Origin of the sequence: Microbacterium sp. ZW T5_45, assembly GCF_044987415.1 — a bacterium.
Taxonomy (GTDB): domain Bacteria; phylum Actinomycetota; class Actinomycetes; order Actinomycetales; family Microbacteriaceae; genus Microbacterium.
The window spans coordinates 1-56,176 of record NZ_JBJDRJ010000008.1 but is presented as its reverse complement, the minus strand read 5'-3'; the positions used below and the strand labels follow the sequence as shown (position 1 = coordinate 56,176).

Here is a 56,176-nt window from a genome sequence, read left to right as displayed (position 1 = left end):
GTCGAGCAGGCGGACGAAGTCGCGGGTGGTCTCGGTGTCGGGCACGACCGCGTTCTTGAAGCGACCGATCTGCGCCTCGAGCGAGTTGCGTCCGTCGAAGAACACGACGTCGTCGCCGCGTTCGTCGATCAACTCGTGCAGTTCTTCGGGGCTCAGCCGGGTGCCCCCTCCGACCACGCCGTTCTCATCGACCTTCAGCTCGTCGGGAGCGCCGAACGACACGATCTCGTCGCGCACCTTCACGCTGAGCTTGGGGAAGTCGAGACTGCGGCCGTCGGCATCCACCCCCGTGCCCTCGCTCCATTTGATGTCGGTGTTCTTGAACGGCGCATACTCGCGGAAACGGCGCACCCACTTCTTCAGCGCGATGACATCGCCACCGAGGGTGCCGTTGATGCCGGCCGACGAGATCAGCAGACGTCCGCGTAGGCCGAGCGACTCGCCGAGCTCGCGCTGCCACAGCCGGATCGCCTCGGGGTCAGCGAGCGGAGTGAAGGCGTAGAAGAGGATGATCTTGGGTGTTGCCACCCCAGGATTTTACGCGGTGTGCAGGGAGGCGATGAGCGGGCTGACGTCGTCGGGGTCGGCGATCACCCCGGTGATCTCGTCGAGTCGCAGCACCGGGAAGCGCGATACCGCGCCGATCTTCTCGGCGCTCGCGAGCACGAAGGTCTCGACCGAGCGCGCCGCGAGTGCCCGCTTGGTGACCGCGTCGTCGAGTTCGCCCGTCGTGAGGCCGTGCTCGGGATCGATGCCGGTGACCCCGAGGAAGAACCTGTCGGCCGCGAGGCGCGAGATCGCCTCCAGTGCGAGCGCTCCCCCGGCGACACCCGAGTGCCGGTGCAGCTCGCCACCGATCATCAGGACGCGGGCACGGGAGTGCTCCATAGCCGTGAGCGCAACGGCCGGGCTCGGGGTGATGACCGTGAGGTCGGCTCCGTGCGGCAGCATCCGTGCCATCGCGAGGGTCGTCGTCCCCGCGTCCAGGACGATCGTGCTCCCGCGGTCGATCAGCCGCACGGCCGCCGCGGCGACCCGCTGCTTGCTGTCGGTGGCGACCGTCGCTCGTTGCTCCAGTGGCGCGTCGGCCGGCGGTACCGGGAGGGCGCCCCCGTACACGCGGATGCAGAGCCCGGCGTCCGCGAGTTCACGGAGGTCGCGTCGGATCGAGTCCTCGGAGACGCCGAGCTCGGTGGCGACCTCTTTGGCGACCACCCTTCCCTGCGACGCGAGGAGTCCGAGCAGATGGTCCTTGCGCTGCACACCGAGCATTCCGACTCTTTCCTGTTCTTTCACGTTCTTGCATGGTTAACGCTACAGTGTTCGACATGAGCACACCACTTCTCATTCTCACCGCCGGACCCTACCGTTCTGGCACGGGTGGCGACCCCGACGCGATCGCCCGCAACCTCGCGCGCCTCGAGGAGGCCGCGGCCCCTCTGCATCGCCTCGGCCATGTGCCGATGATCGGCGAGTGGGTCGCACTCCCCGTCCTGCGCGGCATGTCCGATGCCGAGGCTGCCGAGACCGACGTCATGTACGACACGGCCGCACGTCTGCTGCAGCACTGCGATGCCGTGCTGCGACTGCCCGGCGAGTCCACCGGCGCCGACACCGATGTGCGGATCGCCCGCGAACGCGGCCTGCCCGTCTACTTCTCGATCGACGAGGTGCCGGCGGCCTGACCTCGGCGGCGGGCGTCCGCGGCCGGTGTCACGAGGCGGTCCGGCGATCGGATAGACTGTTCAGGTTGTTCCCTGGTGACGTGTCCGAGCGGCCGAAGGAGCACGCTTGGAAAGCGTGTGTTGTGCAAGCAACCGCGGGTTCGAATCCCGCCGTCACCGCCAAACGTCAAACGGCCCTCGCGAAGCGGGGGCCGTTTGACGTTTATCCGACGCTGGGGATTCGGGGAGCCCTGAGCGCAGCGAAGCGCGGAGTCCCGCCGTCACCGCTACATCCGCTCGGCTTCCGTCTGTACGACCCCCAGACGCGAGAGCGGTTCGGCTGAGTCCGGGACGATACGGACCCCATCGGCTCAGATCAGGTCGCAATGACCCCCGAAGGGGAAGTCGGTGTCTCCTGTGCCGCGAGAATCGAACTGCACGGTCGAGACGCTGATCGTCACCCGGGATGTCGCCGTGATCAGCGCGGCGACGGAGCGGTTGCCGACGACCACGAAGTCCACGAAGCGGCCGGTGCTCGCCGACGCCTCTTCGAATCTACGACGGAGGCCATCGAGATCCTGGTCCTGCGCGAGGAGGAAGCTCTCGCCGTCGATCGACACCTGGGACTGCACCATCGTCTTCACCGGCTTTATGGTGTCACGCTAGCCACCGCGGCGACGACATCTCCAGTCGCTTGCCATTCCTGTCCGCTTCAGGTACGAGGCCGACGCGGCCCACATCGTCAGGACGGCGAGGACTCGATGAGCAGTTCGCCGTGCGCGTTGAGCGCCTCCATCATCTTCGTGATGCGCGTGGCATCGATGGCGGGCAGGCGCACCTCGTCGAAGCCGAAGACCAGCGGGATGCTGGGATGGATCCACGCGCTCAGCCGTCCGTCACCCTTGCCGTCGGTCGGCAGCCAGGTCATGATGAACGCCTCTTGGCGGCGCAGTTTCGTTCCGATGACGATCTTCAGATGAGCGAGCGTCGCGTCGTCGATCTCGATCGGCGGTCGCGAACTGTTGTACTCGAGTCTTCCCATACCCGAACATTAGCCCTGCCTACGGCGAGGGTGCGCCCGACCCGTCGTGGCGGATCAGGCGCACCCTTTCGCGCGGTGGCTCAGGCTCGCGGCAGGCGGAGCGTGACCAGCTGGAACGGACGCAGCGACAGCCGAACGCCGTCGGCATCCTGTCCCACGATCGCCGCCTGCTCGATCCCGCGCTCAAGCAGATCGACCTCCTGCGCCGGAGCGCTGTCGAATCCGATGGCGACGCGCGCCTCGGCACGGCGTCCGAGGGCCTCGTAGAGACGGACGATCACGTCGTCGCTGCCATCCTCGGCGAGTTTCACCGCCTCGACGACGACACCCGGGTGGTCGATCGCGAGGAGCGGCTGAACGTCATCGGCGCCCTCGATGCGGCGCTCGGCGAGATTGGTCCGATATCCCTCGGCGATCGCGTCGACGAGCTCGCCGCCGACCACGATGCCCACCTCGAGATGATGCTGGCCCTGATCCTGCTGCGGGTCGGGGAACAGCGCCGCCCGGACGAGAGAAAGCCGCACGGTCGAGTAGGTGCCGCCCTCCTCGCGCGGGTGCCGGGTGATGTCGTGTCCGTACGTGGAGTCGTTCGTCACCGCGACGCCGAAGTCGCTCTCCCCCACCCGCACCCACCGGTGCGCGACGGTCTCGAAACGCGCAGCATCCCACGAGGTGTTCGTGTGCGTCGGACGCACGATGTGACCGAACTGGATCTCGGACGCCGCGTGATCGGTGTGCACGTCGACCGGGACGCTGAGCTTGAGCAGCTTCTGCCGCTCGTGCCAGTCGACGTCGATCGCGAGCTTCAGCGTGCGCGAACCCTCGTCGAGCCGGATGCTGTGCACCACCGTCGACCGTCCGAACGAGCGGGTGATCACGACGGCGCCGTCCCGGATCTCGATGCCGTCGACGTCGAGCAGGTCGGTGATGTTGCGCCGATAGTGCACATCGATGTCCCACGCGTCCCATTGCGTCGGCGTGTCCCGATGCAGCTGGAAGAGACCCGCGAGCTGTCCGGGCGGGACCACCTCGCGACCGCTGGCCAGGTCGATGATCGAGGTCAGGACACCCCGCGGGTCGACCTGTGCGCGAACGAGTCCGTTGTCGAGCACGAACTCACCATCCAGCGCGACCGGTTCGACCGGAGCGACGGCATCCGCCTCGCCGATCGCCAGCGCGCCGACCGAGGCGTGGCCGTGGGGCGCCGCGTTTGCGATGAGGCTGCGCGAGCCCTCGCCCACGAGCGCTCGCAGCGAATCGGCGATGATCTGCTCGAGTTCCACCGCGATCGCCGCGTAGTTGCGCTCCGCATCCTGATGCACCCAGGCGATCGACGACCCCGGCAGGATGTCGTGGAACTGCTGCAACAGCACGAGCTGCCAGAGGCGCTTGAGATCGGCAGCAGGGTAGGCGCGGCCGGTCCGCACGGATGCCGTCGCGGCCCACAGCTCGGCTTCACGGAGCAGATGCTCGCTGCGGCGGTTGCCCTGCTTGGTGCCAAGTTGACTCGTGTACGTGCCGCGATGGAACTCAAGGTAGAGCTCGCCGCTCCATACCTCCGGAGACGGGTACTCGGCCTCGGCCTGTTCGAAGAAGTCCCGTGGCGTGGAGTGCCGCGCCACCGGAGAGCCCTCGAGCGAGCTCGCGCGCTCGACCTGGGCGGCCATCTCCCGGGTCGGTCCACCGCCGCCATCTCCGTAGCCGTACGGCAGCAGCGAGACGCGGGCACGCCCCTTGTCCTGGAAGTTCCGCTGCGCGTGTGCGAGATCGGCCTGCGAGGCGTCGGAGTTGTACTTGTCCACTGGCGGGAAGTGCGTGAACACCCGTGTGCCGTCGAGCCCCTCCCAGAGGAAGGTGTGGTGCGGCATCCGGTTCGTCTCGTTCCACGAGATCTTCTGTGTGAGGAACCACTTCGAGCCCGACGCCTTGATGATCTGCGGGAGCGCGCCGCTGTACCCGAAGGAGTCGGGCAGCCACACCTCGGGGGTGTCGATGCCGAACTCGCGCAGGAAGAATCCCTTGCCCTCGACGAGCTGTCGAGCGAGAGCCTCGGCCCCGACCATGTTCGTGTCGGACTCGACCCACATGCCGCCGACAGGAACGAAGCGCCCCTCGCGGACGCGTTCGACGAGACGCTCCCAGATCTCCGGATACCGTTCCTTGATCCACGCGAACTGCTGAGCCGAGGAGCTCGCGAACACCACGTCGGGGTTTTCGTCGAGCAGCGAGAGCACGTTCGAGAACGTGCGCGACACCTTGCGCGCGGTCTCGCGCACCGGCCACAGCCACGCGGAGTCGATGTGAGCGTGACCGACGGCGTGCAGCACGTGGGCGCTCGCGTGCGCCGGACTCGCCAAAACCTCGTGCAGCGCCTCACGCCCCTCGGCCGCCGTCCCTGCCACATCGTGCGGGTCGACCAGGTCGATCATCCGATCCAGCGCCTGCACGATCTCGGCGCGGCGCGGTGAACCAGGATCGAGCTCGGCGACGAGCCCGCGGAGCACGATCGTGTCATCGAGCAGCGCCTCCACCGTCAGATCGCGCAACGCGACGTCCACGGTGCGCAGCACGTAGATCGGGTCGGTGCCTGCGGTGACCGGGTCGCCGACGTCGGTCGGATCGAAGGTGAAGATGCTGCCGACGTCGGGATTGGATGCTGCTTCGAGCAGGACGTCGATGCTCCCGTCGGCCTGCACCGCAGCGGCGACCGCATTGTTGAACGGCGAGATGCCTTTGATCGGAGCGCCGTCGAGACCCCATACGAGCGCCTCGGCCTGGAAGCCGCTCTGCCCCGCAGTGAAACCGAGGTCGACGAGCAGCTCGGCGCGAGTGCCGCTCGGGAGATCACCGGATTCGGTGCGCCATCCCGAAGGTACCGCCCCGGTGACGCGGAACCACGTCGTGCCCCACGGCCGCCCCCACGGGGAGCCGACCGCGGTGGGCGTGTAACTCGCTGCGACGGCATCCGAGAAGGGCACCGGTTCGCCGGGCACCTCCCAGGCGGCTACCTCGAGCGGATGGCTCAGCCGGTGTCGCGCTGGACGAAGACGTTCGCGGATGAATCGATCGATGCGCATCTCGATGAGTGCAGTGCGGTCGTGCATGTATAGAGCTTTCTGAATCGAGGATGTGGGGATGCGGGGTCAGCCCTTGACGCCGCCGGCCAGCGCGAAACTGCTCCCGGACAGGCGCTGCACGAGCAGGTACAGGACGAGGATAGGCACCGAATACAGCGCGGCGAACGCGGCGAGCTGCCCGTACGCGACCGCACCGTGGTTGCCGAAGAACGTGAAGATCGCGACCGCGGCCGGCATCTTCTCCGAGCTGAACAGCAGCACGAACGGGACGAAGAAGTTCCCCCATGCCTGCGTGAACACGAAGATGAAGACGACGCTGATGCCGGGGCGCATGAGTGGGAGGACGATGGTCCACAGCGCGCGCATGGCCGACGCTCCATCGACCCACGCGGCCTCTTCGAGCGAGACGGGCACCGAGTCCATGAAGTTCTTCAGCATCCAGATCGCCATCGGCAACGAGGTGGCGGCCATGAAGAGGATCACGCTGACCTGCGAGTCGAGCATCTTCAGCTGCACGAACAGTGCGTAGACCGGCACCATCATCGCGGTGATCGGGAGGCAGGAGCCGAACAGCACGGAGTACATGAACCCGCGCTGGAACCGCGAGTTGTGCCTCGAGAGCGGATAAGCCGCGAGCACACCGACGAGCACCGTGATGAGGCCCGTGCCGAACGAGATCAGCGCGGAGTTCCACAGCGGCAGTAGGGTGAGCGACCAGTCGAAAACCGAGACGAAGTTGTCGAGGGTGAGGCTCTCCGGCACCGAGATCGACACCGTCGCCGACGGTGAGACCGACGAGAAGACGATCCAGGCGATCGGCACGAGGAAGATCACCCCGATCACGATGAGCACAATGTTGGCGAGCCAGGACGAGCGGCGCTTCGACGGCGAAGCGACCGAAGGACGCCTGGCCGCCTTCGTGTTCGGACGGACGAGTGCTTCAGTGGCGGTCATCAGTCGACCTCCGGCTTGAGGATGCGGATGTAGAAGATCGCGAAGATCGCACCGAGCACGAGCGTCACGGCGGCGATCGCGGTGCCGTAGCCGATCTGCGAGTACTGGAACGCCTCCTGATAGGCGAGCACGGGCAGCGTCGAGCTGGACACCCCGGGCCCGCCCTTGGTCATCACCCAGATCAGCCCGAACGTGCCGAGCGTCTGGAGAGTCGTGAGCATGAGGTTGGTCGAGATGGAGCGGCGGATCATCGGCAGCGTGATCAGGAAGAAGCGCTGCCCGGCGTTGGCGCCGTCGATCTGCGCGGCCTCCATGACCTCGGGCGGCACCTCGTTGAGGGCTGCACCGTAGACGAGCATCGAGAACGCGGTGCCGCGCCACACATTGGCGAGGATGACCGCGAACATCGGATACTCGACGAGCCACGACACCGCGGGGACGCCGATCGATCCGAGCAGCGCGTTGAGCGTGCCGTCCTTCGAGAAGTAGGCGTAGAGCGCGAAGGCCGCGACGATCTCGGGCATCACCCAGGCCACGACGATGAGGGCACCGACCGCACTGTTCACGGTCTTCGAGCCGACGCGCATGATCGCGGCGACGCCGAGGCCGAGCACGTTCTGGCCGATGATGGCTGAGAACAGGACGAACACCACGGTGAGGACGAGCGCGGTCCAGAAGTTCGGATCCGTGAAGAGCGCGAAGTAGTTGTCGAGCCCGACGAACTCGGGCTTCGCAGCGCGATAACCGGTGAGCGCGCGGTTCGTGAGGGATCCCCAGATCGCGTAGATGATCGGCCCCAGCAGGAACACCGCCAGCAGCACGACGGCGGGCACGAGGGGGACGGAACGGAACAGGTTCCGTCGGCGGGTGCGCGGCCCGGCCCCGGATGCCACCGGGGCCAGGTCGCGCATTGCGGGTGCAGAGGTCACCGCGTGAGTCCTACTCGACGTTGTCCGCGCCGACGATCTGGGTGAGAGCGTCGTCGTAGGTCTTTGCCGCTTCCTCCGGCGTCGCGTCTCCGGTGATCACGGATTCCGTGGCCTGCTGCAGCGCGCTGGTGATCTGCGAGTAGTCCGGCGTCGTCGGGCGGAAGTGGGTGTACTGGACGAGGTCCGAGAAGAACGCGAACGTCGGGTTGTACGAGAGGTAGGCGTCATCGGTGGCGACGTCCTCGCGGACCGCGATCTGGCTGTTCTCCGTGTCGTACTTGAGCGAGTTCTCCTGGTTCAGAGCCATCGCAATGAAGTCGAACGAGGTCTGCGGGTGCTTCGTCTGCGACCCGACGGCGAGGGTCCAGCCACCCGACATCGAGGTGAAGCCAGGGTCGCTGCCATCCTGGGTCGGCATCTTGGCGAGGCCGATCGTGTCCTCCCAGCCGTCCCAGGCACCGTCACCGCTGATCCAGCCGCCGGGCAGCCAGGAGCCGTCGATCGCCATCGCGAGCTGGCCCTCGGGCAGCAGTTCGGTCGAGACGCGGCTACCGATCGTGGAGTCGAGAGCGAGGTCCAGCGGAGTCGCCAGCCCCTCCTGGTACAGCGTGTCGTAGAAACCGAATGAGTCGGTCAGCCCCTCGGATCCCACGATCCACTTGTCGGAGTCGGCGTCGTACAGCGTCGATTCGGTGCCGTAGAGCAGCATCTCGAGGCCCTGCATCGAGGTCTGCTCACCTGCGCTCTTGCTGCCGTAGATGTTCAGCGGGATGAGGTCCGCGTTGTACGCCTTGACTGCCTGTGCGGCGTTGATGATGTCCTGCCAGGACTCCGGCTGCCAGTCGGTCGGCAGCCCTGCGGCGGCGAAGATCTCCTTGTTGTAGTAGATCGCACGGGTGTCCGTGCCCATCGAGATGCCGTACGTGCTGCCGTCGCCGCCGAGCCCGGCTTCTTTGGCCGCATCGTAGAACTGGTCCCAGTCGTCCCAGTCGGCGAGGTAGTCGTCGATCGGGAGAAGATAGCCGGCCGCAGCGTCGGAGCGCAGCTGGAACGTGTCTTCGTAGATCACATCAGGTGCGGTGTCGGGTGAGCCGTTCATCAGCGCGAGCTTGGTGAAGTACTCGTCCTCGGACTCGATCGGCTGCAGGTTCACCGTCACACCGGGGTTCGCGGCCTCGAACTCGGGCTTGACCTTCTGGAACAGGTCATCGAGCTGGTGGAACGCCGAGGTCTTCTGGTACGCGACGGTGATCGTGCGGTCTCCGCTGTCGGACGTCTCCGATTCTCCGGACGCACCGCATCCCGAGAGGACTACGGCGCCGATGGCGATCGTCCCGATGGCGGCGAGTGGCTTCGTTCGCATCTGCCTTGCTCCTTTGCATGAGACCTCGCTGTTGAGGCCTTTCGTCGGATAACCCTATCAAATGGGATAAATACGGGAAGAGCTGATTGTAACGGTTCCGTCACGGAACTCTATGGGATCGTCTCGCGGCTCAGCCGCGGATCATGAGCTGCGACGTCCGCGCGGTGAGCGCCTCATCGAGCACCAGACAGGCCGCTCCAACAGCGGTGGAATCGGCCCCGATCCGCGACTGCCGCAGGTGCACGGGCTCGGTCGACGTGCTCACCGCCGTCGTGCGCACCCAGTGATCGAGCACGGGGAAGAGACGGTCGCCGAGCCGTGACCAGGCAGGCCCGCCGAGCACGACGATGCCGAGATCGAGAAGGTTGTTCACTTCGACGATGGCGGTCGCGAGATGCCGACCGGCGCTCTCCAGAGCAGCGAGAATCCCCCGGTCGCCCTCCGCGGCGAGCGCGGACAGCCGCTCGAGCTGCGAGGTCGCGTCGCCCGATGCCCCGCCGGTCGAAGGCGTCTCGGCCTGCGCGAGGAGCACCCCTGCCTCCATCACCACGCCGATGCAGCCGTGCGATCCGCACTCGCACAGCGGTCCATCGGGATCGACGACGATGTGCGCGATGTTCCCGGCGTTGCCGGTGCGTCCGTGCACGGGCGCACCGGACACCGACAGGCCGAGGCCGAGGCCGGCTCCGTAGTAGAGAAACATCGCATCGGCGAGCTCGTGCTCGGCATCGAACCACTGCTCCCCCACGACCGTGGCGACGACGTCCTTCTCGAGCAGGGTGGGCAGGCCCGTGGCGCGCGAGAGCTCGTCGCGCACGGCAACGCCGTGCCAGGCGGGCAGCAGCGGCGGGTCGAGCAATCGGCCCGCCTCCCTGTCGAAAGGCCCGGGGGCGGCGACGCCCACCCCGAGCACGAGGTCGCGGGGAAGGTCGGCGTCGACGATGAGCGAGCGCACGCCCTCTCCGATCCGCCCCACGAGCTCACCCGGTGAGGCATCCGGGGCGTCGGGAACCCGCTCAGCACGGGCGACGACCTCGCCCGCCGCATCGACGACGACGATCGTGTCGACCGCGGGATCGAGGTGCACGCCGACCGCGAAGCGCGAGTGCGGCCGCAGTGCCAGCAGAGTGCGGGGCTTTCCGGGGCCTGAGATGACCTTGCCGACCTCTTCGATCAGCCCTTCGTTCGCGAGCCGTCGCGTGACGTTGCTCAGGGTCTGGGTCGACAGTCCGGTACGTTCTGCGAGTTCGCTGCGACTGAGGCCCTCGTCGGAGCGTCGAATGAGATCGAACACGAGCGCCTGGTTGTAGACGCCGACAGCTGGGAGGTTCGACCCTCGCTGCATGTCCCACTCCTCACCCGGGCGCCGTCGGCGCATCCACCCTCATGATCCCGGCACGGTGCCGGGCGGTCAAACCCGCGATCTGCCGCGCGCTCACGCGTCGAACCGCACGCCGAAGACCAGCTCTCCTTCCGGAGCCACGAGCCGCTGCATCCCGAGCCTCTCGTAGAACACCGCCGCCCCCTCGTTCGCGGGGTCCATGCCCAGATGCAGGCCCGTCACACCGCGACGAAGGAGTTCGTCGAACAGTGTCTCGATGAGTCGCCGACCGAGACCCTGGCCCTGTGTCTCGGGCAACAGATCGATGTGCAGGTGCGCCGGATACGCACGGGCGTCGCGATCGACGCCGGGGCCGCGGCTCCAGCCGTACTCGATCAGATGCTGCTCCCTCGTGCGCGGCGCCGCCGGACGGGGCCGTGTCTCGTGGAATCGCGGCCACCAGGCATCCCGGAACCAGGCATAGAAGGCATCCGTGTCGTCGGTCGCGACGAGGTAGCCGATCGCACGTCCGTCGTCGGACTCGACGATCCAGGCGAGATCCGGATGCCGTTCGGCATAGGGCACCGCGAACAGATCACCCCAGAGCGCGTCGTCCGTGAGGATGCCGGTGGCATCGCCTCCGGCATCCGCCGTCCGTAGGCAGATCTCCGACAGCGCGGCGCGATCAGCGGGGCGATAGGAACGGATGACGGCCACTCGGAACTCCTTCGAACGGGGCGTCGCTCAGCCTAGCGGCGCACCGCCGGGGAGAACCCGCTCCGCCGGATCGAGCCCGCGCCGCCCCCGCGCCCAGGGCAGCAGCCAGGCGCCGAGCAGCAGGACCACGGCTGCCCCGAGCAGCGCCCCGCCGATCGTGTCGGTGATCCAGTGCACCGAGAGGAAGGTGCGCGAGAGAGCCATCGCGATGATCCAGAGCGCTCCGGTGATCGCGACCCAGACCCGGGGGAACAGCAGCCAGAGCACCAGCGCCACCGTGGCCGCGTTCGCGGTGTGCCCGGAGGGGAACGACCCGAAGTCGCTGGAGACGATCATGTCGTCGGGCCGCGCTCGTCCGATCACGTTCTTGAGCACCTGGACCACGCCAGCGCTCGCGAGGAAGCACGCGGCGGCGAACACCGCGGCACGCCAACGTCGGGCGAGCACGAGACCCGCGATCACGATGAGTGGCACGACGAGGATGGCCACCCATCCCCCGCCGATCACGTTGAGAACGAGGGCGAAGTCCACCATCGCGTCGCGGCGATGCTCGCCGACGAAGGAGTTCCACCCGGCGTCGAAGCCGGTCGGCTCGCTGAGGCCCAGCCCGAGACCGACCCCGAGCACGACGCCGGCGGCGAGCAGACCGATCCCCCACCACAGCAGCGCGCGTCTCGTCATCCGTCCATTCTCACCGAGGCCGAAGGGGAACGGCGGCGACCCGCGCACAGCTCAGGGAGTGAGCATGTCGACCGTGCGCGGGCGCACGATGAACCACAGAGCCAGCACCGCGATGATCGCGCACCCGACCATGACCGCGGCCATCGTCGTCGCGGTGATCCCCGCCCCCTTCGAGATCCAGCCGACCACCGGCGAGATGAGACCGGCGACACCGAAGTTCGTCGCACCGATCGCAGAGGCTGCGGTACCGGCGGCCTTGCCGTGCCGGTCGAGAGCGAGCACCTGCACGTTCGGCATCGTGAAACCGCACGAGGTCATGAACAGGAACAACGGGATGACCGTGCCCCACAGACCCAGTCCGAGTTGATCGGTGACGATGATGGCGGTGCCCGCCAGCAACAGGCCGGCGGTGGAGAACGCCAGGATCCATTGCGGTCCGAAGCGCGCAGCCAGACGTGAGGCGAACTGCACGCCGCTGACCACGCCCAGCGAGTTCACCGCGAACAGCAGACCGTACTGCTGCGCGTCGAGCCCGTGCGTCTGCTGGAACAGGAACGGGGATGCCGACAGATAGGAGAACAGACCCGAGAAGCTCATGCCGCCGATGATGAGCACGCCGATGAAGACCCGATCTGAGAACACCGAGCGGTACCGCTGCAGGATCGTCGCGCCCCCGCGATCTTGACGGCGAGCCGCGGGCAGGGTCTCCGGGATGAAGAGGACCGTCGACAGCAGCATGACGACCGCATAGCAGGCGAGGAAGATGAAGATGCCCCGCCACGGCATGAGCGTGAGCAGCCAGGATCCGATCAGCGGCGCGGCGACGGGCGCGACGCCCGACACGAGCGCGAGTCGAGACAGCATGACGACCAGACGCTTGCCGCCGAACAGGTCGCGCACGATCGCCATCGCGACCACACCGCCCGCGGCGGCGCCGACGCCCATGAAGACGCGGGCGACACTGAGCAGTTCGAGAGTGGGCGCGGCCGCAGCCGCGATGCTCGCCACCACGTGCAGAGCGGTGACGACGATGAGCGGGACGCGCCGACCGATCTTGTCGCTGAGCGGCCCCACGACGAGCTGACCGAGCGCGAAGCCGATCATGGTCCCGGTGAGGGTCAACTGGATGGCCGCTGCAGTGGTCTGGAAGTCCTCCTCCAGCACCGGGAAGGCAGGTAGATACAGGTCGATCGTGAACGGCCCGAGAGCCGTGAGCGCCCCGAGCACGATGATGTAGAGCAGACGGCGCCCGTTCGAGATCGAATCGCCGGGGTGCAGCATGATCGGCGCGGTGGCCGGGTTCGATCCCAGAGTGCGGATCGCCCCGGTCGACGGCGGGATGCGGATGCTGCCGGTGAACGGGCGTTCGGGGGTCGTCGGGACGGAGTCGGTGCGGGGCGCGTCAGGCACGGGAACTTTCAGGCTCGGAGGGGGATTCGCTCTCGAATCGATTCGAGAGCGGGAACCTCCATGTTAGCGCCTGGCACTGGCCCGCCGAGGGGCGAAAAGAGGACGTCCTGCGCACGAATCCGTGCGCAGGACGTCAGCAGCTCGATCCCTGGGGTGCTCAGCGTGCGATGCGCGCGAGTCCCGATTCGAGGTCGGCGATCAGGTCGTCGGCGTCCTCGATGCCGACCGAGAGGCGCACGACGTTCTCGGGCACCGCGAGCGCCGTGCCGCGCACGGACGCGTGCGTCATGTCCGGCGGGTAGCTGATGAGCGACTCGACCCCGCCGAGGGATTCGGCGAGCTGGAAGACCTCGGTCGACGCGACGTAGGCGCGCGCGGCATCCGCTCCTCCGGCGAGCGCGAGCGAGAGCATCCCGCCGAATCCGCTCATCTGCGCCGCAGCGATCTCGTGCCCGGGGTGCGAGGCGAGGCCGGGATAGAACACGGTCTCGAACTCGGGGCGGCTCGCCGCCCACTCCGCGACGGCCTGCGCGTTCGCGGAGTGCTGGCGCACCCGCACCGCGAGGGTCTTGATGCCGCGGGTCGTGAGCCAGGCGTCGAGCGGAGCCGAGACGGCGCCCACCGCGAACTGCTGGAACTTGACCTGCTCGAAGAACCGGTCGTCGCCGAACACGACGGCGCCGCCGAGCACGTCGGAGTGTCCGCCGAGGTACTTGGTCGCCGAATGGACGACGAGGTCGGCGCCGAGAGACAGCGGCTGCTGCAGCGCGGGCGAGGCGAAGGTGTTGTCGACGACGAGCACGGCCCCGGCCGCGTGCGCGATGTCGGCGATGGCGGCGATGTCGACGATCTTCAGCAGTGGGTTGCTGGGGGTCTCCAGCCAGACGATGCGGGTCTCGGGGCGCAGTGCGGCGCGCACCGCATCCGCGTCGGAGAGCTCGACCGTGGTCGTCTCGATGCCCCAGGGCGCAAGCACCCGGGTCAGCAGTCGGTAGGTTCCCCCGTAGACGTCGTTGCCGAGCAGCACGTGGTCGCCGGGCTTCAGGATGCCGCGCAGAAGGGCGTCTTCGGCGGCGAGGCCGGATGCGAACGAGAGTGCGCTCGCTCCCCCCTCGAGAGCCGCGAGCTGCACCTCGAGCGAGGTGCGCGTGGGGTTTCCCGCGCGGTTGTACTCGTAGCCCTCACGGAATCCGCCGATACCGTCCTGCACATGCGTGGAGGCCTGATAGATCGGCGGGATGATCGACCCCGTCGTCGGGTCGGGCGCCTGGCCCGCGTGGATGGCTCGAGTGGCGAATGCGTGGTCGGACATGCCTCTCAGCCTACGTCGGCCGCTTCGCGCGGCGCCCGTGTGTGACGCCCGACGACAGCGGCGTCGCGGCGTGGAGCGACGGATGCCGCGACCCGTGCGGGCCGCGGCATCCGCCGTCCGTTCTTCGAACGCTCAGCCCTTCGTCGCGCCGGCCATCAGACCGCGCACGAAGAAGCGCTGCAGAGCGAAGAACACGATCAGCGGGACGATGATCGAGATGAACGTACCCGCCGACTGCAGGAACCACTTGTTGCCCCACGTACCCGACAACGAGTTCAACGCCTGCGTGATCGGCAACGCGCCTGGCGAGGCGAAGATCGTCGCGACCAGCAGGTCGTTCCACACCCACAGGAACTGGAAGATCGCGAAGGATGCGATCGCCGGCATCGCCAGCGGCAGGATGATCCGGAAGAACACCTGACCGTGACCGGCGCCGTCCACACGGGCGGCCTCGACGACCTCACCCGGGATCTCCGAGATGAAGTTGTGCAGCATGAACGTCGCCAGCGGCAGCGCGAAGATCGCGTGCGCGATCCACACGCGGGCGAAGCTGTACTGCACCTCGTTGAGACCGAAGCCGGGGAAGATCGGCACCCCGTTGATCACGAGTCCGTCCGAGAACAGGCTCAGCAGCGGTACGAGTGCCATCTGCAGCGGCACGATCTGCAGCGCGAACACGAACACGAACAGCATGCTGCGACCCTTGAAGTCGATCCAGGCGAACGCGTACGCGGCGAGCGAGGCGAGCACGATCGGGAAGACCGTCGCGGGGATCGTGATCGCGAGCGAGTTCACGAACGCCGAGGCGAGGGTGGTCGAGGTGCCGCCCGAGCTCAGCGCCTGGATGTAGTTGTCCAGTGTGAACTTCGGGTTCGTGAAGGCTGTCCACCATCCGGTCGACTGGGTGTCCGCACCCGGTCGGAACGAGGTGACGAACAGGCCGAAAGTCGGGATCGTCCAGAAGAGCGCGATGATGGCCGCGGCGAGCGTCGCGCCCTTCGAGGTGAGCTTCTTGTGGGCGATCGCCTCGTTGCGGCGGGTGTCACGCGCGACCTGGCGCGCGGTGCGGTTGTCTGCGGCGACGACGGCCTGCGTTGCACTCATCAGCGGATCTCCCTCTGCTTGGCCATCGATCGGGCGTTGTAGATGATCAGCGGCAGCACGAACAGGAACAGCACGACGGCGAGCGCCGACGAGTGCCCGTAGCTCTGGAACCGCTGTTGCTGGTTGACCATCTCGAAGCCGAGGACGGTGGTGTCATCGCGGCCGCCGGTCATGACGGCGACGATGTCGTAGACCTTCAGCGAGGCGATGGTGATGGTGGTGAGCACGACGATCAGCGAGGAGCGGATGCCGGGCACAGTGACGTTGCGGAAGCGCTGCCAGGCGTTCGTGCCGTCGAGTTCGGCGGCCTCCATCTGCTCGACCGGGACCGCCTTGATCGCCGCAGAGAGGATCACCATCGCGAACCCGGTCTGAGTCCAGATGAAGACGATCAGCAGCATGAACGTGTTGATGAGCGGTTTGACGGCGAGCCAGTTCACGGGGTCGCCGCCGACACCGGTGACGATCGCGTTGAGCAGACCCAACTGGTCGCCCTGGCGGTAGTCGTACATGAACTTCCAGATGATGCCGGCGCCGACGAACGAGATCGCGACGGGCATGAACACGAGCACCTTGAGGAACTTCTCGCCGCGTGCCCGGTCGATGAAGGCCGCATAGGCGAGACCGATGCCGACCGAGATCACCGGCGCGAGGATCGCCCAGATGAGCGTGTTGATGACGGATGCCGTACCCGTCGGGTTCGTGAACACCCAGTAGTAGTTCTCGAACCACACGAAGTCCGTGCCGGTCTTGTCGAAGAACGATTTGAAGAACGTCGACACCGCCGGATAGATCAGGCCGAGCAGCAGCATGATCGACGCGGGCGCCATGAACAGGATCAGCTGGAACAGGTAGCCGGCACCCTGGCGTGAGCGGTAGTCGGCGAAGAACAGCAGTGCGCCGACGAGCAGGGCGATCGCCACGACGTAGAGCACCGCGTTGGCGTACGGACGCAGCAGCAGGAACGCCAGCACCGGGATCACCAGGCAGGCGACCAGGCGCATGATGAAGTAGCCGCGCCCCGGCCGCGGAGCGTACTCGATGAGCACGAGCAGGATCGCCACCACGACTCCGAACGCCACGAGGACGATCGGGATCTGGAGCAACGGGCTCAACCCACCGAGGAAGATGAAGAAGCTGTTGAGCGAGAAGCCGATCGTCACGCGACCGGACTCTTCGGTCGAACCGGTGAAGACCAGCAGCAGCGCGAGTGCGACCACGATGATGAAGCCGACGGCGACGACGACCTGAGTGAGCCTCCGCCCCTTCTCATCGACCCCGTGCGTCGTCACGGGTGCGTCGGCCTTGACAGGCTTTTCGACGGTCACTTGCGACATGGGAACCCCCTTCTGGATACGGCGTCGTATCCGAGCACTGTGAATGGGTTGAACGGGGTCGGGCTGGAGAGCCCGACCCCGTTCAGCTCATGTGATCGAGCGGGGCTCGATCAGTTCTCGTAACCGGCCTGGATGTCGGAGAGCACCGTGTCGGTGTCCTTGCCGTCGACCCAGTCGACCATTCCCTTCCAGAACGAGCCCGAGCCGACCGTCGACGGCATCAGGTCCGATGCATCGAAGCGGAAGACGGTCGAGTCGTCCTGCATGATCTCCATGGCCTCCTGGAGGAACTCGCTGGAGGCGAGGCTCGCGTCGGCGTTCTTGTTGGCCGAGATCACGCCGCCGAGCTTGACGCGTGCGTCAGCGAACTCGGGCGATGCCATGAACTCGAGGACCTTCTGCGTGGCCTCGTCGTCGGAGAAGCCGGCGACGAACTCGCCGCCACCCTCGACCTGGAGCTCACCCTCGGTCATGCCGGGGAGGATGAAGGCGTACACGTCGCCGTCGGGAGCGACGGTTGGGGTCTCGCCCTCGGCCGTCTGCACGTCGAGGAAGTTCGCCGAGAGGAACGACGCCTGGTGGGTCAGAGCGCAGCTCTTGTCCGCAACGGCGGCCGCGACATCACCGAACGCGGTCGAGTTGATGCTCTTCACATCGCCGTAGCCGGCGTTGACGTAGTCCGGGTTCAGCAGGATCGATCCGACCGCGTCGAACGCGTCCTTGATCTCGGGGTCGGTGAACTTCACGTCGCCGTCGACCCACTTGTCGTAGACGTCGGCGCCGGACTGACGGAGCACGAGGTCCTCGATCCAGTCGGTGCCCGGCCAGCCGGATGCCGCATCGGACGCGAAGCCGGCGCACCAGGCGGGGCCGCCGGTCTTCTCGACGATGGTATCGGTGAGGGTGATCAGGTCGTCCCAGGTCTTCGGGACCTCGACGCCCCACTCGGCGAAGCTCGACGGGGAGTACCAGACGTAGCCCTTGAGGTTCGCGAGCATCGGTGCCGCGTAGAACGTGTCGTCGAACGTGCCGTACTTCTTCCAGTCCGCGGACCAGTTCTCGTCGACGGCGGCCTCGACGGCTTCGGGCGCGGCCTTGACCTTGCCGGTGTCGACGAGCGTCTTCAGCAGACCCGGCTGCGGGACGATCGCGATGTCGGGGGCGTCGCCACCGGTCACCTTGGTGACGATGTTGCCCTCGAACGACTTGTCGCCGGTGTACTCGACCGTGATGCCGGTCTCCTCGGTGAAGTCAGCGAACGTATCGTTCAAGTCTTCGGCCTCGATGCCGGTGATGCCTCCCGAGATGCGGACGGTCGTCTTGGAGTCGCCTCCTCCGTCGCCGCTGCCGGCCTCGGTGCAGCCTGCCAGCACCAGGGTCGCCGCACCCACGAGTGCGAGCGGGGCGAGAAGGCGGTATCGCTGTGACAAAGCCATGTTTCTTTTCTCCTCTTCGAGCGGTTCTCGATCTACCCGTGGGAGCGCTCTCTGCATCCGCATGGGGAACCGATTCCAGGCCAACCTACTTGCTCCGCGGGCCGCGGCACAACACGGGATTATCACAAGCTCGCAACCATTCGGGGTATATCGTGGCTCTGCATGGGAGCGCTCCCGCGAAATTCGTGTGGAACCGGTTCCCTAATCGGTTCTCCACGCGCTACGCTGGCTCCCGCGCGTGCACACGGACGCGCGCCGGACTGCGGGTCGAGGAGGACCGATGAGCAGGATCTCTGACGTCGCGGCGCGCGCCGGAGTGTCGAAGGCGACGGCGAGTCGTGCACTCAGCGGCAACGGATACGTCTCCGAGGAGACGCGCGAGAAGGTCGAACGGGCTGCACACGAACTCGCCTACGTCGCGCACTCGTCCGCGACGAGCCTCGCCACCGGGCGCACCCGGACCGTCGGCGTGATCATGCCGCCGGTCGATCGCTGGTTCTTCGCAGAACTGCTCTCCGGCATCCAGGACTCGCTGTTCGCGCTCGACTACGACCTGTCCCTGTACGGGGTCCCGGAGGGCTCGCAGACGAGGGAGAACCTGTTCGCCAGCGTCATCGCCCGCCGTAGATTCGACGGCATCATCGCCGTCGGCATCCAACCTCAGGCGCACGAGCTCGAGCGCCTGCAGCGCACCGGAAGCCCCCTCGTGGGAGTCGGCCCCTACGACGAGGGGTCGAGTTCGATCTCGATAGACGACACGGCTGCGGCGCGCATCGCGACCGAGCATCTGATCGAGCTCGGCCACAGCTCCATCGCCTTCATCGGCGGCTCGGCGGACTCGGCCGAGCTGAGCCTCGGCGATTCGCGTCGGATCGACGGCTACCTCGCGGCTCTGGGAACAGCGGGCCTCGCGGATCAGGCCCGGATCACGGGTGCCGCACCGAGCATGCCCGATGGCTACGCCGCCGCGGTGAGTCTGCTCGGCGACCGCCGCACACGTCCGACCGCGATCGTGGCGGTGTGCGACGAGGCCGCCATCGGCGCGATAATCGCGGCTCGGCGGCTCGGCATCGCGGTCCCCACAGAGCTCAGCGTCGTCGGCATCGACGATCACCAGCACGCCGAGCTCTTCGCGTTGACGACCATCCACCAGTCACCGCGCGACCAGGGGCACGAGGCCGTGCGACTGCTGAGTCGGCGGATGGCCGACCCGGATGCTCCGATCGAGCACGTGTCCGCAGCATCCGCCCTCGTCGTCCGCGGGTCGACGGCGATCCCACGCTGAAAGACGGCGGGCACGACGAAGGCCCCGGGAGAACCTGGGGCCTTCGTGAAGCGTGAGACGCTGTCGGGGCGACGGACCGCCGCCCCTGACGGATTACTTGAGGGTAACCGTCGCGCCAGCCTCCTCGAGAGCAGCCTTGGCCTTCTCGGCGGTCTCCTTGTTGGCGCCCTCCAGGACAGCCTTGGGAGCGCCGTCGACGACACCCTTGGCCTCGCCCAGGCCGAGCGAGGTGAGCTCGCGGACGACCTTGATGACCTGGATCTTCTTGTCGCCGGCAGCCTCGAGGACGACGTCGAACGAGTCCTTCTCCTCCTCGGCCTCGGCAGCGCCGGCACCGGCGGCACCTGCGACGGCGACGGGGGCAGCAGCGGTGACCTCGAACTTCTCCTCGAACGCCTTCACGAAGTCGTTGAGCTCGACGAGGGTGAGGTCAGCGAACTGCTCGAGCAGCTCTTCGGTGGTGAGCTTCGCCATGATGTATCTCCTAGATAGATGGGGTTGGTGATCGAGAACGCCGGTCGCTTACGCAGCCTCGGCGGTCTCCAGCTTTTCGCGAAGAGCGTCGATGGTGGCGGCAGCCTTGCCCATCGTCGCCTTCATCATGCCCGCAGCCTTCGCCAGCAGAACCTCACGGCTCTCAAGCGAGGCGTACTTGTTGACCTCGTCGGCAGAGAGGGCGTTGCCCTCGAAGATGCCGGACTTGATCACGAGAAGCGGGTTGGCCTTGGCGAAGTCACGAAGAGCCTTGGCAGTGGCGACGAAGTCACCGTGCACGAACGCGACGGCCGACGGACCCTTGAGGTCGTCGTCCAGCGCGGTGATGCCTGCCTTGTTGGCGGCGATCTTGGTCAGCGTGTTCTTCACCACGGCGTACTCAGCGTCCTGACGGATGCTGTTGCGCAGCTCCTTGAGCTGGGCAACCGTCAGACCGCGGTACTCGGTCAGCAGAACGGCGGACGAGTTCTCGAATGACTTCGTGAGCTCGGCAACCGATGCATCCTTCTGCGCCATGGTCACTCCTTGGTGTGTACGGGATGCTCCACGACGGTGGAGCACCGGCCTCGACCACCACGGCCCCGGAATGAAGAAGAGCTCCGGCGCAAGCGCACGGAGCTCTGAGAAGTTCGTGACACCTGCGCGGGCCCCTGCATTGCAGAGCTTCGATCTTCTCGCGCATGCGCGCACGAAGATGACCAGCGGTCTAAGGTTGCCTCCACTGTACCCCACGGCGTGGGGCGTCCCCAAATCCGGTGCCCTCCGGGCGTCGACTTCACGTGCACTCGCCGAGTGCACGACGTACCGACGCGAAAAGCTCGTGCACTCGAGAGTTTGGCGTGCACTCGACGCCCGGGAGAGGTCATCTCACCCGGGCCTGATCCCAAATGCTGCCAGGCGCTCGCCGAGCGCGTTCGCGGTTGCGATGTGCCGGGTCTCCCACCTGGCGAGTCGCCACTGCGTCGTCCCCCGGATCCAGTCCTCGCGCTGCTTCTCCTCCAGAAGGATCTGCTCCACGCTCTTGCCTTCCCGCATCGCCGCGTCGAGGTATTTCGCCTTTCCGTCGAACTCACCGAACGCACGGGCATCTCTCATGCCGAAGTCCACGAAGTACGACGACCCCGCCGGACCGGCGACCTCGACCTGCAACTCAGGAGCATCGAACCCCAACCGATACAGCTGCAGTCGACTGACGCTCTCTCCGGGGGACTGTGATCGACCGTCGGCGAACTGACTCACCCAGCGAGCCTGTCGGATGCCGCGAGCCCCCGTCGCTGCATCTATCCTCACGGCCAGATTCCTGCGCCACGACGTGACGGCATCCAGGTCCCACTCCCACCCCCGCTCCCCCATCTGCCGTTCCGCGGCGTCGGCGACAGCGACGGCCGCCACGAGGGGAAGCCCCCGGATCAGATCGAAGACCGTCCGCTCCAGACTCGTGCATCGGATGCCGTCGACGAGGGCGACGTCATCCGGCGGCAACCGCGACACGTGTCTGCGCACGTCAGGAGAACTGGAGATGCGATGCGGTGCGTCCGTCGTCATGTGCACCCGCACCAATCTCATCTGCCAGAGCGGCAGCCGCCAGAGGACCGCGCTCGAGCTGTGCGACATCACGGCGGCCCCTTGAGCGTCACGCGCAACTGCGATGACGTGCGCTCGGTGCTTCTCCTCCTCCCACAGCACGGCACGCTCGCGAGCATCGATGAACCAGCCTCGACGGATCTGATGCAGTTCTCCGACACGGACCGCCATGGCGATCCCCCGATCCGTCCATCCGTTGTTGAGGAGATCCGCTCTCGAGCGGACGTGATCCCCGAGAGTCAGCGACGTCGATGTGGGCATGGCTCATGCTGCCGAGAACGATGGCGCGGCCGATCACGATTCCGCGGAGTTCTCCAGCGAATGTGGACAACTGCCCAGATGCCGCCTCGGTGCACGCGACGTCGCTCACCCCGTACCCGCACCCCGTACCCGCACCCCGTATCGCCGAGTGCACGGGATCCTGCCGAGTGCACGCCTTGTTCACTCCAGTAACACGTGCACTCGCCGCGTGCACGTGAAGTCGATGACAGCGGGGCGGGGTGAGGGTCGCCCCGCGAGGTGGAGGTGCGCGGCGTGTACGGGGCGGGGCGTCGGATGCCGGGTTTAGGGTCGAATGGTGACCCCGGAACTCCAAGCGCGTATCGTCGCAGACTCGCGCGACCGCGTCGCGTGGATGCGCGCACGCTCGCGCGGGATCACCGCCACAGACGTCGCGGGCCTCACGAGTGAGAAGTCCATCGCCCGCGCGGCGGACTCGAAGCTCGGCGGCGGTCCCCGTTTCGGCGGCAACGCCTACACCGATCACGGTCGCCGCCGTGAACCCGAGATCGCCGCCTGGGTCGCCGCGACGCACGGCATCCTCCCGTCGTCCGCACTGTTCCGCGCTGAGGTCGAGCACCGCCACCTCGCCACCCCCGACGGCATCGCTGTCGACTCCGAGGGTCGAGTGCGCCTCGCGGAGATCAAGACCACGAACAAGCCCTTCCGCGGCATCCCCCGCACCTATCTGCGCCAGGTCTGGTGGCAGCAGCACGTTCTGGGCGCCGAACGCACCCTGTTCGTCTGGGAGGAGCACGTCGACTTCTCTCCCGTCCACGACGAGCCCAAGTGCGTCTGGATCGACCGGGATGACCGCGAGATCGGCAAGCTCGTCGGTCTCGCCACCGAACTCATCGACGAGCTGTACCGACGCACCACCGGCAATCAGATCCCGCCACGGATCGCTGCTGCCACCGCCGCAGCCGCAGCCGAGCGCCGGGAGCGCCTCCGCGAGCGTGATGCGTTCCGCGCGCTCGCACTCGCCGACTGAGCACCAGCGAGCGATCGGATCACACGACGGTCGATGAGCACGTCGTCGTCTCGCCGGACAACAATGCCGGATAGGTGACCGTGATCTTCACCTTCTGCGGAGACGTCCAGGTGAGCCCGCCGGGCGTCACCCACGAGGTGCTGAAGTAGACGACGTATTGACCGCCGGCGAGGATGAGTCCGAGCCCGCCGAGAAGGCCTTCCAGAAGCGTCTTCGACACGGTGGTCGTGTACACGCCCGACGTCGCAGCCCCCGGGGCGACTGTAGATGTGGTGCCGCTGCCGTCGATCGTGCCGGACAGCAGCACATTGAACGCCGACGTCGCCGGTTTGGTGAAGGTCGTACTCGGCCATCGCCATTTGATGGTCAGAGCCGCGCCGCCGAGGAGCGTCCCCAGGGGATTCGGGCAGACGAGTCCTCCAGGCAGGGGTTCCACGACCGGCGGCAAGAGGGTGATCGTCCGGAACGTCGCCGAGCCGTACTCCGGGTCCACCCACGCGGCATCGGTCTGCTGCACAGGCGGAGCGATCGCCAACCCGACGAGTAGAGCAGCCCCTGAGACTGCCGCCAGTACGCGCCGTCCGATCATGGGACGACCTCGTCATGTCGAAATCCGCGCCGACGCGCGGTCACGAGAACGACGCCGATGGCGAGCAGCACGGCGCCTCCTCCGAGCGTCCCGAACCACCACGCCGACATCCCGGTCGCAGCGAGCTCCTCGTCCTGACCGACCGAGACCTGGTCACCGACTCCGGAGGCATGGATCCGGATGTCTGTCCGCCCTCCGCCTCCGTTCTCCCCCAGCGCGACCGAGAGCCGCACGTGCGCGGTCTCGGTGTCGGCCATCTGCACGATGGCGATCTCCGTTCCATCACGAGGGATGCTCCAGCCCGATCGGAGGTCGCGTTCGCCGCCGGGGCATCCGTCCGCTGTCCACGGCCGCATGCAGACGGCGGCATCGACCAGCAGCTCAGTGCTCCCGGTCGCACTCAGTCCGATCGTCACGGTTCCGGGATCGGGCGCCTGCGCGCTCACCTCGACGTCCCACTGCACGGCGTCGCCCGGCAGCAGGGATGCTGCGGCATCCCAATCCGCGATGGACACGAGCCGGATGATGTCGCCCTGGACGATCTGCGTCGTCGTGGCTGCCGACGCCGGCTGCGCCGGCAGGAGGCAGACGAGGACGAGCCCGACCATGAGGAGAGCGCGCCTCATGCGAACCCCTTCTTCTCGCGCGGCCAGAACGCCCAGATGACGAGCGCCGCCGCGGCGAGTGTGATGCCTCCCAGCACGTAGGGGTTCCCCAGTCCGACGATGACCGTCGCGAGTCCCGGAACCGAGAAGAGCACGATCCGCCCCGATGTCACGGTGTACGGCGCGGGGTCCTCGACGTCGTTCGCATCGCCCTTCATCGTGATCACGCGCTCGTCCGCGGCGGCGCCCTCCGAGATCGACGTCACGCGATGCGTCACGGGCAGGTCACCGGGGCGATCGATCGTGATCACGTCGCCGATGGTGAACTCCCTCGCCTCGATCTTCTGGACGACCGCGACGGAACCCGCGGGGATCGTCGGCGACATTGATCCGGTCTTGAACATGATGAGGGTGATCCCCGCCGTGTACGCGAGGATCACCAGCGTGATGCACACGACGCCGCCGAGGGCGGCCAGCCAGAGCAGCACGTCGCCGAGCATCCTGCCGATGCCTCTGGGTCTTCTCCCGGCGGGCACGGCATCGGGCGGAGCCTGCTCGCGCAGGCTCCGCCTCGTTGCGGTGGCACTCATGCCGACATTCCGATCACGAGCCGGACGTCGCGGCGAACTCCCACGTCACCTGCTGGGACGTTCCCTGCACGGTCGTCGGAGCCGTCGCACTCATCGCCACCTCGATGCAGTAGTTCACCTGGTTGCCGCCGTCCGCGTTGAGCACCTGGGAGCTCGTCGCCGCAGCAGTGAGCGCCGCACCGTTCGGCAGCCCGGTGACCACGCTCGCCGTCGCCCAGCCCGTGGAAGAGCAGTTCGCCGCCGCCGTCACGGTGCGGACGCTGTAGGTGAGCTGTGCACCCAGCGACGAGGCGTTGCTCGACGCCCCCTTGATCAGCACCGACCCCGCCATAGACGGGTTCACGGTCTTGACGCTGAAGAACGCGTACGCCTTGTCCCCCGGCGTCAGCGCGGAGATGCTCACCGACGGCGCGGCGAAGGTGAGCGATGCGCCCGGCGCGCTCGCATGCTGGGAGAAGTTCGTCCCGTCGGTCGAGCCGACGATGTTGAACGTGCCTGCGGTGAACGTCGTCGAGCCGAACTCCGAGTCGTTCCAGGCGGCGAGCGTCGCGGTGACGCCCACGCCCAGCACGAGACCACCCGCCAGAATGGCGCGGATCCGACGCGAGCGTGCCCGCCTCGCGTCGCGCTGGTCCTTCCGAGTGCTCGTCATCGCGGACTCAGTCCGACTCGGCTGCGAACTTCCAGGTGGCGGATGCCGCGCCGCCCTCGACGAGCGCCCCAGGACCGGTCTCCGGCCCCGCGGTGGCGATGACGCACACCTTCTGCGCCACGCCCGCTGCGGGACTGACCGGAGCCGCCAAGGCGAAAGTGCTGCCTGCGTCCGAGTCGGTCAGTGCATCGCCCGAGACGAGCAGCGTTCCCGCGCTCGCGCTGGCGTCACACGGAGCCGCGGCGCCGATCGCGTAGATGTCGTAGGAGATGTTCGCCTCGTTCGCCCCGGAACTTGCCTCGCGGGTGACCGTCACCTCGGCTCCGGTGGTGGTCGCGTCATCCAGTCGCAGCCAGAACGGCGCGTACACCGTGTCGGTGGGAGAGAGGTTCCCCGCCAGCGGCAGGGTGAACGCCAATGCGGCACCGGGAGCGTCCGGATGCTCGGCGTAGTCGACTCCGTCGGTGGAGCCCTCCAGGTTGAACGCGCCGGCCTGGAACGTCCCGGTCGCGAACTCGGAGTCGTTCCACGCTGCGAGAGTGACTGCCGCTCCGACGCCGAGAACGAGTCCGCCGGCGAGGACGGCGAGCGCCTTGCGCCTGGTTGCCTTGGTTGCCATTTCGATTCCCCTTCAGGAAAGAGGGAAGAGCAGACGGGTTCACCAGACCCGCCGATTCCCCCCACAGGCACCGGCTCCGCATCCTCCAGATCTCGCCTCGCGCACAGGCGCGCGAGGCGTTTCCTGGATTCTCGCACACCGATATATTGAAATGCCAATCTTTCGCGAAGTCTGACCCCGACGGCATCCGCTGCGCTGGGAGCGTTCCCATCATCGAGATGCCCGCTCATGCGGGACACATGCCTCCCGCATGGCGCCGAATCCGCTCAGCGCAGCACCCGCATCGCCTCGACGGCGATCTCGGCGGCGATGATGTCGAGCAGCTCCGAGCGCAGGTTCCACTGCTGCCAGTACAGCTGCACGCGCAGGGTCGGACCGCCCAGCGGCACGAGGTCGGCCGTCCGCTGCAGGTGCGGGACCATTCCCCACCCCAGGCCGAGCTCGACGGCCATCGCGTAGTCGTGCGAAGCAGGAACGTAGTGCCGCGGCACCCCCTGCGGCGAAACCCCCACTCCCTCCAGCCAGTCGTGCTGAAGGGCGTCGCGCCGGTCGAAGTCGACGAAGGGCGCGACGCGGAGCGCCTCGCGGTCCACGCCGTCCGGGAACCAGCGCGCGGCATACGAGGGCGCGGCCATCGCCTGGTACTCGAGCACGCCGAGCGGTGAGACGGAGCACCCGGCGACGGGCGTGTGCTCGCTGGTCACGGCGGCCATCACCTCGCCGGACTCCAGCAGGCGCGCGGTGAAGTTCTGGTCGTCCCGGTGCAGATCGACGTCGATGTCGTGGTCTGCGGAGAGCCTCGCGAGCGGGGCGAGGAACCACGTCGCCATGGAATCCGCGTTGACCGCCAGCGGGATGCCGATCCGTGCGGCCTGCTCACCTTCCAGGCCGAGCCCGCCGAGCGCATCGTGCTCGAGGAGCGCGATCTGACGCGCGAGCCGCACGACGGCCTCGCCGGCCTCGGTCAGGCGCGCGGGCTTGCTCCGTACGACCAGCACGCGCCCGAGCTGCTGTTCGAGTGCCTTGAGACGCTGGCTCACTGCGGAGGGAGTGATCCGCAACCGGCGCGACGCCGCATCGAGGGTGCCTTCGTCAGCGACGGCGGCGACGGTGGCAGCGAGTTCGGGATCGATCTTCACATGAGCGATGCTAATGGTGCGGAAGGAATCATCGCTGGTGCTGAATACAGTCTCTTCCTAACGTGGAACCATGCTCACGGTTCTCGCCGGCCTCGGACTCGGCCTCTCCCTCATCGTCGCCATCGGCGCGCAGAACGTCTTCGTGCTGCGCCAGGGCATCCGCCGGGAGCACGTCCTCGCGGTCGTCATCATCTGTGCGACATCCGATGCGGTGCTGATCATCGCCGGGGTCGCCGGCCTGGGCTTCGTCATCTCAGCGGCTCCGTGGCTGGTCGTCGTCGCCCGGTGGGCAGGTGCGCTGTTCCTGCTGGCGTACGGTCTGCTCGCGGCACGTCGGGCCTGGCGCGGCGGCGAGACGCTCACCATCGATCAGACGGATGCATCCGCTCCAGCACCCTCCGGTCGCACCGCCGTCGTGACCGGCACCCGGCTCGCGCCCGTGGTCCTGACGACGCTCGCGCTCACCTGGCTCAACCCGCACGTGTATCTCGACACGGTGCTGATGCTCGGCTCCATCGCGGCGACGCACGGCGATCAGCGCTGGCTGTTCGCCGCTGGAGCGGTGGCGGCCAGCATCCTGTGGTTCACCGCGCTCGGTTTCGGCGCCCGCTATCTCGGTCGCTGGCTGCGCACGGCACGATCGTGGCGGGTCCTCGACGGCGTGATCGCGGTCGTCATGATCACGCTCGCGGTGTCGCTCGTCGTGCCCGTACTGGGCGGCTGAGCGAGGCCCCGCCCGGACGCAGAGAAGGCCCCCGCCGAAGCGGGGGCCTTCTCGTGTGAGAGCGTCAGGCTCAGATGGCGTTGACGTCCAGCGGGATGCCGGGGCCGAACGTGGTCGACACCGCACCCTTCTGGATGTAGCGGCCCTTCGAGCTGGACGGCTTGAGACGCACGATCTCCTCGAGAGCCGCACCGATGTTCTCGTTGAGCTGCTCGGCCGAGAACGACGCCTTGCCGACGACGAAGTGCACGTTCGCGTGCTTGTCGACGCGGAACTCGATCTTTCCGCCCTTGATCTCCTCGACGGCCTTGGCCGTGTTGGGGGTCACGGTGCCGGTCTTCGGGTTCGGCATGAGTCCACGCGGACCCAGGACCTTGCCGAGACGACCGACCTGGCCCATGAGCTCGGGGGTGGAGACGGCCGCGTCGAACGCGGTCCAGCCGCCGGCGACCTTCTCGATGAGCTCGGCGCCGCCGACCTCATCGGCACCAGCGGCGATCGCCGCCTCGGCCGCGGGGCCGGTGGCGAACACGATGACGCGGGCGGTCTTGCCGGTGCCGTGGGGCAGGATGACGGTTCCACGAACCATCTGGTCTGCCTTGCGCGGGTCGACGGAGAGCTTCAGCGCGACCTCGACGGTCGAGTCGAACTTCGCCGAGCCGGTCTCCTTGGCCAGGGCGACGGCCTCGGCGGGAGTGTAGAAACGGTCTGCCTCGATCTTCTCGGCGGCAGCCTTGTAAGCCTTGGACTTGGTAGCCATGATTATTCTCCTCAGCCCTCGACCGTGATGCCCATGGAACGGGCGGTGCCGGCGATGATCTTCGAGGCGGCCTCGATGTCGTTCGCGTTCAGGTCGGCCTGCTTCTGCTCGGCGATCTGACGGACCTGGTCCTTGGTGATCTTCGCGACCTTGACCGTTTGCGGGGTCGACGACCCCTTCTGCACGCCGGCGGCCTTCTTGATGAGCTCCGCAGCCGGCGGGGTCTTCAGGATGAACGTGAAGCTGCGGTCCTCGTAGACGGTGATCTCGACGGGGATGACGTTGCCGCGCTGCGACTCGGTCGCGGCGTTGTACGCCTTGCAGAACTCCATGATGTTGACGCCATGCTGACCGAGCGCGGGGCCGATCGGCGGCGCCGGGTTGGCTGCACCGGCGTTGATCTGAAGCTTGATCAGGCCGGTCACCTTCTTCTTCGGTGCCATATCCTCTTCCTTTCCTCGAACGGATGCCGGATGCATCCGCTCTCCCGCGAGCCCGGCGGATCCGGGCTGCGGTGATGCGCGTGCGCGCGGAAGCGCGCACAAACCATAGAAGTCTACCCGACGATCACCCCTCCGCATACCCATCGGAGGCTCACAGGATCTCTGCACGCGTGGATGCCAGCCTGGTGCCGTCCGGCACCTCGCCGTGATCGACAAGGAGAGTGATCCGATGGGACTGTTCCGCCGCCGCCCGAAGACGCCACCGCAAGCTGCTGCACCGCCCGCCACTCCCCCGATGCCTACTCCCGCGAGTACGGCACCCACGACGACCGCGATGCCGATCATCGGCGCGGGCCTCGAGGCCGAGCTGGCTGCTGAGCTGGGTGAGAGCATGGCCGCCGAGAACAGCGTCGCCGCGCCCACTCCGACGCGCGGCCCCGCGTTCGCCGGACGCTCACTCTCGCTGCGATTCCCGCCGACGCTCGACCACGCAGCCGATCACGCGCAGACGTTCGCCGATGCCGTCGGCAGCCTGGAGAACCGCGAACTCGACTACACCGTTACGAGCTTGCCTCTCGTGGATCAGGTGCTGGGATCGTTCGAAGAGATCGGAAGCGACCTGACAGCCGAGACCATCCTCACCGCCGGCTTCTACGTGGGCGAGGTCCTCGTACGGCGCCATGGATACCGCTGGGTGTCGGTCGACGATCACGTCGCCGAGATGTTCGGCTTCCGGCTCGCGGTCCAGGGACCGGCCGGCAGCCTCACGAACCCGTTGGGCAAGGTTTTCAAGCGGGTGGAGAACGGCGCGGAGGACAGCATCGAGTTCTTCGTCACCGCTCAGCTCGCCTCGGACGCTCGATCATCCTGAGACATGAAGAAGGCCGCCCCTCTCGGGACGGCCTTCTTCATGCACTTCGGCAGGCTCAGTGACCCACAAGCAGGTTCTGTGACCGCCTGTCAGATCATCTTGGTGACCTGGTCGAACGACAGCTCGACCGGGGTCTCGCGCTCGAACAGAGACACGAGCACCGTGAGCTTGCCGCTCTCGGGCTTGATCTCGCTGATCGAACCGGGAAGGCCGGCGAACGAGCCCTCCTTGATCGTGATGGTCTCGCCGATCTCGAAGTCGACCTCGGCCTGCACGGGACGCGCGACGGCGACGCCGCCCTTGGCCGCGATGTTCTTGGCGGTCGAGACGTCCTTGACCTCGACGAGCGACTTCAACATGTTGAAGGCCTCTTCGAAGCGAAGCGGCGTCGGGTTGTGGGCGTTGCCCACGAAGCCGGTGACACCGGGCGTGTGACGGACGACCGACCAGGTGTCCTCGGTGAGCTCCATGCGCACGAGCACGTAGCCCGGGATGCGCACGCGGGTGACCATCTTGCGCTGGCCGTTCTTGATCTCGACGACGTCCTCCATCGGGACCTCGATCTGGTAGATCTCGTCCTCGACCTCGAGCGTCGACTTGCGCTGCTCGATGTTCGCCTTGACCTTGCGCTCGAAGCCGGCGTACGAGTGGATGACGTACCACTTGCCGGGGAGCATCCGCAGGTCGAGGCGGAACGCCTCGTAGGGGTCTTCCTCGGCGTCCTCGTCCTGCTCGTCGTCGCCGAGCTCGGGGCCGTCGTAGGGAGCCACCTCGTCGGCCGCTGCGGCCTCGAGGTCGGCGGCCTCCTCGGCCACGGCGTCGTTGAGCACCTCGGCAGCAGCCTCGGACTCGGCCGCTTCGTCCAGGTTGAGAGCATCGTTCACGATCGCATCCGCCTCCGGGTCTTCGATGTCGATGTCTTCGTCAGCGCCGTCATCTTCGGCATCCTCGTCCTCGACGTGGATGGCGACGTGCTCTGCGGATGTGGCCGAGAACTCCTCCGCTGCGAGGACGTTGCCCTCCTGGGCCTCGTCCTCCTCGCTGGACTGCTCTGCAGCGGTCGCCCAGTCGGCGTCGTCGGAATAGCGTTCAGACACGTGTTTCTTCTCCGTAATGCGGCCGAAGCCGCGGGGCATCAGGTGCCGGGAACCCCGAACACCATATGCGTCAGCCAGGCGAACAGGGAGTCCAGTCCGTAGACGATGCCCATGACGATCAGCACGAAGACCAGGACCACCAGGGTGAACTTGACCAGTTCCTTGCGGGTCGGGGTGACGACCTTGCGGAGCTCGGCGATGACCTGGCGGATGAAGAGGGCGATGCCACCGAAGAATCGAGCGAAGAAGTTGCGCTTCTTCTCGTGGGTGGCGCCGGCCGCGACGACCTCGCCGCGCGCTTCGTCCTGATCCATCCTGAATGTACCTTTCGTGTGCCAGCGTTGCACTGACGCGCAGGGCGGACAGGAATCGAACCTGCAACCTGCGGTTTTGGAGACCGCTGCTCTGCCAATTGAGCTACCGCCCTAGAGATCTGATGACCTCGGGGTGTCATCCGCAGTCCCTTCGACGATCCGGATCGCGGGGAACCGGGGCACGTCGAATGATTGCAGACAACAACTGCTGAACCAGCATACGGCATCCACGACACCTGCTCGAACCGCCGACCGATGAACCCGGGCGCAGACGTCCGGAATCCGCCGTTCCTGCTCTGCGAGAGCGTTGTTGGATAGGCTCTGCGGGCGGGTGTACGTCGGAGGGAGCGCACGTGGGCGCAGAGGTTCAGCAGTTCCAGGTCGATCTTCGCGGCGTGGTGGATCTGCTCAGCCGCCACATCTACTCCAGCCCACGGGTCTACCTGCGCGAGCTGCTGCAGAATGCGCGTGACGCGATCACCGCCCGTCGTGAGTTCGAGGGCACCGGCGGATGCATCACGATCTCCCCACTCAGCGACGAGTCGGGCGAGTTCGTCCTCCGCGACGACGGCGTCGGCCTCACCGCCGACGAGGTCGCGGATCTGCTGGCGACGGTCGGCCGGAGTTCGAAGCGCGACATCTTCGACATGCCCCGCAGCGACTACCTCGGCCAGTTCGGCATCGGCCTGCTCAGCTGCTTCATGGTCGCCGACACCATCGTCATCCGTTCGCGCAGCGCGAAGGGCGGATCCGCGGTCGAGTGGACCGGCAGCGCGGACGGGACGTTCCGGGTCGTCGAGATCGACGACGACATCCCTGTGGGCACGAGCGTGCATCTCGTGCCGCGCTTCGACGCCGACGAACTGCTGCGGACGGATGCCGTGCGAGAACTCGCGACCACGTTCGGGGAGTTCCTCCCGGTGCGGGTCGTCCTGCGCACACCGAGCGGCGAGATCGACATCACCCGTGACGCGCCGTTCCTCGGCGACGGGATCGACGACATCGTCCGCTACGGACGCGACCTGCTCGGCGCGAACCCGCTCGACGCGATCGAGCTCGTCGAGCCTGCCACCGGCACCCGCGGCATCGCCTATGTGCTGCCCTTCGCCCCGCCGCCCGGAGCGCGTCAGGCGACCCGCATGTACCTCGGACGGATGCTGCTCTCGGAGCGCGTCGACGATGTGCTCCCCGAGTGGGCCTTCTTCATCCGGGCGGTGATCGACTCCACGGGTCTCGCTCCGACGGCGAGTCGCGAGTCCCTCGTCGACGACGCCGCGCTCGAGCGGGTGCGCGAACAGCTCGGCGCCGGCATCCGTCGGTGGGTCCTCGAGCTGGGCCTGCACGAACCGCACCGGCTCTCGCAGTTCGTCGCGATCCACGAGGTCGGCCTGAAGTCGCTCGTCCGCCATGACGAGGAACTCGCGAAGTTCATCACCCGTTGGCTCACCGTCGAGACGACGCACGGCACCCTGCGCATCGGCGACCTCGTCGAGCGGTACCCGCATGTGCGCTTCGCAGCCAGTGTCGACGAATTCCGTCAGGTCGCCGGGATCTCCCCCTCCGGTGAGGTGCTCGTGAACGGCGGTTACCTCTACGACGCGGATCTCGTCCGCCTGCTGCCCACGATCTATCCGAACGTCACGATCGAGCAGGTCGACGTCACGGGCGAACTCGATCGGCTCGATCCCCCGCCGCTCGACGACCGAGACGCAGCGGTCGCGCTGGAGACCCGCGCGGGTGCCGTGCTCGAGGCATCCGGATGCTCCGTCGTCGTGCGCTCGATCGCTCGCCCCGACCTCGCCGCCCTCTACGTCGCCGATCCCGAGGTGCTGCGCGCCCTGGATCGTCGACGCACCAAAGGCATCACCGGGTCACTGTGGGGCGGCGTGCTCGACCGTATCGACGCGACCTTCGCGGCGGGTCACGACGACGATCTGACGGCGCGGCTATGCCTGAACTGGGGCAACCGCGTCGTTCGCGCCCTCGTCCGTGTGCAGGACGACGCCGTGTTCGCCCGCACCGTGCAGCTGCTCTACATCCAGGCGCTCCTCGTGGGGCATCACCCGCTCACCGACGCGGATCGCACGCTCATGACGAGCGCGCTCACCGACCTGGTGTCGCTCTCGGCCGGCATCGAGACCGATTCCGTCCCCTTCGACAACTGACCTCCGGCATCCCCGGCACCCGGCATCCCCGACACCCGGCATGCCGCCGACGACATCACCCGCACAGAACGAGAGGCATCCCATGGCACGTCCGAAGAAGCGGTTCCAGCAGCTGCTCGACGAGATCGATCGCACGCCCTGGGGGCCCGCAGAGCAGGCGCTGGTCGAGGATGCCGTCGCACTCGCGCTCGAGATCGGCGACGAACGCCTGGAGTACGAGGCGCGGATGCGCCAGACCGCATCGGCGAACATGAACGGCGTGACCGACGTCATGCTGAACTCGTTCGCCTGGTGTCTCGCACGGCACGACTCCGACCCGCAGCGTTTCCCCGCCGACCTCGACTACGGCGGGGCCGATCTCATGTGGCAGTTCAAGTGGATGGCCTCGTCGCTGCGGTCCTCCCCCGCCTTCTCCGTCGAGCAGATCGCGGCCGTGCTCGACGACATGGAGACGCACTACCGCACTGCGGGTCTCGGCGTCAGCGGCGTGCTGACCGCCCGATTCGAGGATGCCTGGGACGCCGGGCGCATCGAGGAGGCGGAGGCCCTGCGCGTGCAGCTGGAGGCGACGCCCCGCGACGACCACAGCCACTGCGACGCGTGCGGACGCAGCCAGTTCGCCGGGTTCTTCGCCGATACCGACCGCGACGATCAGGCGATCCGTCTCGTCGAGGAGATGATCGAGGGCGGCTACTCCTGTGGCGAGGAGCCCGAGCACGCGCTCTCCCGGGTGCTGCTCCCCTACCTCCGCGCCGGCCGCCCCGACGAGGCCAAGTCGGCGCATCTTCGCAGCTACCGCCTCGCCAAGGACAACCCCGACAACCTGCAGATCGTGGCGAACAACATCGTCTTCGCCGCGATCACGGGTAACGAGGCGCGTGCCCTGACCATGGTCGAGCGTCACATCGCGTGGCTCGCGCACGACGGCCTGAACGTGGACGCGCACTTCGCCGCCCTCGCCGCATTCGCCTTCGCCCTCGATCGTGTGACGGAGGCCGGGCACGGCGACACACCGGTGCGCGGTGCCGAGGCATCCGCGCTGGTTCCGCTGCTCGGCGAGCACGAGGGCGCCTGGAGCGCCGTCGACCTCGCCGCGGCTTCCTGGGCGGCGGCCGAGCGGATCGGTGCCGCGTTCGACGAGCGCGACGGCACCGATGGGCACGCACGACGACTGGTGCGCCTGCGCGCCCTCACCGATGTCCGCTACGACGTCCCGATCCGCTCGGACGCCTTCGTCGAGACGCCCCCTGCGGATCTCCCCGCGGATGCGGACGCCTGGTTCGAGCGGGCCATGAACCTGGCGCAGTACGGCACCGAGGAGGAGACCCTCGCCGCGTTGCCCCATGCCCTCGGCGTCGAGGATCCGTACAAGCGTGCGCAGCTGTTGTCGATGCACATCGGCATCCTCGTCGCGCTGGAGCGCGCGGACGAGGCGCTCGAGCTGCTGCCCTCCCGGCTGGAGGCTCTGCGCGCCGCGGGGCGCGAGGAGCAGGCGGCTCTCGAGCAGCGGCTCGGACTCGCGACCTTCGGAGCGAGCACCCCTGAAGCGATCGCCGCCTTGGATCGCGAGCTCGCGGCGTCCGAGCACCTCCCCGCCTGGTCACGCGGCGACCTCGCGCTCAGCCGCGCTTCGCTGCACATGGTGGCGGACGAGACGGATGCCGCGCTCGACCTGGCTGAGAAGGCGGCCAGGTTCTTCGATGAGGCCGGCGACGCGCGCCTGACCAACACGACGACGCTCGTCGCCCTGTCGTCCCTGCTCGGCAAGGGCGACACCGAAGCAGCATCCGCACTGCTCGATCGGTTCCTCGGGCAGGACGATCTCAGCGCCGGCCACAGGGCACGCGCGCTGCAGACGCGGGCTCGCCTGCGCGGTGGGGCCGAAGCGTTCACCGAGGGAGCGGCCGACGCCGACGAGGCGTGCCGGTTGCTCACGAGCCTCGGAGCCACGACCACCCTGGCGTCGGCGCACCTGCTCGCCGGGGCGCTCTGGGAGGACGCCGGCGATGCGGAGAAGGCCGTGACCCGATATCGGGTGACGTCGCGTCTCACCGAGCAGGAGGGCGGTGATCTCACGGGGGTCGACTTCCGTCTCGCCCGCGCGATGCTCTCGGCCGGCGACGCCGAGGAAGCGGCCGACCTGTTCAACACGGTGCTGCAGCGCGAAGAGCAGGCCGAGGTCGAGGCCGGCTCACGCGCGATGACGGCGTCGATGCTCGCCCGGGCCCTCTTCGCAGCCGATGAGCCCGGACCGGCCGTCGGGGCCCACGGTTACGCCGCCCAGCTGTTCGAGGAGGCCGAGCAGCACGCGGATCAGGCGCTGTCGATGCTCGAACGCGCGAAGATCCTGGCTCGCTTCAACGAGCACGATGACGCGATGGAACTGATGGAGGAGGCGAGCGAGATCGTCCGGAAGGACCCCGAGGCGATCGGCACCCTCGCCGACGTGCTGCACAACCTCGGTCAGGCCTACGGTGCTCGCGAGGACGAGCGCGCGTTCGCCCTGTTCGACGAGGTCGCCGAGCTCGCGCGTGCGCACGATGCCGGATGGCTGCTCGCGGACGTCACGGACTCCCGCGCGCGGGCGCTCGGCGAGCTCGGACGCATCGATGAGGCCGTCGCCGCGGCGCTCACAGCGTCGGATGCGTTCGCCGCTGCCGGGGACACCGCCGCGGCCGGAGGCTCTGAGCTGTACGGCGCGCGTCTGCTGAGCGGCCGCGATCGTCAGGCCGACGCGGTGGCGCTGTACCGCGCGGCGCTGGAGCACGGCGCGGAGGTTCCTCCCCTGCGCGAGGTGGCCGCTCTCGAGCTCGGCGATGTCCTCGAGGCTCTGGGCCGTCATGGCGAGGCCGCGGAGGTCCGCGCGCTGCTCGACTGAGCACTCGGCCGCACACGAAGAGGGCGGATGCCGCAGCATCCGCCCTCTTCGTGCGTCTCAGCCGATGCGGATGAGCTTCTTGTTCACGAACTCCTCCGCGGCCAGGTGGCCAAGCTCGCGCGAGGTGCCGCTGCGCTTGATGCCGCCGAACGGCAGCTCCGGGCTGTCGGCGAGCACGAGGTTGACGTAGACCATGCCCGCCTCGATCCTGTCGGCCACGCGTTCCGCCTGCTCGGCGTCGGTCGTGAAGACGTACGAGCCCAGGCCGAAGCTCGTGTCGTTCGCGAGTGCGACCGCCGCGTCCTCGTCGGCGACGCGATAGACGACGGCCGCGGGACCGAAGAGCTCCTCGCGGTAGACGTTCATCTCGGGCGTGACGTCGGCGAGCACGGTCGGGGCGAAGAACGCTCCCTCGCGCGTTCCTCCGGTGAGCAGCGTCGCCCCCTGCTCGATGGCCTGGTCGATCTGCTTCTGCAGGTTCTCCGCAGCGGTCTCCGAGGAGACCGGACCGAGCACCGTGTCGTCGAGCATCGGGTCGGTCGCCTCGACCGCCGCCATCGCCGCTGTGAACTTCTCGACGAACGCGTCGTAGAGGTCGTCGACGATGATGAACCGCTTGGCTCCGTTGCAGGCCTGACCGTTGTTGTCGAGACGCGCGTCGACGCCCGCCTGCACGGTCGCATCGAGGTCGTCGGTGGAGAGCACGATGAACGGGTCGGAACCGCCGAGTTCGAGAGCGACCTTCTTGAGGTTGCGCCCGGCGATCTCGGCGACCGCTGCACCCGCCCGCTCGGAGCCGGTGAGCGAGACGCCCTGGACGCGCGGGTCGGCGATCATCGTCGCGATCTGCTCGTTGGTCGCCAGCACGCTCTGGTAGGCCCCGTTCGGGAACCCGGCGTCGTGATAGATCGCCTCGAGGGCGATCGACGACTCGGGGCACTGCGGTGCGGGCTTGAGCAGGATCGTGTTGCCGACGATGAGGTTCGGTGCCGCGAAGCGCACGATCTGATACGCCGGGAAGTTCCACGGCATGATGCCCACGAGCGCCCCGAGCGATGAACGGCGGATGATCGCCGTGCCGTCGCCGAGAATCGAGATCGGCTGGTCGGCCATGATCGCCTCGGCCTGGTCGGCGTAGTAGTCGGCGATGTCGGCGGCGAAGTCGACCTCGCCGAGTGCCGCCTCCCGCGGCTTGCCCATCTCGCGCACGAAGATGTCCGCGAGCTCATCACGGCGCTCGCGGTGCAGCTCGGCCGCTCGCCGCAGCAGGGCTGCACGCTCGGCGACGCTCGAGCTGCGCGACCACTCGCGGTGCGCGGCATCGGCGGCGGCGATCGCCGCGTCGATCTGCGCATCCGAGAACGTGTCGTAGGACGCCAGCGTCTCTCCGGTGGCGGGGTTGATGACGGCGTAGTCGGTCATGTCGTTCGTCCTCTCATGTGGATTCCGGTCGTTGAGCGAGGAGCGGAGCCCCGAGACGAAACGTAGTGAGCGCGTTTCGTCTCGCTCCGCTCGCTCAACGACCGGGTCAGGGGTCAGGAGACCGGGATCAGCGTGTACTTGGTGGACAGATACTCGTGGATGCCCTCGGCGCCGCCTTCGCGTCCGACACCGGACTGCTTGACGCCGCCGAACGGAGCCGCGGCGTTCGAGACGACGCCGACGTTGAGCCCCATCATGCCGGTCTCGAGGCCGTCGATCATCCGCTGGCCGCGCTGCAGGTTCTCGGTGAACACGTACGACACGAGGCCGTACTCGGTGTCGTTCGCGAGGCGCACGGCCTCTTCCTCGGTCTCGAAGGTCGCGATCGCGAGCACCGGGCCGAAGATCTCCTCTCGGAGGATCGCGGAACCTGCGACGACGTCGGTCAGCACGGTCGGCTCGTAGAAGGTGCCGGTGCCCTCGAGGGCCTTGCCGCCGGCGAGCAGGGTGGCACCGCGGTCGACCGCGTCGCCGACCAGCTCTGCGGCCTTGGCGACGGCATCCTGATCGATGAGCGGTCCGATCGCGACGCCTTCCTCGGTGCCGCGGCCGATCTTCATGGCCTTGACGCGCTCGGTGACCCGACGACCGAACTCCTCGGCGATGTCCTTGTGAACGATGAACCGGTTCGCCGCGGTGCAGGCCTGGCCGATGTTGCGGAACTTGGCCGCCAGTGCCCCGTCGACAGCCTTGTCGAGATCGGCGTCGTCGAAGACCACGAACGGCGCGTTGCCCCCGAGTTCCATCGAGACCCGCAGGACGCCCTCGGCGGCCTGAGCGATGAGCTTGCGGCCGACCTCGGTCGATCCGGTGAACGAGAGCTTGCGCAGGCGGGGGTCGGCGATGATCGGCGCCGACAGCGCGCTCGACCGCGTGGTCTGCACGACGTTGACGACGCCCTTGGGCAGCCCTGCCTTCTCGAGCAGCGACGTGAAGAACATCGTCGTCAGCGGCGTGAGCGCCGGGGGCTTGATGACGACGGTGCAGCCCGCCGCGAGCGCCGGGGCGATCTTGCGGGTCGCCATCGCGAACGGGAAGTTCCACGGCGTCACGAAGAACGACGGCCCCACCGGGCGCTGCGAGACGACCATGTGGCCGGTTCCCTCGGGGTTGATGCCGTAGCGGCCGCTGATGCGAACGGCCTCCTCGCTGAACCAGCGCAGGAACTCGCCGCCGTAGACGACCTCGCCACGGGCCTCGGCCAGCGGCTTGCCCATCTCGAGGGTCATCAGCAGCGCGAGGTCCTCCTTGTGCTCCTGGACGAGGTCGAAGGCCCGGCGGAGGATGTCGCTGCGGGTACGAGGAGCCGTGGCGGCCCAGACGTCCTGCGCGGCGACCGCCGCGTCGAGAGCGCGGATCCCGTCGCCGGGGGTCGCGTCGGCGATCGTGCGGATGACGTTCCCGGTGGACGGGTCCTGCACGTCGAAGGTCGCGCCGGTCTCGCCGCCGATCCATTCGCCACCGATGAAGAGGCCGGTGGGGATGCTGTCGAGCAGCGCCTGCTCGGTCTGAGTGCTCATGCGTTCTCTTTCTCTGGGGGTGTGCGGCTGAGTCGTGTCGGCGACCGGGTCAGCGGACCCGGTTGCTGGGCGGGGCGTCGGTGCTGAGGATCTTGCCGCGGAAGAAGTCGGGGCTGAAGACCCTCTGGACGATCATCAGCACGGCGCCGAAGACGAGCAGGCCGACACCGATGAAGAACACGATGCCGATGCCGCCTTCCCCGTTCGCGTCGGCACCGATCGCGATCGATCCGAAGTCGGGAGCGAGGCTGTCGACCGCCGTGATCACGAACAGCACCAGCAGGATCACTCCACCGACGAGGGGGCTCGCGAGCTTGAAGAAGAAGTCCTTGCCCGAGTCGAACCACTGGTGGCGGAAGTACCACACGCACGACAGCGCGGTGATGCCGTAGTAGAAGCAGATCATCATGCCCAGCGCGAGGATCGTGTCCCACAGCGCGTCCTCGCTGAGGAAGCGCATCACGGCGTAGAAGCCGCCGGCGACCACAGCGGAGGCGATCGTCGCGAATCCGGGAGTGAAGAAGCGCGGGCTGACGCCGGCGAACCTCTTCGGAACCGCACCGTAGTGGCCCATCGCCAGCAGGGTCCTCGCCGGCGAGATGAAGGTGGACTGCAGCGACGACGCCGACGAGGTCAGCACCGCGAGCGAGAGCAGGAACGCGAGGCCGCCCATCACGGGGCCCGACAGGGCGAAGAACACGTTGCCGCCGATGTCCTCGTTCGTGAGGCCCAGTCCCTCGTCACCGATGCCCGAGTACATCAGGCTGCTGACGGTCAGCAGCAGGTAGATCGCGATGATCGAGAGCACCGTGAGCATGGCGGCGCGCCCAGGGGTCTTCTCTGGATCCTTGGCCTCCTCGTTCATGGTGAGGGTGACGTCCCACCCCCAGAACATGAAGACCGAGGCCGACAGACCCATCACTATCACCGAGATGCCGCCATCGATCGCGAAGGGGTTGAACCAGGAGAGCTCGGGCAGGTGCGGCTCGAAGGAGGCGCCCTGGACGCTCTGGACGATCGCCATCACGGCGAACACCACGAGGATGATGATCTGGAACGCCACGAGACCGTACTGCAGCTTCTGCGAGGTCGACACGTCACGGTACGACACCCAGGCGGCGAGCGCGACGAAGAGCAGACACACGCCGACGTTCACGAACGGATTGCGGGTGATCTCGGCGATCGCCTCGTTGCCGGAGATCTGCGAGATCAGCAGGAAGAGGAAGTCGACGGCGATGCCCGCGAGATTGGAGAGCACGAGGATCGTCGCGACGATCAGGCCCCATCCGGCCATCCAGCCCACGTACGGGCCGAAGGCCCTGGTCGCCCAGGTGAAGCTCGTCCCCGAATCGGGCATGGCCTTGTTGAGCTCGCGGTATCCGAAGGCGACGAGCAGCATCGGGATGAACCCGAGCAGCAGGATCGCCGGCACCTGGAATCCGACCGCGCCCACGGCGCCGCCGATGCCCGCGGTGTACGTGTAGGCGGGGGCGATGCACGAGATCCCCATCACGAGCGCGCCGAGCACACCGACAGTGCCGACGCTGAGGCCCTTGCGGGAGATGCCGGTGGTGACGGCTTCGGGCTCCATCGCCCGTTCGGTGCTGCTCATCAGCGGTCTCCTGCTTCGGCGCGGGTGCGCGGGACGACGATCATCGGGACGGGCAGCTCGTGCAGCATCTTCGCTGCGGTGGAGCCCAGGAACAGGCGTCGCGGCTGCGCGAGTCGCGACGAGCCGACGAGGACGATCTCGCCGGGGAGCCAGGAGAGCCCGGCGACCGCGTCCTCGACGCTGTCGCCGGGTGCCTCCTCGACGACAGCGGTGCGGCCGTCGGGAAGGATCTCGGCGGCCGCGGCGAGGACGTCGCTGGCGTGCGCGTCGCCGACGATCCGGATCGCTCCGGTGTCGAGTCCCGGCGGCACATCGAAGGGCACGAGCGAGACGAGCCGCAGATCGGTGCCGCTGTCCGCCGCGAGCGCCACGGCCTCGTCGAGGAGCACCTCGGCGCCGGGGCGCTTGCCGACCGCCACGGTCACCCGCGGCAGCACATGGTCGTCGGCCTGTGCGACGCCGGCGGGGGCCAGTGCGACCGGGATGGTAGAGGAGTGCAGCAGCTCCGAGGCGACGCTGCCGAGGCGGTGCCGCCCGAAGAGGCCGCCTCCGGCGGCGCCTACGACGATGAGGCGGGCCCCGAACTCCTCGCCGGCGGCGATCAGCCCTTCGGCGAACGACTCGGCGAACCGCACGTGCCCCGATCGGGTGAGGTCCTGAGGAAGGGCGGCCAGCGCATCGGCCAGCCATCGCTTGCCCTGTGCCTTGATGTGCTCCTCATACGCGCGCTCCGGCGGCACGATCGGGCTGCGGGTGCCCTCGTTGGGCAGCACGATCACCAGGTGCAGCGCTGCTCCGAGACTCCGGGCCAGACGAGCGCCCAGGGCTGCAGCATCCGCTCCCGCATCCGTCGCCGTGTAGCCGACGACGATCGAGCCGGCCATCAGCCGGCGTCGCGGCTCGCGGCCACGATGTTCGAGGCCACGAGGTGACCCATGCGGATCGCGCCGTCGACGTGCTGGTAGCCGGCACCGGCCAGGTCGCTGCACGCGAAGTGGATCGGGCCGACCGGCGTGCGCAGGTCGGGTCCGTAGCGGTGCAGACCACCCATGTCGAAGCTCGCGGCGTACGCGCCGCGCGTCCACTCCTCGGTGCCCCAGTCGCTCTCGTAGTAGACGACGGGGTTCTTCGCCTCAGGCCCGTAGTAGTGCGACAGCGACTCGAGGATGCGCTCCTTGCGCTCCTCCGCCGAGAGCGTGAACAGGTCGTCGGCGTTCTGATCGCTCACGAAGCCGACGAGGGTGCCGCGCTCGTCGCCGTGGTTGGTGTTGTCGTAGGCCTCGTGCGAGAGCTCGTAGGGGCTGAAGGCGGTGCCGCTGAGTCCCTGCTCACGCCAGAACGGGCGGTCGTAGACGGCATGCACCTTGATCACGAAGCCCATCGAGATGTGCTGGTGCATCTGGTGCTGCCGCCGAGGCAGCGAGGGGACGAACGAGATGCGGTTGTAGAGCACAGGGGCGAAGGCGAGCACCGCGTAGCGGGCCTTGACCGTGTGCTCGTCGGTGGTGGCGACGACACCGTCCTGGCCCCATTCGAGCGTGCGCACCGGCTGGTTCAGGAAGACGTCGTCGCCGAGGCGCTCGGCGAGCAGGATCGGCACCTGCTGCAGGCCGCCGACGACCCGCTTGTCGAGGATGAAGTCGGCGTCGACGAGGTTCGAGTACGAGCCGGCGGACGAGGCCATGAGCAGCGATTGCAGCAGCGAGAACGAATGAGTGGGCTTGGTGAGCATCGCGGACCCGGTCGCGAACGCGAGGTTGCGCACGGCCTCGTCGTCGTCGGTCTGCTGACGCAGCCACGCGTCCCAGGTGACGGAGTCCCATTCCTTGGCCTTCGGATGCGCCCACGGCTGATCGGGATCGATCTCGGCGACCATGGCGTCGAGCCGGTCGGTGACCTCGGTGATGACCTTCTCGGTCTCAGGCGACACCGGGAACATCTCCCCCGTGAACCGGTGGGTCGTGCCGTCGGGCCCGACGTAGATGCTGTCCCCTTCGCGGTAGCGGCTGTAGGTCTCGAGCCCCAGCTCCTCGATCGTGTCCTTGAGAGCGTCCTGGTCGGGCGAGACCCACTGGCCGCCGATCTCGAGCATCGCACCCTCGATCACATCGGTCCACAGGCGCCCGCCGACGCGGTCGCGCGCCTCCAGCACGGCGACCGAGAGGCCGGCCTTGCGCAGGTCGTTCGCGGCGGTGGTCCCGGCGGCGCCGGCCCCGATGATCAGTACGTCGCGGGTGATCTCAGCCATGATGCAACTCCTTCGTCGGATGATGTGCCGGTCGTGACTCGGAATCCCCCGACCCGAGTCACGACCGGACGTGTGTGCGAGGGCCGGTGGCCCTCTGGTTCAGCGGGCTCTGGGTCAGTGGGCGGCGAGCGCCCCGGCCACGATGTCGATGCCCTCGTTCAGCAGATCGTCACCGATCGACAGCGGAGGGAGGAAGCGGATGACGTTGCCGTAGGTGCCGCAGGTGAGCACGATGACGCCCTGCGCGATGCACGCCTTGGCGACGGCAGCGGTGAGCGCGGCATCCGGTGCCTTGGTCTCGGGGTCGACGAACTCGGCCGCGATCATCGCCCCGTGTCCGCGGACGTCGCCGATGCGGGCGTCGCCCTGCTGCAGCTCGGTGAGGCGGGCGGTGAGGATCTCGCCGATCTGCTGCGCGCGCTCGATCATGCCATCGTTCTCGAACACGTCGATCGCCGCGATCGCAGCGGCGCAGGCAATGGGGTTGCCGCCGTAGGTGCCGCCGAGGCCACCCGAGTGCGACGCATCCATGATCTCGGCGCGGCCGGTGACCGCGGCGAGCGGGAGGCCGCCGGCGATGCCCTTGGCCGTCGTGATCAGGTCGGGCTCGATGCCGAAGATCTCGCTGGCGAACATGGCTCCGGTGCGGGCGAAGCCGGTCTGCACCTCGTCGGCGATGAAGACGACGCCGTTCGCGCGGCACCAGTCGACGATCGCGGGGAGGAATCCGTCGGCGGGGACGATGAAACCGCCCTCGCCCTGGATCGGCTCGATGATGACGGCGGCGAGGTTGTCGGCGCCGATCTGCTTCTCGAGCTGGAGGATCGCGCGGGCCGCAGCCTCCGCGCCGCTGAGTCCGTCGCGGAAGGGGTACGACGCGGTGGCGCGGTACACCTCGGGCGCGAACGGTCCGAAGCCGCTCTTGTAGGGCATGGACTTGGCGGTCAGCGCCATGGTGAGGTTCGTGCGGCCGTGGTAGCCGTGGTCGAAGGCCACGACGGCCTGGCGGCCGGTGTGTTTGCGGGCGATCTTGATCGCGTTCTCGACGGCCTCTGCGCCCGAGTTGAACAGGGCGCTCTTCTTCGCGAAGTCGCCGGGGGTGACCCGGTTGAGGGCTTCGGCGACCTCGATGTACGACTCGTAGGGCGAGATCATGAAGCAGGTGTGGGTGAACTGCGCGGCCTGGGCGGCGACGGCGGCGGCGACCTTGGGGTGGGCGTTGCCGACCGTGGTCACGGCGATGCCGGAGCCGAGGTCGATGAGCGAGTTGCCGTCGGCGTCGACGACGACGCCTCCGCCGGCGGCGACGGCCGCGACGGGCACGGTGTGACCGACGCCGGCGGCGACGGCATCCGCCTTGCGCGCGAGGATCTCTGCGGAACGGGGGCCGGGGAGCTCGGTGACCAGGCGACGCTCCTGGGGGAGCTCGGGTCCGCCGAGGGGGACTGCAACTGCGGTGTCGGGGAGTGCCATGCGGCGAGCGTACGGCGGCGGCCGCGCACGGCGCACTCGCCGGACAGTACAATCTGAACCAGAGTTTCGCCACTTCGTACAATCGGGAGGAGGCCGGATGCCGTCGGAAGAGGTACCCACGCTGCGCGCGTTGATCTCTCGTCGGGATCTCGGCCTGCGGCTCGTATCGCGGGCGGATGCTATGCCGGATGGTGCCGTCGACCGGCCTCTGCGCTGGGTGCACAGCTCGGATCTCGCCGATCCGACCCCGTTCCTCTCCGAGGATCTCGCCCTGCTCACCACCGGCACCCAGTTCGATGACCCCGCGGAGATCGGCACCTACGTGCAGCGGCTCGCACAGCGGGGCGTGCTCGGACTCGGTTTCGGCACGGAGGTGCACCGCGACGGGATCCCCGACGAGCTGGTCACCGCCTGCGCCGAGCACGGGATGCCGCTGTTCGAGGTCCCCTATCGCACGCCGTTCATCGCCGTCGCCCGCGCACATTCCGAGGCCATCGCCGCCCAGGCCTACGCCCGGCGCTCCTGGGCGCTCGACACGCAGCGCGCCCTCGCCCTCGCCGCCCTCCGCCCGCACGGCCTGGAGTCCACGATCGCCGAGCTCGCCCGACGCCTGGACTCATGGGTCGGCATCTACGACGCCACCGGCGCGTTGTCGTCGGCGCACCCGCTCGACGGGCTGTCGACCGGTGTGCTCGCACGGCTGAACGAGCGCGTGATGGACGTCCTCACCCGCGGCCTCGAGGCGGGTCAGTCGCTCACCGTCGGCGCGCAGGGGTTCATGCTGTTCACGGTGGGCCGCGGCGGTCACCTCCGCGGAGTGATCGCGATCGAGGCGGCGGCGCTCGATCAGGAGGCGCGCTCGGTCGTCACCTCGGTGATCGCGATGGCCGGTCTCGCGCTCGAACAGAGCGAACAGTTGGCCCGCAGCCGTCGGCGCCTGCACCGTCAGCTGCTCGGATCGCTGATGGCCGACGATCCGGGCCTCGCCCGGCGGGTGCTGGGCGGCGTCCCGTCCGCGCCGATCGTCGTGGCGGTCGCCGCCGACGCGACCGCCGGACCACTGACCGACTGGTGGGAGCGGCGGCGTGCGGAGCAGGGCATCGCGGTGTTCGTCGCGGATTCCGACGACGGCGTGGTGATCTGTCTCTCCGCCGACGACGCCGCCCAGCTCGACGAGGCCGCCGAGCGCTTCGGCATCCGCATCGGCGTCTCCGCGCCTGAGACGTACGACGCGTTCTCGCGCGCCCACGCGCAGGCGCTCGCGGCGCTCCGCCCGCACGCCGGCGCCGGCGTCGTGCGGTTCGCGGATGCCGTGGGCTCGAGCATCCTCAGCGCCCTCGCGACCGACGAGGCGCGTCTCGTGGCCGAGTCACGACTCGCTCCGCTGCGGAGCCACGATGCGACCGGAGGTGCGGACCTCGAGGGCGCGCTGCGCGCCTGGCTCGAGCACGATGCGCGGATCGAGCCCGCCGCCGCTGCGCTGGGGGTGCATCGGCACACCCTCCGCACCCGGATCGCGCAGGCGGGCGGTCTGCTGGGCCTCGACCTCACCGGGTTCCCCGCGCGCGCCGAGCTGTGGACGCTGCTGCAGACCGCCCGCGACTGAGGGCCGCGCCGCGCCAGGACTCCGACCTTTCGCTCCCGCTCCCCTCCGAGGAGAATGACGCTCACACCCGGCTTCGAAGGAGAGCACCCGATGAGACCGCTCCGCTACGCGATCAACGTCACCCTCGACGGATGCTGTCACCACGAGGCCGGCATCGCTCCGGACGAGGAGTCGATGCGGTTCTGGACCGACGAGCTCGCCCGCTCGGACGCGCAGATCTACGGCCGGGTCACCTACGAGATGATGCAGTCGGCCTGGCGGCGACCGGCATCCGGGATCTGGCCGGAATGGATGAGCGAGTGGGAGACGCCCTTCGCCGAGACGCTCGACCGGATGCCCAAGCACGTGGTCTCCCGCACGCTCGACGTCGTCGACTGGAACGCCGCGCTGCTGCAAGGCGACCTCGGCGACGCGGTCCGTGCGCTCAAGGCCGAGCCGGGACGAGGGCTGGCGGTCGGCGGAGTGACACTGCCTCTGGCCCTCGCCGACCTCGGGCTGATCGACGAGTACGCGTTCGTCGTGCACCCGGTGCTCGCCGGGCACGGGCCGACCCTGCTGTCCGGGCTGCGCGAGCGCATCCGGCTGGACCTCGTCGAGCGTCGCGAGCTCGGATCGGGTGTCACGGTGATGAGATACCGGCCCGTGGGCTGAGCCGGGCGGCGAGCGCCCGCGAAGGACTTCTGCTCCTCACGAGGACGACGCGATAGCATCCGTCCTCGCGACGCACAAGCACACGTGCGAGACGCGCGCAGCGGATGCCGCTCACCGCGGCGCGTGCGCCTCGAGGAACTCGTACACGTCGGTGGTGTCCACGCCGGGGAACGAACCCGTCGGCAGCGTCGCGAGCAGCGTTCGCGGCGTCTTCACATTGGGCCAGGAGTTCTCGCGCCAGCGCTCCTCCAACTCGGCGGGGGCCCGACGACAGCAGACCTCGACCGAGTGCCGCGACACGCCTCGGTTCGGGGTGTCGCGCCCCACGAACCACTTCGTGTCGTCGAATCGCACCCCCACACTCACGGAGTGCAGCCCCTCGCTCGAGGCCTCCACCCGCGCTGTGCACCAGTAGGTGCCGTTTCCCGTGTCGGTGTACTGGTAGTACGGATTGAAGCGGTCGTCCTCGTCGAACACGACCCTGCTCGTCCACTTGCGGCAACACATCTGCCCCTCGATCGCCCCCAGGCGATCGGCCGGGAAGTTCACATCGTCGTTCTCGTACGCCTTCGTGATCGTGCCCGACTCGTGCACCTTGAGGAAGTGCACGGGGATGTCGAGATGACGGGTCGCGAGGTTCGTGAAGCGGTGTGCCGCCGTCTCATACGAGACCGAGTACGCATCCCGCAGGTCCTCGATCGAGATCGCCCTGCGCGCCTTCGCGGCCTGCAGCGCCGGCACGACGTGCGCCTCCGGCATGAGCAGCGCTCCGGTGAGGTAGTTCGTCTCCACGCGCTGTCGCAGGAACTCCGCGTAGTCACGCGGCTCTGCGTGCCCGAGGATCCGGCTCGACAGCGCCTGCAGCACCGACGTGCGCGCGTCGCCCTTCGCCTGCACCCTGCTCGACAGGTACAACCGCCCGTTCGCGAGATCCGCGACGCTGCGGGTGGTCTGCGGCAGATCCGGTGCGTAGTGCAACGTGAACCCGAGGTATGCCGCGATCTCGGACGCCGCCCGCTGAGTGAGCGGCCCGCCGGGGTGCCCGATCGCCGTGAGGATGTCGGATGCCGTCGCCTCGAGCTCTGCGAAGTGGTTGTCCTGCCGTCGCATGAGGTGGCGCAGCTCGACGTTCGCGCGACGCGCCTCCTCCGGGGTGGCTGCCCGCTCGTCCTTCAGCCGGTCGATCTCGCCGTGCAGTGCGAGCAGGGCGCGCAGAGCATCCGTCGGCACGCTCTTGGCGATCCGGAACGGCTCGATGCCGAGGGCCTGGAACGTCTGGCCCTTCATCGCCCGCTCGAGGGCGATCTCGATCGCGCTGCGCTCGTCGAGGGGCTCGCCCTCGAGAAGCGCGTCGAGCGTCACGCCGAGACAGCGCGCGATCGCCTGCAGCAGGGTGAGCTTCGGTTCGCGCTTGCCTGTCTCGATCATCGACAGCTGACTGGATGCGCGATCGACAGCGGACGCGAGATCGTCGAGGGTCATCCCCCGCGCGGTGCGCAGCTGGCGGATGCGACGCCCGATCGTCAGGGCATCGGTCTCGTTCTCGTCCATGAAGGCCTCCTTCGCACGCCGGTCGTTGAGCGAGGAGCGGAGCGACGAGACGAACGCGTGACATTTCGTCTCGCGAAGACCCGCACTGAGCGAGCAGAGCGAGTCGAAGTGTCGCTCAACGATCGAGACTGGGAGCGATTCTGTCACAGAAACAGAATTTTCGTCGATCTTCACACAGGTTTTGTTCTCCTCGATCGCTGTTCTTCACTCAGAGTGGACGTCAAGCCAGCCCGGCACAGCCGCCGGGACCGACCGAAGGAGACACCATGACGACGAACGCACCCCGCCCCGCCGGCCTCCGCGCAGGCGACCAGGTCGAGACCGCCGCCGAGCTCCAGGAGATCTGGGAGACCGACCCGCGGTGGGACGGCATCGAGCGCACCTACACGGCCGACGACGTCATCCGCATCCGCGGCTCGGTCCGCGAGGAGTCCACACTCGCCCACCGAGGCTCCGAGAACCTCTGGAACCTGCTGCACACCGAGGACTACGTCCGCGCGCTCGGTGCGTACACGGGCGGACAGGCCGTGCAGCAGGTGCGCGCAGGCCTCAAGGCGATCTACCTCTCGGGCTGGCAGGTCGCGGCCGACGGCAACCTCGCCGGCCAGACCTACCCCGACCAGTCCCTCTACCCCGCGAACTCGGTCCCGGCCGTCGTGCGGCGCATCAACAACGCGCTCCTGCGTCAGGATCAGCTCGAGCACGCCGAGGGCGCGATCACGCAGGACTGGCTCGCACCCATCGTGGCGGATGCCGAGGCAGGCTTCGGCGGGCCGCTCAACGCCTACGAACTGGCGCAGTCGCTGATCCAGGCAGGTGCCGCCGCCATCCACTGGGAGGACCAGCTCGCCAGCGAGAAGAAGTGCGGCCACCTGGGCGGCAAGGTACTCGTCCCGACCCAGCAGCACATCCGCACGCTCAACGCCGCCCGTCTCGCTGCCGACGTCGCAGGCGTCCCGACCGTGATCATCGCCAGGACGGATGCTCTCGCCGCCGACCTGCTCACCAGCGACGTCGACGAGCGCGACCGTGAGTTCACCACCGGCGAGCGCACCTCCGAGGGCTTCTACCGCATCCGCCCCGGCATCGAATCGGTGATCAGCCGCGGCCTGGCGTTCGCACCCTACGCGGATCTGCTCTGGGTCGAGACCGGCGAGCCCGACATCGAGCTCGCCCGCGAGTTCGCCGCCGCTGTCCACGCACAGTTCCCCGGGAAACTGCTGGCCTACAACTGCTCTCCCAGCTTCAACTGGAAGCGCCACCTGTCGGATGCCGAGATCGCGACGTTCCAGCAGGAACTGGCCGACCTCGGCTACAAGTTCCAGTTCATCACGCTGGCCGGCTTCCACGCTTTGAACCACTCCATGTTCGATCTCGCCCGCGGTTACGCCGAACGCGCCATGAGCGCCTACGTCGAACTGCAGGAAGCAGAGTTCGCCGCCGAAGCATCCGGCTACACCGCCACCAAGCACCAGCGCGAGGCGGGAACCGGATACTTCGACGTCATCTCCACGGCGCTCAACCCCGACAGCGCCACGCTCGCCCTCGCCGGCTCCACCGAGGCCGCGCAGTTCCACTGACCCCTCTTCGCCCGTTTCGTCTCGCTTCGCTCGCTCAACGACCAGGCCCCGAACCGCCCCCGGTCGTTGAGCGAGGAGCGGAGCGACGAGACGAAACGCGCACACAGACAAGGACTCCAGATCATGACCACTCCCACCGTTCCCCCGACTGCAGCACCCGCCCGGACGACGACGCAGCAGGGCCCGACGATCATCGTCACCGGCCCGATCCGCGATCGCTTCGACGAGATCCTCACGCCGGAGGCGATCGCCTTCCTCGCCGAGCTGCACCACAGATTCGCCTCCCGCCGGCACGACCGGCTGGCCGACCGCCTGCGCCGACGTTTCGAGATCGGCAATGGCCACGACCCGCGCTTCCGAGACGACACGGCGCATATTCGCGATGACGCATCCTGGCGGGTCGCCGGCCCCGGGCCCGGACTCGAGGATCGGCGCGTCGAGATCACGGGCCCGACCGACCCGAAGATGACGATCAACGCGCTGAACTCCGGCGCGCGGGTCTGGCTCGCCGATCAAGAGGACGCGACCAGCCCGACCTGGGCCAACGTGATCGGCGGTCAGCTCTCGCTCCGCGATGCGATCCGCGGAGAGCTCTCCTACACCTCTCCCGAGGGCAGGGAGTACCGCGTCACCGCCGAGCGCACGCCCACCATCGTGATGCGACCCCGCGGCTGGCACCTGCCCGAGAAGCACATCGAGTTCGTCGATCGTGCGGGCCGTCGCACGGCGGCATCCGGGTCGCTGGTCGACTTCGGACTGTTCTTCGTGCACAACGCGAAGGCGCTGATCGATGCAGGCCGCGGTCCGTACGTCTACATCGCCAAGCTCGAGTCCAGTGAGGAGGCGAAGCTGTGGGACGACGTCTTCACCTTCTCGGAGGAGTACCTGGGTCTCGCGCACGGCACGATCAGGGCGACCGTGCTCATCGAGACGCTGCCGGCGGCGTTCGAGATGGACGAGATCCTCTACGAGCTGCGCGACCACTGTGCGGGCCTCAATGCCGGTCGTTGGGACTACATCTTCTCGATCATCAAGAACTACCGTGGCCGCGGGGCGCGGTTCGTGCTCCCCGATCGCAGCGAGGTCACGATGACCGTTCCGTTCATGCGCGCCTACACCGAGCTGCTCGTGCAGACCTGCCACAAGCGGGGTGCATATGCCATCGGCGGCATGAGCGCGTTCATCCCGAACCGGCGCGATCCCGAGATCACGGCGACGGCGATCGAGAAGGTCTCGGCCGACAAGAAGCGCGAAGCCGCCGACGGCTTCGACGGCACGTGGGTGGCCCACCCCGACCTGATCCCCACGGCGCAGGCCGAGTTCGACGCCGTGCTCGGAGACCGGCCGAGCCAGGTCGACCGGCAGCGACCCGAGGTGTCGGTGTCGGCTGCCGATCTGCTCGATCTGCACATCGGCAGCCCGATCACGGCGCGGGGAGTGCGAGACAACGTCTCGGTCGCGATCCGCTATCTCGAGGCCTGGCTCCGCGGGCTGGGTGCGGTCGCGATCGACAACCTGATGGAGGATGCGGCGACGGCGGAGATCAGCCGCTCGCAGGTCTGGCAGTGGATCCATCAGGACCGGACGACGGATGACGGCACCGCGATCACCGCCGAGTACGTCGAGGGGATCATCCGCGAGGTGCTCGCCGGCGCGACCCGGTTCGCCGGCGACCGCTTCGACGACGCTGCCGAGGTGTTCCGCGAGGTCGCGCTGCGGGAGGAGTTCCCCGCGTTCCTGACTCTCGGAGCCTACGCCCGCTACCTCGACGAGGAGTGACACGACGAAGGAGGCCCCTCGATCCGTCGAGGGGCCTCCGTCCGCCTGTGGATAACCCCGGCACGGTGTCGCACGGCGCTCCTACGCTCCCGGCATGAGTTCCCCTCCCACACCTCCTCGTGGTCAGGCCCTCGGCATCGTGCTTCTCGTGCTCGCCGCCCTGATAGCGGTGCCGACGGTGGGCGTCGCCCTCGTCGATGCGCTGCTCGTGCCCGCGGTGATCCCGCCGGAGGCGCTGCTGCTTCTCGGCCTCCCGGCGTGGATCTTCGCGTACACCTGGTGGATCCTGGGGCCCGCGATCGCGATCGGATCGGTGCTGGCGTCTCGCGGTCGACGGCGAAGACCCGGCGTGATCCTCGGCGTCGCGACGGGCGCGGCCTGGGGCATCGCGATGCTCCTGCTCGCGACGTCCGGATCCCTGCCGTTCCCGCGGGCGTAGCCTGGAGAAATGAGCGAGGCATGGGCCGGAGTGGCCGGCGAGTTCCTGCATTCCTATCCGCGTGGCGCCCGACTGATCGCGGTCACCGGAGCGGATGCCGAACGGTCGAAGCTCGCAGCGGACGCGCTATCCGCCGCGCTCGTGGATGCCGGGCAGGAGATCCAGCGCGTGCACTCGCCGCTCGGCGAGGAGCAGGAGCTGCGCGACGATGTCATCGCACCGTTCCGTGCCGAGCGCGCGGGCCGTGTGCTCATCGTCTCCGGTCCGCCGTCGCTGCTCAGCACCACCGCACGCGGCCTGTGGAACTTCACCGTCTGGCAGCTCGCGGGCGATGAACCCCCGCACTCCGCGGCGAGCGCGCTGGTCGACGTCACCGACGCGGACGATCCGCAGCGCCGGTTCGCGGACTACTGCGCACTGCCCGCCTCGTACGGAGCCTGAACAGCGACGGACATCCGCCCGACCGCAGCCGCGCCGCATCGGCAGGAGACGGCTGCCGCATAGCGTCGACAGGAGACGGCGTCCCGCGCCGAGACCGCGGGCCTTGTGATCAGCGGAACGACGCCGCCACGGAGTTGCGGTGGTAGTCGAACACGATGCTCGTCCGCGTCGAGGCGACGCTGGACTGCGCCGACAGGTGCTCGAGCACGAACTCGCGCATCTCCGACGAGTCGGCGACGGCGATGTGCAGCAGGAAGTCGTCGTCGCCGCCGAGAAAGAAGACCTGGATCACCTGCGGCAGCACCCGCACCCGATCCGCGAACTCGACGATGCTCTCGCGCCGTCCGCTCGGTCGCAGAGTGACCCCGATGATCGCCTGCAGCCCGGCACCCAGCATCCGCTCGTCGACGCTCGCGTGGAACCCGGTGATGACGCCGCGATCGAGCAGCGACCGCAGGCGCGCGTGCGCGGTCGACGGGGCGACGCCGAGCTGCGCCGCGAGTTCGGCGTTCGTCATCCGTCCGTCGGCGGCGAGCAGCGCGACGATGCGCGTATCGGTCGCGTCGAGCGCCGGCGCGCGCAGAGTGTTCGGCTCGAGGCCCTCAGAAGACGTCTCCATCCGAACGATTATGCAGGATTCGAAGCATCGTCGAATCTTCTTCAGGGAATCTTCCTGATTGGCGATGTTTCTGCGATCCTGATCGACATCTCACGCACGAAACTTGGAGCATCGATGAAGATCGCCGTACCCGCAGAGGTCAAGAACAACGAGAACCGCGTCGCGCTGACACCGGCCGGTGCAGACCGACTCGTGCACGAGGGGCATGAGGTCCTCGTGCAGTCAGGAGCGGGCGTGGGCTCGCGCATCTCCGACGACGACTACCGGGCGGCCGGCGCGACGATCGTCGAGACGGCGGAGGAGACCTGGGCGCAGGCGGAACTGCTGATCAAGGTCAAGGAGCCGATCGCCCAGGAGTACGGATTCCTCCGTGAGGATCTCACGCTCTTCACGTACCTGCACCTCGCCGCCGACCGCGCGCTGACCACGGCGCTCGTCGACGCCGGAACCACCGCGGTCGCGTACGAGACCGTGCAGCTACCCGATCGCAGTCTGCCGCTGCTCATCCCGATGAGCGAGATCGCCGGGCGGCTCTCGGTGACCATGGGTTCGTACTCGCTGCTGCGCTCGAACGGCGGGCGGGGCGTGCTGCTCGGTGGCATCGCCGGCACGCCGCGCGCGAAGACCGTCGTGATCGGCGGCGGTGTCGCCGGCGAGAACGCGGCAGCCAACGCGCTGGGATTGGGCTCGCAGGTCACGATCGTCGACGTCTCGCTCCCCCGGCTGCGCGAACTCGAGCACCGCTACGGCGGCGCCCTGCAGACACGCGCATCCAGCCGCTACGCGATCGCCGAGGAGCTCGCGACCGCCGACCTCGTGATCGGCTCGGTGCTGATCCCCGGCGCTGCAGCGCCCAAGCTCGTCACCGATGCGATGGTCGCCGAGATGAAGCCGGGCTCGGTGCTCGTCGACATCGCGATCGACCAGGGCGGATGCTTCGAGGGCTCGCGCCCGACCACCCACGACGACCCGACCTTCGCCGTGCACGACTCGATCTACTACTGCGTCGCGAACATGCCGGGTGCCGTCCCCGAGACGGCGACCCGTGCGCTCACGAACGCCACGCTCCCCTACGTCTCCGCCATCGCGGGCAAGGGATGGGAGCGCGCAGCCGCCGAGGACGCGGCGCTCGCGAAGGGTCTGAACACCCAGGGCGGGCGCATCACCCTTGACGCCGTCGCCCAGGCCCACGGCCTCGCAGCCTGACCTTCGACCTGTCATGTCGGCATCCGCCCCTGACCCGACTCGGCGCATCCGAGTACGCTCGATACCGTGACCGAACGCGCACCTCTCTCCCGCAAGCTGTCCGCCATCGCCGAGTCCGCGACCCTCAAGGTCGACGCCAAGGCCAAGGCTCTGAAGGCCGAGGGCAAGCCCGTCATCTCGTATGCCGCCGGCGAGCCCGACTTCGCGACGCCGCAGTTCATCGTCGATGCGGCAGCCGAGGCGCTCGCCGACCCCGCGAGCTACCGCTACACCCCGGCCGCCGGGCTCCCCGCGCTGCGCGAGGCGATCGCCGCGAAGACGCTGCGGGACTCCGGCCTCGAGGTATCTCCGAGTCAGGTCATCGTCACGAACGGCGGCAAGCAGTCGGTGTACCAGGCGTTCCAGGCGGTGGTGAACCCCGGCGACGAGGTGCTGCTGCCCGCCCCGTATTGGACCACCTACCCCGAGGCCATCCGCCTCGCCGACGGCATCCCGGTCGAGGTCTTCGCCGGCGCCGACCAGGACTACAAGGTCACGGTCGAACAGCTCGAAGCGGCCCGCACCGAGCGGACGACCGTGCTCGTGTTCGTCTCGCCGTCGAACCCGACCGGGTCGGTCTACACCGCAGAGGAGACCGCCGCCATCGGCCAGTGGGCGCTCGAGCACGGCATCTGGGTGATCTCCGACGAGATCTACCAGAACCTCACCTATGAGGGGCTGAAGGCCGTCTCGATCGTCGAGGCGGTGCCCGAGGTCGCCGGCCAGACGATCCTCGTCAACGGCGTCGCCAAGACCTACGCGATGACCGGATGGCGGGTGGGCTGGATGGTCGGCCCCTCTGACGCGATCAAGGTCGCCGGAAACCTGCAGTCGCACCTCTCGAGCAACGTGAACAACGTCGCACAGAAGGCGGCTATCGCCGCTCTGAACGGCCCGCAGACCGAGGCCGAGCAGTTCCGTGAGGCCTTCGACCGCCGCCGCAAGCTCATCGTCTCGGAGCTGTCGAAGATCGACGGTCTCGTCGTCCCCAACCCGCTGGGCGCGTTCTACGTCTACCCCGACGTGCAGGGTCTGCTCGGCCGCACCTGGGGCGGCGTGACGCCGACCACCTCGCTCGAGCTCGCCGATCTGATCCTCGAGCAGGCCGAGGTCGCGGTGGTGCCGGGTGAGGCTTTCGGTCCGTCCGGCTATCTCCGCCTCTCGTACGCCCTCGGCGACGACCAGCTCCTCGAGGGCGTGCAGCGCCTGCAGCGCCTGTTCGCCTGACCACTCATTCGCCCGACCGCGCGGCCGCCTGATCGCGGCGCGCGCGGAAGGGCACGATTCAACGCCGACGCCCCTGCTGAGCTACCGCGCCCCCTCTCATCTACGTGTGTGATGTCTCAGGACTTCGGTGACGTTTGTGGATCAGGACATCGGTGACGGTTGATGTCTCAGGACATCGGTGACGGTCGGGTTTGAGTGGCCATGAATCCTCGTGGTTGGCCGTTGCCGACGGCGGTGATTCCGGGGGCGGGGCGTGGGTAGGAGATGATCTGGGTG

Annotated in this window: 52 protein-coding genes and 2 tRNA genes (1 of these 54 cut by a window edge); 16 read left to right on the top strand and 38 right to left on the bottom strand. The window is 68.0% G+C overall.

Going from position 1 to position 56,176, the window contains the following annotated elements:
• Together ACI3KS_RS05935 and ACI3KS_RS05930 are read right to left on the bottom strand one after the other, a co-directional pair.
• On the bottom strand, window positions 1–528 hold the 5' portion of the coding sequence (locus ACI3KS_RS05935) for a rhodanese-related sulfurtransferase (RefSeq protein WP_404916192.1). Its footprint begins 363 nt before the window's first position; 528 of the gene's 891 nt are visible here — the first part of the coding sequence; the start codon lies at window positions 526–528; its stop codon lies beyond the left edge, outside the window.
• Between the two features lie 9 nt (window positions 529–537).
• Window positions 538–1,272, bottom strand: coding sequence for a DeoR/GlpR family DNA-binding transcription regulator (locus ACI3KS_RS05930; RefSeq protein ID WP_404916190.1), 735 nt, complete (start codon window positions 1,270–1,272; stop codon window positions 538–540).
• A gap of 56 nt (window positions 1,273–1,328) precedes the next feature.
• On the opposite strand from ACI3KS_RS05930, the gene ACI3KS_RS05925 reads away from it, so the two are divergent.
• Window positions 1,329–1,685, top strand: a complete 357-nt coding sequence (locus ACI3KS_RS05925; RefSeq protein WP_404916188.1) for a DUF4406 domain-containing protein — start codon at window positions 1,329–1,331, stop codon at window positions 1,683–1,685.
• 74 nt (window positions 1,686–1,759) lie between these two features.
• A tRNA-Ser gene (locus ACI3KS_RS05920) sits at window positions 1,760–1,847 on the top strand.
• 188 nt (window positions 1,848–2,035) lie between these two features.
• On the opposite strand, the gene ACI3KS_RS05915 is transcribed toward ACI3KS_RS05920, so the two are convergent.
• The 14 genes from ACI3KS_RS05915 to ACI3KS_RS05850 form a co-directional block, all read right to left on the bottom strand.
• Window positions 2,036–2,299, bottom strand: coding sequence for a hypothetical protein (locus ACI3KS_RS05915; RefSeq protein WP_404916343.1), 264 nt, complete (start codon window positions 2,297–2,299; stop codon window positions 2,036–2,038).
• Window positions 2,300–2,406: 107 nt separating this feature from the next.
• Window positions 2,407–2,706, bottom strand: a complete 300-nt coding sequence (locus tag ACI3KS_RS05910; protein ID WP_404916186.1) for a hypothetical protein — start codon at window positions 2,704–2,706, stop codon at window positions 2,407–2,409.
• 80 nt (window positions 2,707–2,786) lie between these two features.
• Window positions 2,787–5,810: an alpha-mannosidase gene (locus tag ACI3KS_RS05905; protein WP_404916184.1), complete on the bottom strand. Its 3,024-nt coding sequence runs from the start codon at window positions 5,808–5,810 to the stop codon at window positions 2,787–2,789.
• Between the two features lie 39 nt (window positions 5,811–5,849).
• Entirely contained in the window at window positions 5,850–6,737 is an 888-nt protein-coding gene (locus tag ACI3KS_RS05900; protein WP_404916182.1) for a carbohydrate ABC transporter permease, read from the bottom strand.
• Window positions 6,737–7,648, bottom strand: a complete 912-nt coding sequence (locus tag ACI3KS_RS05895; protein ID WP_404916341.1) for a carbohydrate ABC transporter permease — start codon at window positions 7,646–7,648, stop codon at window positions 6,737–6,739. Before ACI3KS_RS05895 ends, ACI3KS_RS05900 begins: the two co-directional genes overlap by 1 nt.
• A 28-nt stretch (window positions 7,649–7,676) precedes the next feature.
• A complete protein-coding gene (locus ACI3KS_RS05890; RefSeq protein WP_404916181.1) occupies window positions 7,677–9,029 on the bottom strand; it encodes an extracellular solute-binding protein in 1,353 nt (450 codons plus the stop codon).
• 130 nt (window positions 9,030–9,159) lie between these two features.
• Window positions 9,160–10,374 carry an ROK family protein gene (locus ACI3KS_RS05885; protein WP_404916179.1) on the bottom strand — a complete coding sequence of 405 codons (1,215 nt, stop codon included), beginning with the start codon at window positions 10,372–10,374 and terminating at the stop codon, window positions 9,160–9,162.
• Window positions 10,375–10,464: 90 nt separating this feature from the next.
• Window positions 10,465–11,067 carry a GNAT family N-acetyltransferase gene (locus ACI3KS_RS05880; protein WP_404916177.1) on the bottom strand — a complete coding sequence of 201 codons (603 nt, stop codon included), beginning with the start codon at window positions 11,065–11,067 and terminating at the stop codon, window positions 10,465–10,467.
• A gap of 27 nt (window positions 11,068–11,094) precedes the next feature.
• A complete protein-coding gene (locus tag ACI3KS_RS05875) occupies window positions 11,095–11,748 on the bottom strand; it encodes a phosphatase PAP2 family protein (RefSeq protein ID WP_404916175.1) in 654 nt (217 codons plus the stop codon).
• Window positions 11,749–11,799: 51 nt separating this feature from the next.
• Window positions 11,800–13,158, bottom strand: coding sequence for a multidrug effflux MFS transporter (locus ACI3KS_RS05870; RefSeq protein WP_404916173.1), 1,359 nt, complete (start codon window positions 13,156–13,158; stop codon window positions 11,800–11,802).
• A gap of 157 nt (window positions 13,159–13,315) precedes the next feature.
• Window positions 13,316–14,470, bottom strand: coding sequence for a cystathionine gamma-synthase (locus ACI3KS_RS05865; RefSeq protein ID WP_404916171.1), 1,155 nt, complete (start codon window positions 14,468–14,470; stop codon window positions 13,316–13,318).
• 132 nt (window positions 14,471–14,602) lie between these two features.
• Complete coding sequence (locus ACI3KS_RS05860; protein WP_404916169.1) at window positions 14,603–15,574, bottom strand: carbohydrate ABC transporter permease; 972 nt, start codon at window positions 15,572–15,574, stop codon at window positions 14,603–14,605.
• Window positions 15,574–16,911, bottom strand: a complete 1,338-nt coding sequence (locus ACI3KS_RS05855) for a carbohydrate ABC transporter permease (protein WP_404916167.1) — start codon at window positions 16,909–16,911, stop codon at window positions 15,574–15,576. The genes ACI3KS_RS05860 and ACI3KS_RS05855 overlap by 1 nt, the downstream gene beginning before the upstream one ends.
• 110 nt (window positions 16,912–17,021) lie before the next feature.
• The gene (locus ACI3KS_RS05850; RefSeq protein ID WP_404916165.1) at window positions 17,022–18,347 is read right to left on the bottom strand and encodes an ABC transporter substrate-binding protein; all 1,326 of its coding nucleotides are present in this window, start codon (window positions 18,345–18,347) and stop codon (window positions 17,022–17,024) included.
• Window positions 18,348–18,627: 280 nt separating this feature from the next.
• On the opposite strand from ACI3KS_RS05850, the gene ACI3KS_RS05845 reads away from it, so the two are divergent.
• Window positions 18,628–19,632, top strand: coding sequence for a LacI family DNA-binding transcriptional regulator (locus ACI3KS_RS05845; protein ID WP_404916163.1), 1,005 nt, complete (start codon window positions 18,628–18,630; stop codon window positions 19,630–19,632).
• A 93-nt stretch (window positions 19,633–19,725) separates the two neighbouring features.
• On the opposite strand, the gene rplL is transcribed toward ACI3KS_RS05845, so the two are convergent.
• The 3 genes from rplL to ACI3KS_RS05830 all read right to left on the bottom strand — a co-directional run bounded on the left by rplL (window position 19,726) and on the right by ACI3KS_RS05830 (window position 21,972).
• The gene (gene rplL / locus ACI3KS_RS05840; RefSeq protein WP_404916162.1) at window positions 19,726–20,106 is read right to left on the bottom strand and encodes a 50S ribosomal protein L7/L12; all 381 of its coding nucleotides are present in this window, start codon (window positions 20,104–20,106) and stop codon (window positions 19,726–19,728) included.
• Between the two features lie 48 nt (window positions 20,107–20,154).
• A complete protein-coding gene (gene rplJ, locus ACI3KS_RS05835) occupies window positions 20,155–20,643 on the bottom strand; it encodes a 50S ribosomal protein L10 (protein ID WP_404916160.1) in 489 nt (162 codons plus the stop codon).
• A gap of 351 nt (window positions 20,644–20,994) precedes the next feature.
• Complete coding sequence (locus tag ACI3KS_RS05830; protein WP_404916158.1) at window positions 20,995–21,972, bottom strand: hypothetical protein; 978 nt, start codon at window positions 21,970–21,972, stop codon at window positions 20,995–20,997.
• Window positions 21,973–22,288: 316 nt separating this feature from the next.
• On the opposite strand from ACI3KS_RS05830, the gene ACI3KS_RS05825 reads away from it, so the two are divergent.
• Window positions 22,289–22,981: a YqaJ viral recombinase family protein gene (locus ACI3KS_RS05825; RefSeq protein WP_404916156.1), complete on the top strand. Its 693-nt coding sequence runs from the start codon at window positions 22,289–22,291 to the stop codon at window positions 22,979–22,981.
• 19 nt (window positions 22,982–23,000) lie between these two features.
• On the opposite strand, the gene ACI3KS_RS05820 is transcribed toward ACI3KS_RS05825, so the two are convergent.
• The 6 genes from ACI3KS_RS05820 to ACI3KS_RS05795 all read right to left on the bottom strand — a co-directional run bounded on the left by ACI3KS_RS05820 (window position 23,001) and on the right by ACI3KS_RS05795 (window position 27,175).
• A complete protein-coding gene (locus ACI3KS_RS05820) occupies window positions 23,001–23,570 on the bottom strand; it encodes a hypothetical protein (RefSeq protein WP_404916154.1) in 570 nt (189 codons plus the stop codon).
• The gene (locus tag ACI3KS_RS05815) at window positions 23,567–24,196 is read right to left on the bottom strand and encodes a hypothetical protein (RefSeq protein WP_404916152.1); all 630 of its coding nucleotides are present in this window, start codon (window positions 24,194–24,196) and stop codon (window positions 23,567–23,569) included. The genes ACI3KS_RS05820 and ACI3KS_RS05815 overlap by 4 nt, the downstream gene beginning before the upstream one ends.
• Window positions 24,193–24,765 carry a signal peptidase I gene (locus ACI3KS_RS05810; RefSeq protein WP_404916150.1) on the bottom strand — a complete coding sequence of 191 codons (573 nt, stop codon included), beginning with the start codon at window positions 24,763–24,765 and terminating at the stop codon, window positions 24,193–24,195. Before ACI3KS_RS05810 ends, ACI3KS_RS05815 begins: the two co-directional genes overlap by 4 nt.
• A gap of 13 nt (window positions 24,766–24,778) precedes the next feature.
• Window positions 24,779–25,417 (bottom strand): SipW-dependent-type signal peptide-containing protein, encoded by a 639-nt coding sequence (locus tag ACI3KS_RS05805; protein ID WP_404916148.1) that lies wholly within the window; start codon window positions 25,415–25,417, stop codon window positions 24,779–24,781.
• A gap of 7 nt (window positions 25,418–25,424) precedes the next feature.
• Entirely contained in the window at window positions 25,425–26,036 is a 612-nt protein-coding gene (locus ACI3KS_RS05800; protein ID WP_404916146.1) for a SipW-dependent-type signal peptide-containing protein, read from the bottom strand.
• Between the two features lie 266 nt (window positions 26,037–26,302).
• Entirely contained in the window at window positions 26,303–27,175 is an 873-nt protein-coding gene (locus tag ACI3KS_RS05795; protein WP_404916144.1) for a LysR family transcriptional regulator ArgP, read from the bottom strand.
• 70 nt (window positions 27,176–27,245) lie between these two features.
• Here ACI3KS_RS05795 and ACI3KS_RS05790 point away from each other — a divergent pair, with 70 nt between their 5' ends.
• Complete coding sequence (locus ACI3KS_RS05790) at window positions 27,246–27,899, top strand: LysE/ArgO family amino acid transporter (RefSeq protein ID WP_404916142.1); 654 nt, start codon at window positions 27,246–27,248, stop codon at window positions 27,897–27,899.
• A gap of 70 nt (window positions 27,900–27,969) precedes the next feature.
• Here ACI3KS_RS05790 and rplA read toward each other — a convergent pair whose 3' ends face one another.
• Entirely contained in the window at window positions 27,970–28,659 is a 690-nt protein-coding gene (rplA, locus tag ACI3KS_RS05785; protein ID WP_404916140.1) for a 50S ribosomal protein L1, read from the bottom strand.
• Between the two features lie 11 nt (window positions 28,660–28,670).
• The gene (gene rplK / locus ACI3KS_RS05780; protein WP_404916138.1) at window positions 28,671–29,102 is read right to left on the bottom strand and encodes a 50S ribosomal protein L11; all 432 of its coding nucleotides are present in this window, start codon (window positions 29,100–29,102) and stop codon (window positions 28,671–28,673) included.
• Between the two features lie 295 nt (window positions 29,103–29,397).
• Between rplK and ACI3KS_RS05775 the strand changes: the two genes are divergently transcribed.
• Window positions 29,398–29,973, top strand: a complete 576-nt coding sequence (locus tag ACI3KS_RS05775; RefSeq protein ID WP_404916136.1) for a hypothetical protein — start codon at window positions 29,398–29,400, stop codon at window positions 29,971–29,973.
• 89 nt (window positions 29,974–30,062) lie between these two features.
• Here the strand turns inward: ACI3KS_RS05775 and nusG are convergent, their stop codons facing one another.
• The 3 genes from nusG to ACI3KS_RS05760 form a co-directional block, all read right to left on the bottom strand.
• On the bottom strand, window positions 30,063–31,070 hold the full coding sequence (nusG, locus tag ACI3KS_RS05770) for a transcription termination/antitermination protein NusG (protein ID WP_404916134.1): 1,008 nt from the start codon (window positions 31,068–31,070) through the stop codon (window positions 30,063–30,065).
• A 38-nt stretch (window positions 31,071–31,108) separates the two neighbouring features.
• A complete protein-coding gene (gene secE, locus ACI3KS_RS05765; protein ID WP_404916132.1) occupies window positions 31,109–31,384 on the bottom strand; it encodes a preprotein translocase subunit SecE in 276 nt (91 codons plus the stop codon).
• A 40-nt stretch (window positions 31,385–31,424) separates the two neighbouring features.
• Window positions 31,425–31,497: transfer RNA gene (locus tag ACI3KS_RS05760), tRNA-Trp, on the bottom strand.
• 240 nt (window positions 31,498–31,737) lie between these two features.
• Here ACI3KS_RS05760 and ACI3KS_RS05755 point away from each other — a divergent pair.
• Both ACI3KS_RS05755 and ACI3KS_RS05750 read left to right on the top strand, forming a co-directional pair.
• Complete coding sequence (locus tag ACI3KS_RS05755) at window positions 31,738–33,549, top strand: HSP90 family protein (protein WP_404916130.1); 1,812 nt, start codon at window positions 31,738–31,740, stop codon at window positions 33,547–33,549.
• 82 nt (window positions 33,550–33,631) lie between these two features.
• Window positions 33,632–36,427 (top strand): hypothetical protein, encoded by a 2,796-nt coding sequence (locus tag ACI3KS_RS05750; protein WP_404916128.1) that lies wholly within the window; start codon window positions 33,632–33,634, stop codon window positions 36,425–36,427.
• Window positions 36,428–36,484: 57 nt separating this feature from the next.
• On the opposite strand, the gene ACI3KS_RS05745 is transcribed toward ACI3KS_RS05750, so the two are convergent.
• The 6 genes from ACI3KS_RS05745 to gabT form a co-directional block, all read right to left on the bottom strand.
• Window positions 36,485–37,849 carry an NAD-dependent succinate-semialdehyde dehydrogenase gene (locus tag ACI3KS_RS05745; protein WP_404916126.1) on the bottom strand — a complete coding sequence of 455 codons (1,365 nt, stop codon included), beginning with the start codon at window positions 37,847–37,849 and terminating at the stop codon, window positions 36,485–36,487.
• Window positions 37,850–37,962: 113 nt separating this feature from the next.
• Window positions 37,963–39,429 (bottom strand): NAD-dependent succinate-semialdehyde dehydrogenase, encoded by a 1,467-nt coding sequence (locus ACI3KS_RS05740; RefSeq protein ID WP_404916124.1) that lies wholly within the window; start codon window positions 39,427–39,429, stop codon window positions 37,963–37,965.
• A 49-nt stretch (window positions 39,430–39,478) separates the two neighbouring features.
• Complete coding sequence (locus ACI3KS_RS05735; RefSeq protein ID WP_404916122.1) at window positions 39,479–41,041, bottom strand: APC family permease; 1,563 nt, start codon at window positions 41,039–41,041, stop codon at window positions 39,479–39,481.
• Window positions 41,041–41,925 carry a universal stress protein gene (locus tag ACI3KS_RS05730; protein WP_404916120.1) on the bottom strand — a complete coding sequence of 295 codons (885 nt, stop codon included), beginning with the start codon at window positions 41,923–41,925 and terminating at the stop codon, window positions 41,041–41,043. The genes ACI3KS_RS05735 and ACI3KS_RS05730 overlap by 1 nt, the downstream gene beginning before the upstream one ends.
• Complete coding sequence (locus ACI3KS_RS05725; RefSeq protein WP_404916339.1) at window positions 41,925–43,310, bottom strand: flavin monoamine oxidase family protein; 1,386 nt, start codon at window positions 43,308–43,310, stop codon at window positions 41,925–41,927. Before ACI3KS_RS05725 ends, ACI3KS_RS05730 begins: the two co-directional genes overlap by 1 nt.
• A gap of 93 nt (window positions 43,311–43,403) precedes the next feature.
• Entirely contained in the window at window positions 43,404–44,762 is a 1,359-nt protein-coding gene (gene gabT, locus ACI3KS_RS05720) for a 4-aminobutyrate--2-oxoglutarate transaminase (protein WP_404916118.1), read from the bottom strand.
• Window positions 44,763–44,859: 97 nt separating this feature from the next.
• Here gabT and ACI3KS_RS05715 point away from each other — a divergent pair, with 97 nt between their 5' ends.
• Both ACI3KS_RS05715 and ACI3KS_RS05710 read left to right on the top strand, forming a co-directional pair.
• Window positions 44,860–46,368: a PucR family transcriptional regulator gene (locus ACI3KS_RS05715; protein WP_404916116.1), complete on the top strand. Its 1,509-nt coding sequence runs from the start codon at window positions 44,860–44,862 to the stop codon at window positions 46,366–46,368.
• A gap of 90 nt (window positions 46,369–46,458) precedes the next feature.
• A complete protein-coding gene (locus ACI3KS_RS05710; protein WP_404916337.1) occupies window positions 46,459–47,019 on the top strand; it encodes a dihydrofolate reductase family protein in 561 nt (186 codons plus the stop codon).
• Between the two features lie 111 nt (window positions 47,020–47,130).
• Here the strand turns inward: ACI3KS_RS05710 and ACI3KS_RS05705 are convergent, their stop codons facing one another.
• Entirely contained in the window at window positions 47,131–48,570 is a 1,440-nt protein-coding gene (locus ACI3KS_RS05705; protein ID WP_404916114.1) for a helix-turn-helix domain-containing protein, read from the bottom strand.
• A gap of 266 nt (window positions 48,571–48,836) precedes the next feature.
• Between ACI3KS_RS05705 and aceA the strand changes: the two genes are divergently transcribed.
• The 4 genes from aceA to ACI3KS_RS05685 all read left to right on the top strand — a co-directional run bounded on the left by aceA (window position 48,837) and on the right by ACI3KS_RS05685 (window position 52,809).
• Window positions 48,837–50,150, top strand: a complete 1,314-nt coding sequence (aceA, locus tag ACI3KS_RS05700) for an isocitrate lyase (protein WP_404916112.1) — start codon at window positions 48,837–48,839, stop codon at window positions 50,148–50,150.
• Between the two features lie 123 nt (window positions 50,151–50,273).
• The gene (aceB, locus tag ACI3KS_RS05695) at window positions 50,274–51,929 is read left to right on the top strand and encodes a malate synthase A (protein ID WP_404916110.1); all 1,656 of its coding nucleotides are present in this window, start codon (window positions 50,274–50,276) and stop codon (window positions 51,927–51,929) included.
• A gap of 94 nt (window positions 51,930–52,023) precedes the next feature.
• A complete protein-coding gene (locus tag ACI3KS_RS05690) occupies window positions 52,024–52,368 on the top strand; it encodes a hypothetical protein (RefSeq protein WP_404916108.1) in 345 nt (114 codons plus the stop codon).
• 9 nt (window positions 52,369–52,377) lie between these two features.
• Window positions 52,378–52,809, top strand: coding sequence for a hypothetical protein (locus ACI3KS_RS05685; RefSeq protein WP_404916106.1), 432 nt, complete (start codon window positions 52,378–52,380; stop codon window positions 52,807–52,809).
• A 109-nt stretch (window positions 52,810–52,918) separates the two neighbouring features.
• Here ACI3KS_RS05685 and ACI3KS_RS05680 read toward each other — a convergent pair whose 3' ends face one another.
• Window positions 52,919–53,428, bottom strand: a complete 510-nt coding sequence (locus ACI3KS_RS05680) for an Lrp/AsnC family transcriptional regulator (RefSeq protein WP_404916104.1) — start codon at window positions 53,426–53,428, stop codon at window positions 52,919–52,921.
• Window positions 53,429–53,542: 114 nt separating this feature from the next.
• On the opposite strand from ACI3KS_RS05680, the gene ald reads away from it, so the two are divergent.
• Together ald and ACI3KS_RS05670 are read left to right on the top strand one after the other, a co-directional pair.
• On the top strand, window positions 53,543–54,634 hold the full coding sequence (gene ald / locus ACI3KS_RS05675) for an alanine dehydrogenase (RefSeq protein WP_404916102.1): 1,092 nt from the start codon (window positions 53,543–53,545) through the stop codon (window positions 54,632–54,634).
• A gap of 66 nt (window positions 54,635–54,700) precedes the next feature.
• Window positions 54,701–55,900: a pyridoxal phosphate-dependent aminotransferase gene (locus tag ACI3KS_RS05670; protein ID WP_404916100.1), complete on the top strand. Its 1,200-nt coding sequence runs from the start codon at window positions 54,701–54,703 to the stop codon at window positions 55,898–55,900.
• Window positions 55,901–56,176 lie beyond the last annotated feature (276 nt).

Bases quoted from the DNA above. Each gene is read 5' to 3' on its own strand.
- ACI3KS_RS05925 (WP_404916188.1), top strand. From the start codon at position 1,329: ATGAGCACACCACTTCTCATTCTCACCGCCGGACCCTACCGTTCTGGC.
- ACI3KS_RS05730 (WP_404916120.1), bottom strand. From the start codon at position 41,925: ATGGCCGGCTCGATCGTCGTCGGCTACACGGCGACGGATGCGGGAGCG.
- ACI3KS_RS05830 (WP_404916158.1), bottom strand. From the start codon at position 21,972: ATGCCCACATCGACGTCGCTGACTCTCGGGGATCACGTCCGCTCGAGA.
- ACI3KS_RS05745 (WP_404916126.1), bottom strand. From the start codon at position 37,849: ATGACCGACTACGCCGTCATCAACCCCGCCACCGGAGAGACGCTGGCG.
- ACI3KS_RS05820 (WP_404916154.1), bottom strand. From the start codon at position 23,570: ATGATCGGACGGCGCGTACTGGCGGCAGTCTCAGGGGCTGCTCTACTC.
- ACI3KS_RS05800 (WP_404916146.1), bottom strand. From the start codon at position 26,036: ATGGCAACCAAGGCAACCAGGCGCAAGGCGCTCGCCGTCCTCGCCGGC.
- ACI3KS_RS05790 (WP_404916142.1), top strand. From the start codon at position 27,246: ATGCTCACGGTTCTCGCCGGCCTCGGACTCGGCCTCTCCCTCATCGTC.
- ACI3KS_RS05895 (WP_404916341.1), bottom strand. From the start codon at position 7,648: ATGCGCGACCTGGCCCCGGTGGCATCCGGGGCCGGGCCGCGCACCCGC.
- ACI3KS_RS05710 (WP_404916337.1), top strand. From the start codon at position 46,459: ATGAGACCGCTCCGCTACGCGATCAACGTCACCCTCGACGGATGCTGT.
- ACI3KS_RS05930 (WP_404916190.1), bottom strand. From the start codon at position 1,272: ATGCTCGGTGTGCAGCGCAAGGACCATCTGCTCGGACTCCTCGCGTCG.
- ACI3KS_RS05865 (WP_404916171.1), bottom strand. From the start codon at position 14,470: ATGTCCGACCACGCATTCGCCACTCGAGCCATCCACGCGGGCCAGGCG.
- ACI3KS_RS05845 (WP_404916163.1), top strand. From the start codon at position 18,628: ATGAGCAGGATCTCTGACGTCGCGGCGCGCGCCGGAGTGTCGAAGGCG.
- ACI3KS_RS05750 (WP_404916128.1), top strand. From the start codon at position 33,632: ATGGCACGTCCGAAGAAGCGGTTCCAGCAGCTGCTCGACGAGATCGAT.
- ACI3KS_RS05860 (WP_404916169.1), bottom strand. From the start codon at position 15,574: ATGAGTGCAACGCAGGCCGTCGTCGCCGCAGACAACCGCACCGCGCGC.
- ACI3KS_RS05890 (WP_404916181.1), bottom strand. From the start codon at position 9,029: ATGCGAACGAAGCCACTCGCCGCCATCGGGACGATCGCCATCGGCGCC.
- aceA (WP_404916112.1), top strand. From the start codon at position 48,837: ATGACGACGAACGCACCCCGCCCCGCCGGCCTCCGCGCAGGCGACCAG.
- ald (WP_404916102.1), top strand. From the start codon at position 53,543: ATGAAGATCGCCGTACCCGCAGAGGTCAAGAACAACGAGAACCGCGTC.
- ACI3KS_RS05855 (WP_404916167.1), bottom strand. From the start codon at position 16,911: ATGTCGCAAGTGACCGTCGAAAAGCCTGTCAAGGCCGACGCACCCGTG.
- ACI3KS_RS05775 (WP_404916136.1), top strand. From the start codon at position 29,398: ATGCCTACTCCCGCGAGTACGGCACCCACGACGACCGCGATGCCGATC.
- ACI3KS_RS05705 (WP_404916114.1), bottom strand. From the start codon at position 48,570: ATGGACGAGAACGAGACCGATGCCCTGACGATCGGGCGTCGCATCCGC.
- ACI3KS_RS05875 (WP_404916175.1), bottom strand. From the start codon at position 11,748: ATGACGAGACGCGCGCTGCTGTGGTGGGGGATCGGTCTGCTCGCCGCC.
- rplL (WP_404916162.1), bottom strand. From the start codon at position 20,106: ATGGCGAAGCTCACCACCGAAGAGCTGCTCGAGCAGTTCGCTGACCTC.
- ACI3KS_RS05735 (WP_404916122.1), bottom strand. From the start codon at position 41,041: ATGAGCAGCACCGAACGGGCGATGGAGCCCGAAGCCGTCACCACCGGC.
- rplK (WP_404916138.1), bottom strand. From the start codon at position 29,102: ATGGCACCGAAGAAGAAGGTGACCGGCCTGATCAAGCTTCAGATCAAC.
- gabT (WP_404916118.1), bottom strand. From the start codon at position 44,762: ATGGCACTCCCCGACACCGCAGTTGCAGTCCCCCTCGGCGGACCCGAG.
- aceB (WP_404916110.1), top strand. From the start codon at position 50,274: ATGACCACTCCCACCGTTCCCCCGACTGCAGCACCCGCCCGGACGACG.
- ACI3KS_RS05910 (WP_404916186.1), bottom strand. From the start codon at position 2,706: ATGGGAAGACTCGAGTACAACAGTTCGCGACCGCCGATCGAGATCGAC.
- ACI3KS_RS05900 (WP_404916182.1), bottom strand. From the start codon at position 6,737: ATGACCGCCACTGAAGCACTCGTCCGTCCGAACACGAAGGCGGCCAGG.
- rplA (WP_404916140.1), bottom strand. From the start codon at position 28,659: ATGGCTACCAAGTCCAAGGCTTACAAGGCTGCCGCCGAGAAGATCGAG.
- ACI3KS_RS05690 (WP_404916108.1), top strand. From the start codon at position 52,024: ATGAGTTCCCCTCCCACACCTCCTCGTGGTCAGGCCCTCGGCATCGTG.
- ACI3KS_RS05685 (WP_404916106.1), top strand. From the start codon at position 52,378: ATGAGCGAGGCATGGGCCGGAGTGGCCGGCGAGTTCCTGCATTCCTAT.
- ACI3KS_RS05885 (WP_404916179.1), bottom strand. From the start codon at position 10,374: ATGCAGCGAGGGTCGAACCTCCCAGCTGTCGGCGTCTACAACCAGGCG.
- ACI3KS_RS05905 (WP_404916184.1), bottom strand. From the start codon at position 5,810: ATGCACGACCGCACTGCACTCATCGAGATGCGCATCGATCGATTCATC.
- ACI3KS_RS05805 (WP_404916148.1), bottom strand. From the start codon at position 25,417: ATGACGAGCACTCGGAAGGACCAGCGCGACGCGAGGCGGGCACGCTCG.
- rplJ (WP_404916160.1), bottom strand. From the start codon at position 20,643: ATGGCGCAGAAGGATGCATCGGTTGCCGAGCTCACGAAGTCATTCGAG.
- ACI3KS_RS05915 (WP_404916343.1), bottom strand. From the start codon at position 2,299: ATGGTGCAGTCCCAGGTGTCGATCGACGGCGAGAGCTTCCTCCTCGCG.
- ACI3KS_RS05810 (WP_404916150.1), bottom strand. From the start codon at position 24,765: ATGAGTGCCACCGCAACGAGGCGGAGCCTGCGCGAGCAGGCTCCGCCC.
- ACI3KS_RS05740 (WP_404916124.1), bottom strand. From the start codon at position 39,429: ATGAGCACTCAGACCGAGCAGGCGCTGCTCGACAGCATCCCCACCGGC.
- ACI3KS_RS05815 (WP_404916152.1), bottom strand. From the start codon at position 24,196: ATGAGGCGCGCTCTCCTCATGGTCGGGCTCGTCCTCGTCTGCCTCCTG.
- ACI3KS_RS05680 (WP_404916104.1), bottom strand. From the start codon at position 53,428: ATGGAGACGTCTTCTGAGGGCCTCGAGCCGAACACTCTGCGCGCGCCG.
- ACI3KS_RS05715 (WP_404916116.1), top strand. From the start codon at position 44,860: ATGCCGTCGGAAGAGGTACCCACGCTGCGCGCGTTGATCTCTCGTCGG.
- ACI3KS_RS05850 (WP_404916165.1), bottom strand. From the start codon at position 18,347: ATGGCTTTGTCACAGCGATACCGCCTTCTCGCCCCGCTCGCACTCGTG.
- secE (WP_404916132.1), bottom strand. From the start codon at position 31,384: ATGGATCAGGACGAAGCGCGCGGCGAGGTCGTCGCGGCCGGCGCCACC.